Below are 48,279 nucleotides of genomic sequence, written 5' to 3'. Positions count from 1 at the left end.
TGCCTTCGCGGCCGAGGACGCGCCGGCGGCCGCGCAGGACGGCCCCGGCACCGAGGCCGACCGCGCCCCCGCGCCCGCCGACACCCCCGCCGAACCCGCCCCGCGCCTCGCGGTCGGCTCGGCCGCCTCGCCCACCGGCGGCGCCCCCGTCCTCCTCGCGGGCTACCTGCCCGCAGGCTTCGCCCCGGCCCCCGCAGCGGGCCCGGCCCCCTCGGGCGGGCACGCGTCCGCCCCGGCGCCGCAGAGTCCGGTCGACGAGCCGCACTTCTCACCCGACTAGGGCCCCGGACGGACCCCGGCGCCCGGCCTTCCGGTCGGCCGCCGCGCGCGCCGTCCCCACCGGCGGCAGCCCCACCCAGCGGACGACCCCTGGGGGTTGACGTGAGAGCCGCACCCGCACCCCGCGGCGTTCACGTCAGCCGGCGGTCCGCCAGATCCTCCGGATGACCCCGGCACCCGCCGACCGCGCCCGCCACGCGCGGCGGCCGGACACCGGGGAGCGACACCCACCACCACCCACGAACGCGCGGGCCCCCGGCCAGGGCGCGCGCGCCGGGCGGCGCCAGCCGCCCATCCCCGTACCGACCTGACATCGAACACGATCCAGAAGGACGTTTCACCATGTTCCAGTTCGCACGGACCTCCACCAAGGCCGTTCTGGTGGCCGCGGGCGCCGCGGGCTTCGTCGCCTTCGGCGCGGGCATCGCATCGGCCGATGCGCTCTCCCCGCTGGGCGTCACCGACGCCCTGCCCGTCGGTCCGGTCACGGAGCTGATCGAGAACCCGCGCGTGCCCGACCTCGCCACCACGGTGCCCGCCCCGCGGACCGCCAACGTGTCCGGTCCGCTCGGTGACATGTCCGGTGTCGGCCCCGAGGTGCACGACTACCTCACCGTCGCCGACAGCACCGTCGACCTGGTCGAGCGCTCGGTCGGACTGAGCACCGGGGTCGAGCACCAGTCGGCCCCCGCCGACCTGGCGGGCACCGCCACCGGGCTCCTGGAGAGCGCCCCGCTGCCGCTGCCGAAGCCGTCGCAGCTCCCCGTGGCGACCAGTGCCACCACGGGTGCCGCCACCGTCGCCACCCGCGCCGTCGGCGAGGGCGTCACCGGCACCCTGCTGCCGCGCACCACCGCGGCGACCGAGGACGCCGTCGACACCCTGCCGCGGGCGGTGGCCGAGGGCATCGACGCCCACGAACCGCGCTCCCCGCTCTCCATCAGCGGACTGGAGAACGCCGAGCTGCCGCTGGTCGGCGCCGACCCGGCCACCGCCGGACTGCGCGAGGGCGTCGACGGCGTCACCTCCGGGCTCGCCTCCGACCAGGGCCCCTCGCTCGACGACCTGAACCAGGTCGGCCCGCAGGACGTCGTCGACGGCGTCACCGGTGCGGTCGACAATAGTGTCGGGGTGCGCGGCGTCACCGACGCCATCGGCGGCGTCGGGCTGCCGGTGTAGCACCCCCGGACCGTGCGCCCGCCTCCGCCGTCCCCGGCGGGCGCACCTCGGCCCCGAGCGGACGGCCGACCCCTCCGGATGAGAGCGGGGCCTGGGGACTGTGGGGGTTCCCGGGCCACCGCCCGGACGCGGGTCCACCGCTCGGGGGCGGCCTCCCATCACGATGGGAGGTGCGGCCCCGGGACGGCGGGAGACCGGCCCTGACGCCGGGTGCCCTGGGAACTGTGGGGGTTCCCGGGGACGCACTCCAGGGACGGTCCCGCCGACCGGGGCCGCTGCAACGCGAAGGGCGCCGCCCCCCGAACGGGGAGCGGCGCCCTTCGCGCGTAACCGAGGGGGCTAGTCCTCCTCGGCCATGTGCGGCGAACCCGGGGTGCCGGCCTGGCCCAGGTCGTCGGCCTCGCCCGTGGCGCTCTCGGCCACCCACTCGTCCCAGGGGCGCTGCCAGTAGCCGAACCCGTTGTCGACCTCCAGCTCCCGGTCGGTGCCGGTGATGATCACGGGGTCACCGGGGATGCTGTTGTCGTAGAACCACTGTGCGTCGCCCACGCTCATGTTCACGCAGCCGTGGCTGGTGTTGGCCTCGCCGAGCTGGTAGTTCCAGTCGGCGGTGTGCAGGAACTCGCCGGAGTTGGAGATCTGCACGGCGTGCGCCACGTACTCCTCGTACCACTCGGGCGAGTCCTTGGGGACGCCCATCGTGTCGTTGCTCATCCGGAAGTTCGTGAACTTGCCCATGGTCACGTGGATGCCGCTGGTGGTGGTGTAGGCGCGGGTGGTGGCCATGCCCAGGCTGACCGGGAACTCCTTCACCGTCTCACCGTCGCGCTCGACCACCATGTGGTGCTCGTCCTCGTCGATGTCGGTGATCTGGGAGCGGCCGATCTCCAGCTCGAAGCTGTGGTCCTCGATGCCGAAGACCCCCTCGGACGCCTCGACGCCCGCCAGGTGCAGGTCGACGGTGACCTTCTGGTTCGGCTCCCAGTACTCGGCGGGCCGGAACACCGCCTGCTTCTCGCCGAACCAGTTCCACGCGCCCTCGGCCGGCTTCTCGGCACGGACCTCCATGGCCGCCTCGACCTGGGCCTTGTTCTCCACGGGCATGTCGAAGTCGACCACGATCGGCATGCCCACGCCCACGGGGCCGTCGGTCATCATCTGGTACGCGGCGGTGTCGGTCTTGACCTCCAGCCGCTGCCCCTCGGTCGACGGCGTGGTGGTGAACTGGCTGACGACCTCGGTGCCCTCACCGGCGGCGTTCTCGGCGACGGCGGTGACCGTGACGTCGGCGCCCGGCACCAGCGTCCAGTCGCTGGTCCACTCGGTCTCGTCCTTGTTCAGGGTGCCGCTCATCGCCAGCGCCTCGCCGTCGCCGCCCGTCTGCTCCACGGTGACGTCGGTGATCGTGCCGTTCTCGGCGGTCACGGTGACGGGCTGGTTCGGGCGGATCTCGCCGGCGCCGTCCTCGGGGGTGATGGAGACACTGGCCTCCTCCGCGGAGCCGGCGTCCTCACCGGCCAGGTCGCCCTCGCCGCTGCTGCACGCCGTCGCGGCGAACACGAGGGCGGCGGCGCACAGCACACCGGGGTGGCGGGACCAACGCAAGGGGGAGCGGGGTGTCACGAGGGGGACCTCCAGGTCATCGGTTGCCAGGGCGCGCGGTTTCCGGAGCCGGCGTCGAACGCGCCGGGCCGTGTGGAGAGACGGTGTGGCGCGTGATGCAACCGGAAAGCGGTTCGCCCGCATCATTGTGACGCGTGGAAGGGGGGATATGGTTCGCCGAATCGGCCGATTTTCGGGAAAAACCCGATCACCATGCTGTAACCGTCCGGCCTCGGACACCCGCGCCGGGCCGGAAAGGGCCGGAAAGGGCCGGGAACGGCCGGCCGGCGGCGGGGCCGCCCCGCCGGAACGGGGCGGCCCGGCCTGCTACTTTTCCTCGGTGCCCTCGCCGAGGCCGTTCGCGCACGGGTTCGACGTGGCGTCGCGGCCCTCGATGGCGCCGTCCTCGACGGCCGCCTCGGACGGCTGGGCCGCGGGCGCCCGGGCCTCGTCGGCCTCGGGGGACGGCTCGCCGGACGGGGTGTCGCCGCTCTCCAGCATCCGGTCGTCGACCGGGCGGTCCTCGGCGATCGCCGCGAACAGCTCGGCGGCGCGCGCCTCGTCCCACACCACCCGGTTGGGGTCGAACGGGGCCTGCGCCCACGGCACGGTGTAGAAGGCGATGTCGGTGAGTTCGACCTCGGCCAGGGTGGCGCCGATCGAGATCATCCGGCTCAGCGTGAGGTCGCCGTCGGTCGCGGTGTGCCGGGACACCGCCTGCAGCAGGCCCGAGGTCTTCGACGGGCTGGTGAGCACGTCGCTGCTGGTGACCTGGTCGGCGAGCGCGCCGAGGAACATCTGCTGGCGGTCGATGCGGCCGATGTCGCCGCCGTCGCCGATCTCGTAGCGGGCGCGGACGAAGGAGAGCGCCTCCTCGCCGTCGAGCCGCTGCTGCCCGGCGTCGAGGTCGAGCTGGGCGCGCTCGTCCTCCATGGGCTCGGGGATGCACATGTCGACGCCGCCGATGGCGTCGACCATGTCGCGGAAGCCCACGAAGCTCAGGTGCGCGAAGTGGTCGATGCGGATGCCGGTCAGCGACTCGATCGTCTTGACGACGCACGGCGGGCCGCCGTGGAACAGCGCCGAGTTGATCATGCCGTAGTAGGCGGCGGTGCCCTCGGTCTCGCCGTAGGGGTCGCACTCGGGGAGGTCGACCAGGGAGTCGCGCGGGAAGTTGACGACGTCGACCGTCGCGTCGGGGGAGATGTGCGCGAGCATCAGGGAGTCGGAGCGCTCGCCCACGAAGTCGCGGCCGCCGTAGTCGGAGTTGCCGCCCTCGCGGCCGTCGGAGCCGATGAACAGGATGTTGACGTCGTCGCCGATCTTGGGCGGGCGGTCGGCCTCGTCCAGCGCTGAGGAGAGGTCGTGCTCGATCATGTTGCCGCGCAGCGAACGGTAGTAGGCGTAGGCGGTGCCGGCTCCGGCGACCAGGGCCACGGCCATGGCGGCGGAGGACCAGACCAGGACGCGGCGCCACCGGCGCCGGCGGGGGGCGGCCGGCTTCCCGGTTTCGGACGGCTCGGCGCCTGACGCGGCGTCCTCGGGGAGGGGTGCGGCGGCGTCTTCGGGCATAGGGGCATCTTCTCGGCGAGTAGGGCGGGAATGGCGGTCCCGGCGGGCGGCCGACCGGGCGCTTCCGCGCGGCGGCGCCCGGAGGCACGGAGAGTCGCGGAGCGGCGGGCAGGGAGGCATCCGCCGCGATGTAAGCAGATCTTACGAGATCGCCGCCGCCCCCGTGCGATAGGGATGGCCGAATTCACCCTCACTAACAACCGGAATGTGGCCGTGCTGTCGGCCGCCCGGAGACGCGGCCGGCCGGGCGCGGCCCCTCCCCGCGCCCGGCCGGCGGCCGTCGCCCCTTAGGCGCGCGTGCGGTTGCGTCCGCCCCACAGGCCCGCCACCAGGTAGACCCCGATGACGGCGAGGACGAGCTGGGTGATGAGCTCCAGCCAGTCGATGCCCGGCGTCTCGGCGTAGCCGGCGAACTGGGCGATGGCGGTGCCGATGAGGGCCGCCACCACGCCCACCACCAGCGTCAGCCAGATCGGCAGGTCCTGCTTGCCCGGCACGATGAGCCGCGCCACCGCGCCGATGATCAGGCCGATGATGAGTGCGCTGATGAGTCCGGTGACCTCCATGGTGTCCCCCCTGTGGTCGGAAATCCGGTCTGAGGCCGTCTTTCCGATATGGGGCTGAAAATGCATGAGTCCTGATCACCGTGCTTCTATGTGGCCTGGTGTCCGGGTTCGCGGACCCCGAGTCGGCCGCTCGATGCCGTCCGGGGCGCCGCACCGCGCGCGGCGGCCGCGCGCACACCGTGTCGAGGGGGATGGGCGGATTCGCCCCCGAGTGTCGCGCCGCAGGGCGCGAGTCCGGGTTCCGGGTCTCGCCGACCCGGCGAAAATTGGCCGAATCCGGCCAAGATCGCCGCTGATCAACCGGCATTCGCGAAAGATCGGGTCAAGGTTTCGCCTTGATGAATCGCGATGTGAAAGCCGCTAGCGCACGGGCCTCCGTGCGCGCCCCCGGGCGGGTGCCCGGCGGGGATTTCATCGCATGTCCGGCTTTTTCATTGCGTGCCGGGTCTGTCGCGGGGAGTGATCTTCACTTATTGTTTCGAAGCGTTCACTGGTGGTTCGGTGGATCCCGGCGGGACCGGGCTCAAGAGGCCCGTCCTCCGCCGGGGGTCGACATAGACGACCACGTTTCACCACTGCTGTTCCCTTGTTTCCATCCCCCGCAAGGAGTAAGGCACGTGAGCAGATCCCCCCTCATCCGAACCTTCGGCGCGATCGTCCTGGGCTCCGGCCTGGTCGTGACCGCCGCCACCGCCGCCGCGGCGGACCCCGCGCCGACGGTCAGTTCCCCCGAGCAGTTCCAGGCCATGCAGGAGGACCTCGGGCTGACCGCCGCCGAGGCCACCCGGCTGCTCCAGCAGGAGACCGAGGCCCGCGAGCTGGAGGCCGAGCTCGAAGAGGCCCTCGGCGCCGACTTCGGCGGCGCGGTCTTCGACATCGAGACCGGTGAGCTCACCGTCTCGGTCACCGACGCCGCCGCGGTCGAGACCGTCGAGGACGCCGGCGCCGAGGCCCGGGTCGTCGAGAACGGCGAAGGCGCCCTGGACGACATCGTCGCCGACCTCAACGACCACGCGCCCGAGTACGGCGAGGGCGTCCACGGCTGGTACGTCGACCTCGCCGACGACACCGTCGTCGTGACCGTCGACAAGGGCCAGGCCGACGCCGCCGACGCCCTCATCGCCGAGGCCGGGGTCGACCCCGCCACGGTCACGATCGAGGAGAGCGCAGAGGCGCCGCAGACCTTCGCCCAGATCATCGGCGGCAACGCCTACTACATCAACAACAGCGGCCGCTGCTCGATCGGCTTCGCCGTCACCGGCGGCTTCGTGACGGCCGGCCACTGCGGCCGCGTCGGCGCCACCGCCACCAGCAGCGACGGCCGGGGCACCTTCCGCGGGTCGATCTTCCCCGGCCGCGACATGGGCTGGGTGGGCAACACCACCAACTGGACCACCACCCCCTACGTCAACAACTACAGCGGCGGGCGGGTGACCGTCACCGGCTCCAGCGAGGCCGCCACCGGCTCCTCCATCTGCCGCTCCGGCTCCACCACCGGCTGGCACTGCGGCAGCATCCAGTCGAAGAACCAGACGGTGACCTACCCGCAGGGCACGGTCTCCGGCCTCACCCGGACCAACGTCTGCGCCGAGCCCGGCGACTCCGGCGGCTCCTGGGTGACCGGCAGCCAGGCGCAGGGCGTCACCTCCGGCGGCTCCGGCAACTGCCGCACCGGCGGGACCACCTTCTACCAGCCGGTCAACCCGATCCTCAGCCAGTGGGGCCTCACCCTGGTCCGAGGCTGACCCGAGCGGGCCTAGCCCGACCGGAGCGGGTCAGGTGACCTGAGCGGGCCTGACCAGAGCGGGGCCCGCCCCGGCCCGTCCCCCGAGCCGGGACCGGCCCCGCCCCCCTGACCGCCGCGGTCGCGCACGCGACCGCGGCGGTTCCACGCCCGCGGTGCAGTGCCGGTGCGACGCGGTCGGCACCGATCAGTCCGCGTTCCAGAAGGTGCTGTCGACGTTCTCCTCGTCGTCGTCCTCCGGATCGGCCTTGCGCGACCGGCCGCGCGCCTTCGGCGTCGCCTCGCCCGCCGCCGCCTTGCCCCGGCGGCGGGAGGCCGCGCGCGGAGCGGGGGCGTCATCGGGGGCGTCGGCCGGGGCGGTCGGCGGCGCGGCCGGGGCCGCAGCGGGCGCGGTGGCGGACACAGCGGCGGGCGCCTCGGCGGGGGCCGCGCCGACCGCCGCCCGGGGGGTGGCGCCGGCGTGGATGTTCAGCGCCTCGTCCTCCACGTCGAGCATCTTCTGCACCTGCGCCGGAAGAGCGGGCAGGCGCTCGCCCCGGAAGTGGGTGCCCAGGACCTCCAGGGCGTGGTCGCACAGCAGGCGGCGGGCGGGGGTGGCGCGGGTGCCGCTCAGCTCCTCCAGCTCCGGCAGGCCGACCTCGCGCAGCAGGCGGATGACGGCGTGCATCCGGTCGCGGGTGCGGCGGTCGGCGATCGCCACCGCCATCACCTCCGCCTCCGCCAGCGACGGGCTCGGGCCCGCCCCGGTGTGGGGGGCGTCACGCTCGGCGATGAACAGTCCGGTGAGCCGGCGCGTCGACTCCCGCGTGGCGGTGCGCAGCTCGTCGCGGCGGAGCCGTCGCGCCAGGAGAAGGGTGACGGCGACGCTGCTGACCAGGCTGATGCCGCCACCGGTCAGGATCAGCAGGATGTCGTTCACGGAGGGCCTCCGAGGGAGAGCGGGGGACCGAACGGGGGTTCCGAACGTGACCCGCGAGCATTCGCGACCCCGCCCCGCCTTGTCAAGCTCGCCGGGTCCCGCCCGGCCTCGCCCGGTCCCGGCCCACCGCCCGGCCCGAGGACCCGCCCGACCCTCGGTCCACCGCCCGGCCCAGGTCCCCGGAGCCGCGCCCGGCCGACCCGGAACGGGGGAACCACGCCGCGCGCCCTGCGCCCACCCCTCGCCAGCCACGCGGTACCGCTGACGCAGACCCGCCCACTCAGACGCCCTCACCAGCTACCCTCATGACCACCCACGAGCCACCACTAGTTGCTCAAAACCCCCGACCCATTGATATGTCCCCTGCTCAATAAGACTTCTCCCCGCGCACGCGGGGATGACCCCGACATCCGCCGCCGCGAGGACGAGGACCCCATCTTCTCCCCGCGCACGCGGGGATGACCCCGTGTTGACCAGGGCCTCGGCGGGGCAGTAGGACTTCTCCCCGCGCACGCGGGGATGACCCCCTGGCCCGGTGGCTGCGGAGCGTGGAGCAGGGCTGCTCCCCGCACACGCGGGGATGACCCCGCCTGCACACCCATCCCCGGCCCGAACACCTCCTGCTCCCCGCGCACGCGGGGATGACCCCGACGTCACCGAGGCGCACACCAGCCGCGCCGTCTGCTCCCCGCTCACGCGGGGATGACCCCACGTCGGCCACGCACGGCCCCCACGGCGTCGTCTGCTGCCCGCACACGCGGGGATGACCCCTCCGCCGTAAAGCGCTGAGAAGAAACCCAATCCTGCTCCCCGCGCACGCGGGGATGACCCCGCCTGCACACCCATCCCCGGCCCGAACACCTCCTGCTCCCCGCGCACGCGGGGATGACCCCGACCGCAACCGGCGCACCGCCTCCACCACCGCCTGCTCCCCGCGCACGCGGGGATGACCCTCGGGGCCCGCCGAGTTGGTCCCGCATGCGGCGACGATCATCACGTCATGGGGCTTAAACAGGCCCGAGGAGCCCGATAACGTCAACGTCGACGGCGGCGGACGGCCGTCGATTCCACACCGAGGGACGGGGATGGGATGGGCGAGATCAGAACGACGAGCACGGACGGCCGCGGGGCCGCTCTGGTGGCCGAGCGGGGGGACGACTTCCTCACCTTCTGGCAGGAGCGCCGCCTGGCCACGCTGTCGACCGTGCGGCCCGACGGCAGCCCGCACGTCGTTCCGGTGGGGGTGACGCTCGACCCCGAGGCCGGGGTCGCCCGCGTCATCACCTCGGGCGAATCCAACAAGGCGCGCCTCGCGATGCAGGGCGCCCGCGTCGCGGTGTGCCAGGTCGACGGCCGCCGCTGGTCGACCTTGGAGGGGCGCGCGTCCGTCCGCGACGACGCGGAGGCCGTTGCCGAAGCCGAACGCCGCTACACCGAGCGCTACCGCGCCCCGCGCCCGAACCCCACACGCGTCGTCATCGAGATCGCGATCACCCGCATCCTCGGCAACGCCTGACGGAGCGGGGCGGGCCGACGCGGACCGCGTCGGAGCCCCACGAGGCCGGAGGGTCCGGGCGGTGAGAGCCGCCCGACACCGGATAAGCCGGTGCGGCCACCGGCCACGGAGGCGATGGCTTCAGGAGCGGACGGCATCGGGCGACACCGGCGTCATGCGCCCCGGCGCGGCGTTTCTCTCCGGGCGGTGCGCTCCACCCACCCGGGGACGTCACGCGTCAGCAGACCCTCGCGGCGGCCGGTGCGGAACACCGTGCGCTGCCTCTTCCGCTGCCCGGTCTTGCGCAGCATGTCGGGCCCCATCCGCTCTGGAGCGGGGGAGCGGTGGGCGTCGCCCTGGCTCACGGGTTCGTCCACGGTCAATGCCGCCTCTCCGGCCGTCGGGTCTCGCCACTCTGGCGGGACCCGACGATCATAGGCGCGTTCGGAGCGGGACACCGCGTCGCAATCCGCCTCTGGGAGGGGCCGAGGATAGCGGACAGGCTCGGCGCCGGAAACCGCGAGTCGCCCCTGGCGGAGCCTGAGGGCCATTGGCGCGCCCGAACGGGACACCGACTCGACCGGTGCCCTTCTGTGCGGGGCCGAGGACCACGGGCATGCCCGGAGCAGGAGACAGCGCTGACGGGACTTCCGGTCGGCCCCGCCCTCTCGCTCCCGCCCTCGCTGCTCGGATGGTCGACCGGTGGGGGTCGCTATCCTGCGGCCATGCCGGACGACACCATGCACGGACCTCGGCCGCAGCCGCACGCCGGGCCGCCGACCGGGCCGGCCCGCGCACACCCTGTGGACGGTTGGCCGAGCCCCGGCGCTCCCGGGGTGGCGGTCCTGCGCCCGGCCGCCGGCCCCTCCGCCTACCTGCGCTACGCCGCCGTGTGGGCGCCGCTGGTCGGTCTGCAGTTCGTGGTCGTGTTGCTCCTGGGCGCGATCCTGTTCGAGAACATCGCCCCCGGGACGGGGACGGCCGCCGGGGTGGTGTGCGGGCTCGTCGCGGCGGGCGCGGCGACGGCGTTCCTGTTCGGCCGCACCCGGCGCATGCTGACCGGGACGACGGTGCTCGTCTCGCCCGTCGGCGTGGAACTAGCCGACACGCAGGGCTTCCGGGTGCGGTTGCGCTGGCGCGACGTCACCGGGGTGGGCCGGGTGGTCGACCGCCAAGCGCCTGGCGCGGCTGTCGGCCGCATCGGGGTGCCCGGAGGGGCGCGCGTGAGTGCGCCGGTCGTCCGCTCGCATGGGCTGATCGGGTGGGGCGAGCGGGTGGTGCCCGACACCGTCCCGCCCGCCCTCCGCCGCCAACTGGTGGCCCAGCCGCGCGACCCCCGAACCGGCCTGGTTCCGGTGGCGGTCTCCTTCCTCGCCGCCGGCCCGGCGGACCCCTCCAACCCCCTCCTGTCCCAGACCCACCACTTCCGGCCCGACCTCTTCGCCTGACCTCACCCGGACGGCCGTCACCCACACGCCCAGACCTGGAAGCCCTGCCGCTCGTCGGCCCACCCCGATACCCTGCCGCCAGGGACCGACGCAGAAGTTGCTCAAAACCCCTCTTCCCCGCTGAAGACCCGCAGCTCAACAAGGGTGCTCCCCGCGCATGTCGGGATGAGCTGAGACGATGTGCCGGCGCGCAGCAGGCGCAGACAAGGCGGCCCCGTCCACAGGGTGTGGTTTTCCTCAGGGGCGACGTGGCGCGATCCGGACCCCCGCCGGGCGGGCGGCACCATGGGACGGCGGCGCGCCCGTCACTAGGGTCGCTGGCATGCCAAGGACTCCCTTCCTCCCCATGGCCGCCGCCCTCGCCACCGGCCTGACGCTGGCCGTGCCCCTGGCCGCCCCCGCGTCCGCCGACGACGTCCCCGCCGACCCGCCGACCGGCCTCCAGCTCACCCTCCCCGAGCCCACCGGCCGGTACGACGTCGGCACCACCGAACTCCGGCTGGTCGATGACGAACGCACCGACCAGTGGGGCCAGGGCGACGGCCCGCGCGAGTTCATGATCAGCGTCTGGTACCCGGCCAAGCCGCACCGAGGCGCCGAGCCCGCCGGCTACATGCCGCAGGAGGTCGGCGAGTTCTTCGGCGCCTCCATGCAACTTCCGCCCGGCGCGGTCGACTACGCGGGCTCGGCCACCTCGGCGATGCCGGACGCACGCGCCGACCGGAGCGCGGGCCGGCGGCCGGTCGTCATCTACTCTCCCGGCGGCGGCTCCCCGCGCGCGACGGGCACGACGCTGGTCGAGAACCTGGCGAGCCAGGGCTACGTGGTGGTCACCATGGACCACACCGGGGAGGCGCCGGTCCGGTTCTCGGACGGCCGGATCGTGGAGCCGTACTACGACGGCGAGGACCCCGAGCTGTACTCCAAGCTGATGATCGACCGCGTCGCGGACACGCGCGTGGTGCTCGACTTCCTGGAGGACGTCCGCGACGAAAACGCGCGCGACGCCGACGGCACCCGCACACCTCCCGGCCTCAACCGCATCCTCGACCTGTCCCGGATCGGCATGTTCGGCCACTCCGCGGGCGGGTCGGCGGCCGCGCACACCATGTACGTGGACGACCGGGTCGACGCGGGTATCGACCTGGACGGCTCGATCGCGTTCCGGGAGGACGGGGGCGGGTTCGAGGACCGCTTCCCGGTCGCGAACGAGGGCCTGGACCGGCCGTTCCTGCTCATGGGCGGCAGCGGCGCCGGGGAAGCGCCCGGCGAGATCGACCCGCACACCCACCTGGCGTGGGACGACTGGGGACGGTTCTGGGACAACTCGACCGGCTGGAAGCTGGACGTGAACTTCCCCGAGGCCCGGCACTTCTCCTTCGCCGACCACCAGGTGCTCCTCCCGCAGATCGCGGAGGAGTACGGGCTGCCGGACGAGGTGGTGCAGGGCACGATCGGCACGGCCGACGACCCCGACCGCCTGCACGCGTCGCAGCGGGCGTACGTGTCGGCGTTCTTCGATGAGATGCTGCGGGGCCGCCCGCAGGCCATCCTCGACACGGAATCGCCGGACCACCCGGACGCCCACTTCGTGGAGTAACCGGAGGGTGCGCCGGGCGGGCGAGCGTGCCACGCCCGGCGCATCCCGATTCCTTCTGTGCCGCCGAGGCTCATCCAGGTGACATTGGAATCCGGTACTTTTCCCGAAGGCCGTCTCGATAACTAGTGGTCAGAAGCGCTCCCTCCCGACCGAAGACCCCCAGGTCAAGAAGGGTGCTCCCCGCGCACGCGGGGATGGTCCCAACATGTACATCGGCGCGCTCCTGCACCCGGAGTGCTCCCCGCGCACGCGGGGATGGTCCCACCGTCCGCCGCAGCAACTCCTCCTCCGCGAGGTGCTCCCCGCGCACGCGGGGATGGTCCCCGGGTCTGGCCGGGGTCGATGCGCACATCGTAGTGCTCCCCGCGCACGCGGGGATGGTCCCTCGACGCCGGGGAACGCGGCCTTGAGGTCGGCGGTGCTCCCCGCGCACGCGGGGATGGTCCCGGCGACGGGTCCTTGGCCGCGCTCGCGGTGCGGTGCTCCCCGCGCACGCGGGGATGGTCCCTCCGCCGGGATGGACGCGTGGGGGCGGGAGAAGTGCTCCCCGCGCACGCGGGGATGGTCCCGACTGGCCGGACCGGAAGACCTACACCGGGTGGTGCTCCCCGCGCACGCGGGGATGGTCCCGCCCGGAGCAGCCAGACGTTCATCGTGCCGCAGTGCTCCCCGCACGCGCGGGGATGGTCCCGAGTCGGGGCCCTCCTCCTTGGCGAGGGCACGTGCTCCCCGCACGCGCGGGGATGAACTCACATCCCGATAGCGCCAACACCAGCCCTTTTCGTGCTCTTCGCACTTGCGGGGATAGGGCGGGGTGGGGGTGACCATCTGCGGCGTTCGTGTTCTGTGGTCGGTGCGGGGCAGGTGGAGCGGGGAAGGGCATCGGACGAGAGATGGGATGAGGCCGAAGTGGGAGACCGGAGCGTCGCCCGGGGGAACGCGGACGCGGCGCGCGCTGTGACCGGGCCCGGCACCCTGCTCACCTTTGGCCACAGCACTGCAGGGCACGTCCGGCTGACCGAGCTGCTGCACGGGGCCGGCGTGGAAGCCGTGGTGGACGTGCGCATCGGGCCCGGCAGCCGCCGGGACCCCGACCTCCACCGCGACCGCCTCGCGGAGTGGCTGCCGGAGGCCGGCATCGACTACCGCTGGGAACAGGCCTTGGGCGGCTTTCGCAAGGCACTGCCGGACTCGCCCGACGTCATCTGGCGCAACGCCTCCTTCCGGGGCTACGCCGCCCACACCCGCGAACCGGAGTTCGTGGCGGCCATGGACCGCCTGCTCCGGGGGGCCTCCTCGGCGCGCACCGCCGTGATGTGCAGCGAGGCGGTCTGGTGGCGCTGCCACCGGCGGCTGATCGCCGACTTCGCCTCCGTCGCCAGGGACACCGAGGTACGCCACCTGATGCACGACGCCCGACTGGTCCCGCACCCGCCGACCCCAGGCGTTCGCCTGCGCGCCGACCGCCTGCTCGTCTACGACGACACCACCGCCCCTCGAATGACCGACCCCGCTCAAGGGACTCCACCCGACAAGCAGAGATGAGCATGCTGCCCTCTGAGGTTCGGTCGGCCGTCCTCTACACAGCAGGGAGGGCGCGCAGCGGTCTCCCGTACGGCATTCGCATCGTGATTCGGGCTGCTCGGCCGTCTCCGGGCGGCCGGTCGGGCCTCTTGTCGGGCGAGTGTACGACCCGAGCCCGGCACACCCCGACTGCTGCCTAGCGACGGCGATCACGAACGTAACTATTCCCCTCGAAACCGCGACGCCGGGGTAGTGGACTCCGATAATTGCCCGGAAGGAGCCGCGATCGAAAGTGGTCGAGAACGCTCCTTCTCGGCCCAAGCGTCCCAGGTCAAGAAGGGTGCTCCCCGCGCATGCGGGGATGGTCCCTTCTGCCACCCGCCCGCGCGGGCGGCCGCGGCGTGCTCCCCGCGCATGCGGGGATGGTCCCGCAATTTCGAACGAATTCAGAATGCTCGAATTGTGCTCCCCGCGCATGCGGGGATGGTCCCACCCCCGTGGAGACCCCGCAGGAGGCGGCGGCGTGCTCCCCGCGCATGCGGGGATGGTCCCGCGCGGGGGCGCGCGACTTTCCGCGCGGAATCGTGCTCCCCGCGCATGCGGGGATGGTCCCGTCACCACGCTCACGTCGCCGCCGTCGAGGTCGTGCTCCCCGCGCATGCGGGGATGGTCCCCGGTCGCGGCTGTACCGGCTCACCTCAGCAGAGTGCTCCCCGCGCATGCGGGGATGGTCCCAACCGCCCGCCGCTCCCGAGACGGGATCGGCGGTGCTCCCCGCGCATGCGGGGATGGTCCCTTGCTCCGGTAGCTGCGCAGGGTGGTGGGGGAGTGCTCCCCGCGCACGCGGGGATGGTCCCCGGCGGAAGAAGGTCGCCGCGGGCGCGGCCGGGTGCTCCCCGCGCACGCGGGGATGGTCCCGGCGAGCCCGAAGTTCGACCGCCGGTCGACCAGTGCTCCCCGCGCACGCGGGGATGGTCCCGGCGGCCACGGAGGGCTCCCGGGACAGCCGCGGTGCTCCCCGCGCACGCGGGGATGGTCCCTGCGTCCCCTCGGGCAGCTCCCCGTCAAGGATGTGCTCCCCGCGCACGCGGGGATGGTCCCGGGATCGGGTCGCCGCTGGACTTCCAGCGCTCGTGCTCCCCGCGCACGCGGGGATGGTCCCGCGCACCAGCTCAGCATCATCACGGACGGGGTCGTGCTCCCCGCGCACGCGGGGATGGTCCCGCAGCGGACGGCGCCTCTTTCCCCCGCTCGATGTGCTCCCCGCGCACGCGGGGATGGCCCCACGCTCGTGCCGAGATCGCGCGGCCGGGTGTAGTGCTCCCCGCATGGGCGGGGATGGCTCCTGGGCGGTGGCCATGTCCGGGCCGGCTCCGTACTCCGGCGCAGGCGGGGATGGCGTCGCCTGCCGGGCATGCCTCGCGGTCACCGGCCCCGGCCACCCCCGGGAACACGGCTGGCCGTACGCCCGTCACCCCCTGTCGGCTGCCAGGTACCGCCCCAGCACCTCCGCCTCCGCCTGGACCCGGGCGGCGGCGTCGGGGCGGTCGAGGCGGGCGTATTCCTCCGCCGCCTCCGTCCGGTCCCGGACCTCCTTGGCGACGATCGCCCGCACGTCGGCCTCGGTGAGGTGGCGGCGCTCCGCCTCGGTCGCGCCGACGCCCAGCGCCGCCCCCGCGACGTGCTCGCTCCCGCTCCCGCTGCCGCCCGCCACCGCCTCACCCGCCGGAAGCGCCTCGGCGTTCTCGATCGCCGCCAAGGCCGAGCGCAGCGCCGCCACCGCGACGCGGTCCCGCGCCTTGAGCGCCGCTTTCAGGTCGTCACGCATGGTCGAGCGCATGGTCCGCCCTCCGTTAGGTCAGGAAAGCCGGGCGCGGGCCGCCGCACCGGCACGACGAAGGTAGCAGTACGTCTGTATGATCACCGGATGCCGAGGGTTGCCGACCATGACCAGCGCCGCGCCCAGATCGCGCGCGCGTTCCAGCGCCTGCTGGCCGCCGAGGGCTTCGCCGCCGCCTCGTTCTCGCGGGTGGCCGCCGAGGCGGGCGTCTCGATCGGCCTGATCCAGCACTACTTCTCCGGCAAGGACGCGCTCCTGCGCTTCGCCTACGACGACGCCGTGCGCCGCATGGGCGCCCGCGTGCGGACCCGCGTCGCCGACGGCGAGGCCGTCCGCCGCCCGATCGCGGACGTGCTGGTCGACAGCCTCCTCGAACTGCTCCCGCTCGACCCCGAGCGCGACGTCGAATACCGGGTCCGCCAGGGCCTGCAGTCGCAGGCGCTCCACCACGCCGACCTGGCCGACCTCGCCCGACGGGCCGGCCGCGACCTCCTCGGCTACGTCACGACGGCGATCGAGAACGGCAGGGAGCGCGGCGAGGTCGCGCTCTCAGCCGACCCGGCCTTCTCCGCGCGGTTGATCCTCGCGACCGTGCAGGGCCTGGCCGACCAGGTCTCCCTCTCGGGCCCCGACGCGTTCCCGGCGCGCGAGGTGCTGCGCACGGTCGTCGCCACGGTGTTCACCGAGCGCCCCGCCGCTGACGCGCGCTGAGCGGCCCCGCCTCCTCCGCCGATGCCACGCCCGCTATCGACGTGACGACAATAAGGTCATATTGCTACCGTAGCGGTATGACCGTATTCCTACCGGGCGCCGGAGGCTCCGCCGCCTTCCCGGCGACTGCCCCGCGCCCCCACCCGCCGAAGCGACGCGCCTCGCCCGCCCCTTTCCTCCCGCCGACCGGGCAGCGCGTCCGATGACCGCCGACCGCGTGACCGTGCGTCTGGCCGCCGGCACCGTTCGCGGCCGCCGGACCGACGGCCACCTCGTGTTCCAGGGCATCCCCTACGCCGCCCCGCCGGTCGGCGAGCGCCGCTGGCGCCCGCCCGCGCCCGTCGAGCCCTGGTCCGGCGTCCGCGACGCCACCGAGCCCGGCAACCCCGCGCCGCAGACCGCCCGCTCCTTCGCCGACACCACCGCGCTCGACGAGGACTGCCTGACCCTCGATGTCACCGTCCCCGAGGGCGCTGACCCCGGCACCCGCGCCCCCGGCGCCGGCCTCCCGGTGCTGGTGTGGCTGCACGGCGGCGGCGGGACGAACGGCGGCGCCGCCCTCTACGACGCCCGGCGGCTCGCCGCCGCCGGCCTTGTCGTCGTCATCCCGAACTTCCGCCTCGGCGTACTGGCGTGCTTCGGCCACCCCGGGCTGGCCGACGCTGGCACCTTCGGCCTCCAGGACCAGCAGGCCGCCCTCCGCTGGGTGCGCCGGGAGGTCGCGGCCTTCGGCGGCGACCCGGCGAACGTCACCCTGGCCGGTGACTCCTACGGCGCGCTGATGGTCGCGGCGCACCTGGCGGCGCCCGGGTCGGCCGGGCTGTTCCACCGCGCGGTGCTGCAGAGCGCGTTCGCCGTCGCCGGGGAGACGCCCGCGCACGCCCTCATCCCCGGAGTGCCGGCGCTGCCGCCCCGTTGGGTGCCGGTGGACGAGCTGGAGCGGACCGGCGCGGCGACCGCCGTCGAGCGCGGGTGGGTGCGGTCGGGCGGCGACCCGGAGGCGGCGCTCGCGCAGCTCCGGCGGGTGCCGGTGGCCGACCTGCTGTCGGCTTCGGACGACTTCATCCGCCCCGCCTTCGGCGGGCGGGTCCTGCCGGAGGCGCCGGGGGAGGCGCTGTCGGCCGGGCGGTTCCCCCGGGTGCCGGTGCTGCTGGGGACGGTCCGCGACGAGGGGCGGTTCTTCGTCGGCATGTTCGCCGACCTCGTGGGCAACCCGGTGACGGCCGACGGCTACCCGCGCCTGCTGGCGGAGGCGTTCGGTGACGCTGCCGACGAGGTCGCGGAGCGGTACCCGCTCGACCGTTTCCCGACGCCGAGCCTGGCGTGGGCACAGGTGAGCACGGACCGCGCCTGGGCACGGCCGACGTGGGAGCTGGCGCGGACGCTGACACCGCACACGCGCACCTGGTTCTACGAGTTCGCGGACGATGACGCGCCGCCGACCGTGCCGATCCCGGGCTTCCCGGCGGGCGCGGTGCACGCGAGCGACCTGCCGTACCAGTTCGACGTGGCGGGGGCGCCGCTGGCCGGGGCGCAGCGGGGGTTGGCCGACGCGATGAACCGCTACTGGGCGGCCTTCGCGGCCAACGGCGACCCGGCCCGCCCGGACCTCCCGGACTGGCCCGACGTCGACACCGGCCATGTCCAGTCCTTGGCGCCCGACCGGATCGGTGGGGTCGACTACGCGGCGGAACACGCCTTGGACTTCTGGGCGCGCATGCCCTGACCGGTCCGACCCCAGGTGAACGGCGGCGGGCATCCGCGCCCAAGAGCACGGATGCCCGCCGGGCCAGAGGTGGCGCGGTGTGACCGCCGATAGCGGCCAGGATTTCGCTCAGCCCTGCCTCCCGTCACACCGACGCCCTAGGGTGTCGGCATGAAAGTTGCTCAAAACAGCCGTTCCCCCGCCTGAAACCCCAGCTCAATAAGGGTGCTCCCCGCACGCGGGGATGGACCCCCTCCTTGTGACCCTCCCCAGGAACCCTCCTCGTGCTCCCCGCGCACGCGGGGATGGACCCACGAAAAGCAGCTGTTCGGCGTGGGCGCCCTCGTGCTCCCCGCGCACGCGGGGATGGACCCTGGGCGTGTCGCAGCCGGTCGTCAACCGGGCGGTGCTCCCCGCGCACGCGGGGATGGACCCGCGCTGGTGGCGTCGGCCGTGCCGTCGAAGACGGTGCTCCCCGCGCACGCGGGGATGGACCCGCATCGGTGGACATGACCAGGACGGTGATGGAGTGCTCCCCGCGCACGCGGGGATGGCCCCAGAGCGGCGAACTGGCGGCGGGCGTCCTCGCGGTGCTCCCCGCGCACGCGGGGATGGCCCCACCAGCGACACGTCCTCCCTGGAGGCGCGCAGGTGCTCCCCGCGCATGCGGGGATGGCCTTCCGGCGCAGGCCCTCGGGCGCCGGGCTTCTCCACGACGGGCGCCCGCTCACGCGCGGGCGGTCAGTCTCCAGTGGTAGCCGTCCGGGTCGGTGAAGTGGCCGGTGTAGGTGCCTTCCCCGGTCGTGGCCGCCGGGGCGGTGATTCGGCCGCCCGACTCGGCGGCGGCCGCGAGAAGGGCGTCCACGTCCTCCCGCGACGTGGCGATGTGGGTGAGGACGAGGGCGGAGAAGCCGTCGCCCGCCCCCTCCACCCCCACGTCCTTGGCGAGGGCCTTGCGGGTCAGCAACCCCAGGCGACCCGCCCCAACGGCCGCGTCGAAGTCGATGTACTTGTCCCCGTAGTCGTGGCGGACCCCCATCCCGAGCGCCTCGTAGAACGCCCGGGACGCCTTCGGCGCGGCGACGCCGAGGTAGACGGTGGTCTCGGTCGGCTGCGGCGGTTCGGGCACCGGAGGCGTGTCCTTCTTGCCGGCGGCGGCCAGTTTCCACACGGCCCCGTCCGGTGCCCGGTGCACCCCGGTGAACTCGCCGAAGAACTCCTTCTTCGCCGGCTTGACGACGGTCGCCCCCCGGCCGGCGGCGGCGTCGAGCAGCGCCCGGACCTCGGAGGGCCGCTCCACGATGGTGGACAGGACGTACCCCCGGAAACCCGCCGACGCCGGCTCCGCGCCGACAACGGCGGCGAGCGCATCGACCGGTTCGAGGGCGAGCCGCCCCGTGCCTCCCAGGTCCAGACCGGAGGTGGGCCCGTCGCCCACCAACTCGGCCGAGTACAGGGACGAGTAGAAGCCGCGCGCGGCCTCCACCTGCGGCACGCCGAGGGTGATGATGTCGAGCGAGAGCGCCATTCGGGTGTCCCTTCGTGCTGTCGTGGCTGTGCGATCGGCTGTCGAGCAGTGGGTGGGGACGGGGGCGAGGGCGGACGCGGTGCGCCGCTCACCGAGCCGGGCGTCCGGACACGCTCCCGCACCGGCGGCGCCCCCCTCGGGCAACCCGCCGGGGCCGCGCCGGGCCGGGGGCCGCGCGCCCGCGCGCTCAGGTGAGGCGGCTGATGCGGATGAGGTTCCCGGCCGGGTCGCGGAACGCGCAGTCGCGCACCCCGAAGTCCTGGTCGATGGGCTCCTGCACGACGTCGGCGCCCGCCGCCTGTACACGCTCGAAGACCCCGTCGAGGTCGTCGGTGGCCAGGGTGATCCCGGTGTAGACCCCCTTGGCGATCAGGTCCAGGATCGTGCGGCGCTCCTCCTCGGTGATGCCCGGATCGGCGGCGGGCGGGTGCAGCACGATGGAGGTGCCGGGCTGGCCGACCGGTCCGACGGTGATCCAGCGCATGTCCTCGTAACCGACGTCGTTGCGCACCTCGAAGCCCAGGACGTCGCGGTAGAAGCGCAGCGCGGCGTCCGGGTCGGTGTGCGGTACGAAGGCCTGGTGGATGGTGAGGTTCATGCCCGCCACGCTAGGCGGGGCTACCGGACGCGAGCTTCTTGAATCTTGACCGGTCGGGTCACCTGCTTGGCCAGACACGGCGGGATGCCCGCCGCCGCGCGCGAGTGGTCGCGGCGGTAGACGCTCGGCGGCACGCCCACGAGCTCGGTGAACCTGGTGCTGAACGTGCCCAGCGACGACGATCCGACCGCGAAGCAGACCTCGGTGACGCTGAGGTCGCCGCGGCGCAGCAGCGTCATCGCCCGCTCGATGCGCCGTGTCATCAGGTAGGCGTACGGGGTCTCGCCGTAGACGCGGCGGAACTCCCGGCACAGGTGCCCGACCGACATGTGCGCGCCGCGCGCGAGGGCGGCGAGGTTCAGCGGCTGGGCGTACTCGCGGTCGATCCGGTCGCGGACGCGGCGTATCACCGCGAGGTCGCGCATGCGCTGCACGTCCGTACGGTCCAGGCCCATGAGCGACATGGTCGCACGGCGGTCCGCCGCCCGGAAGCCGGTCGGGCCCGCCACGCGTGCCCGGAAGGCGGGGGCGGTCGGTCAAGATTCGAGAAGCGCCGCACCGGCGGGTACCCCTAGCTTCGGAGCACTCCCTACCGAACACCATGAGGAGGCTGGACGTGGCGAGCGCGAACACCGGCACGGGCGACGGGACCTCGGCGGGCGGCTTCTCCGCGGAGGAGCGCCGCGCCATGAAGGAGCGGGCCGCCGAGCTGAAGAAGGAGGCCGAGCGCGGCCGTGGGGGCAAGGCGGCCGCCGCGGAACTCGACGTGCTGGCGAAGATCGAGGAGATGGAGGCGCCGGACCGCGCGGTGGCCGAGCGCATCCACGCCATCGTCACCGCCGCCGCCCCGGAGCTGGCGCCGAAGCTCTGGTACGGGCAGCCGGCCTACGCCCGGAAGGGAAAGGTCGTGTGCTTCTTCCGCAGCGGGCACGTCGACAAGGAGCGCTACTCGGCCTTCGGTTTCACCCCCGAGGCGAACCTCGATGACGGCAGCGGTGTGTGGGCGACGTCCTTCGCCGTCGCCGAGCTGAGCGACGAGGCCGAGAAGACGATCACCGCCCTCGTCAAGAAGGCCGTGAGCTGACACCGGCACTGCGATCCACCTCCGCCGGGCCTTTGGAGTGACCGGTGGGGCTGGTGGGGCGAGCGGGATCGCCGCGCGGGGCGGAGTCGATCCCTCCGCCCCAGTGCCCCGGCGGACCACCTCACGCCCCTACGAACTCAGCCAGGTGTCGGACCGCGAGGGGTGCGGGCGGGCAGCAGGCGAACGAGGCGAGCATCCGCGCTCAGGAGCACGGATGCCCACCGAGGCCAAGGGCGGCGCGATGCGACCGCCGATAGCGGCCAGAGTCGCGCTCAGCCCTGCCTTCCGTCACTCCGACGCCCTAGGGTGTCGCCATGAAAGTTGCTCAAACCAGCCCTTCGCCCGCCTGAACCCCCAGTTCAGTAAGGGTGCTCCCCGCGCACGCGGGGATGGTCCCAAAGAGATTGACCTTGGAGATAATCTCGGACAGTGCTCCCCGCGCACGCGGGGATGGTCCCGCGCTCACGATTCTGAAGAACGGGCTAAGGACGTGCTCCCCGCGCACGCGGGGATGGTCCCCTGAACCTGTACCAATTGATGAAGAGCCACAAAGTGCTCCCCGCGCACGCGGGGATGGTCCCACGCGCCATGGACGCAGGAGCACCGGGCTGTTGTGCTCCCCGCGCACGCGGGGATGGTCCCTAGTGGGTCGCCTAGTGGGTCAACCTCCAGGTGTGCTCCCCGCGCACGCGGGGATGGTCCCGAGCACATGTGGGACCGGAGCTTCAACTCATGGTGCTCCCCGCGCACGCGGGGATGGTCCCTGGGAGCAGTACGACGCCCCGTTCACCCTGCTGTGCTCCCCGCGCACGCGGGGATGGTCCCCGGGAGAGTGACGCTTCGGCGCGGGTGACGCCGGTGCTCCCCGCGCACGCGGGGATGGTCCCTGATCCGGATACCACCGCCACGACGGCGACGTGTGCTCCCCGCGCACGCGGGGATGGCCCCACGCGGCTGCCCGGGACGGCGCCGAGCACGGTGTGCTCCCCGCGCACGCGGGGATGGCCCCATGTTGGAGAGGCGTCCGCGGGCCTGCCGTGCGTGCTCCCCGCGCACGCGGGGATGGCCCCTGCGTCCCATAGGCATTCATGCCGTCCGGCATGTGCTCCCCGCGCACGCGGGGATGGCCCCGCGCCGTGAAGGCCGAGAAGCGGGCGCTCATCGTGCTCCCCGCGCACGCGGGGATGGTCCCGACAGCGGGGCGAGCCGGTCCATCAGGTCGGCGTGCTTCCCGCGTACGCGGGGATGGCCCCTGGTCGCGGATGCGCTCCCGCAGCACGGTGCGGTGCTCCGCGCGCACGCGGGGATGGTCCCGACGACACGATGCAGAGCTGGCTCGGCATGGAGTGCTCCCTGCGTACGCGCGGATGGTCGTCAAGGCGTACTGGTGGATGTAGTGAGGCCCCAACGCTCACGCTGAGCGGGGATGCGGCCCTCGCCCGCCGCCCTACGCTCCCACGTACTCCGCCAGGTGCTGGGCCGTCAGGGTGGAGCGGGCGGCCACCAGGTCCGCCGGGGTGCCCTCGAAGACGATGCGGCCGCCGTCGTGGCCCGCTCCCGGCCCCAGGTCGATGATCCAGTCCGCGTGGGCCATCACCGCCTGGTGGTGCTCCACCACGATGACCGACGTCCCCGACTCCACCAGCCGGTCCAGCAGCCCCAGCAGCTGCTCGACGTCCGCCAGGTGCAGCCCCGTCGTCGGCTCGTCCAGGACGTAGATTCCGCCCTTGTCCCCCATGTGCGTGGCCAGCTTGAGCCGCTGCCGCTCGCCGCCTGACAGCGTCGTCAGCGGCTGCCCCAGCGTGATGTACCCCAGCCCCACGTCCGCCAGCCGGTCGAGGATGCGGTGCGCCGCCGGCGTGTGCGCCTCGCCCGCGCCGAAGAACTCCTTGGCCTGGTCGACCGACATCGCCAGCACCTCGCTGATGTCGCGCCCGCCCAGGTGGTGGTCGAGCACCGACGCCTCGAACCGCTTCCCCTCGCACTCCTCGCAGGTGGTGGCGACCCCCGCCATCATCGCCAGGTCGGTGTACACCACCCCCGCCCCCTTGCAGTTGGGGCAGGCCCCTTCGGAGTTGGCGCTGAACAGCGACGGCTTCACCCCGTTGGCCTTGGCGAACGCCTTGCGGATCGGGTCGAGCAGCCCCGTGTACGTCGCCGGGTTGCTCCGCCGGGACCCCCGGATCGGGCTCTGGTCGATCGACACGACCCCCGCCCCCGCCGGGATCGACCCGTGCACGAGCGAGCTCTTCCCCGACCCCGCCACACCCGTGACCACGGTCAGCACCCCCAGCGGGATGTCCACGTCCACGTCGCGCAGGTTGTGCGCCGACGCCCCCCGGACCTCCAGCACCCCGTTGGGCGTCCGCACCTTCTCCTTGAGCGAGGACCGGTCGTCGAAGTGCCGCCCCGTGATGGTGTCGCTGCCCCGCAGCCCCTCCACCGTGCCCTCGAAGCACACCGTGCCGCCCGCCGTCCCCGCCCCCGGCCCGAGGTCCACGACGTGGTCGGCGATCTTGATGGTCTCCGGCTTGTGCTCCACGACGAGCACGGTGTTGCCCTTGTCCCGCAGCCGCAGCAGCAGGTCGTTCATCCGCTGGATGTCGTGCGGGTGCAGCCCCGCCGTGGGCTCGTCGAACACGTATGTGACGTCGGTCAGCGGGGACCCCAGGTGGCGGATCATCTTGGTCCGCTGCGCCTCGCCGCCCGACAGCGTGCCCGCCGGCCGGTCCAAGGAGAGGTAGCCGAGCCCGATCTCCACGAACGAGTCGAGGGTGTGCGCGAGCGTCTTCAGCAGCGGCGCCACCGACGGCTCGTCCAGCGCGCGGACCCACTCGGCCAGGTCGCTGATCTGCATGGCGCACGCGTCGGCGATGTTGATGCCCTGGATGCGGGAGGAGCGCGCGGTCGCGTTGAGCCGGGTGCCGTCGCACTCGGGGCAGTCGGTGAAGGTGATCGCCCGGTCCACGAACGCGCGGATGTGCGGCTGCATCGCCTCGCGGTCCTTGGCCAGGAAGGACTTGCGGATCTTGGGGATCAGCCCCTCGTAGGTGAGGTTGACCCCGTCGACCTTGACCTTGGTCGGCTCGCGGTACAGCAGGTCGTTCAGCTCGGTGTCGGAGAAGTCGCGGATCGGCTTCTTGGTGTCGATGAACCCGGACGCCTCCATCACCCGGATGGTCCAGAAGCTGTCCGCCTTGTACCCCGGGATGGTGATGGCGCCCTCGGCGATCGACTTCGAGGCGTCGTACAGCTCGCCCAGGTCGAAGTCGGAGATCTTGCCCCGCCCCTCGCACCGGTCGCACATGCCGCCGGTGATGCTGAACTCGCGCCGCTCCTTCACGGTCTTGCCGCCGCGCTCGAAGGACACCGCGCCCGCCCCGCTGATCGACGCGACGTTGAAGGAGAACGCCTTCGCCGACCCGATGTGCGGCGTCCCCAGCCGGCTGAACAGGATGCGCAGCATCGCGTTGGCGTCGGTGGCGGTGCCGACCGTCGAGCGGGGGTCGGAGCCCATGCGCTGCTGGTCCACGATGATGGCCGTCGTCAGCCCTTCGAGCACGTCGACCTCGGGCCGCGCCAGCGTGGGCATGAAGCCCTGCACGAAGGTGCTGTAGGTCTCGTTGATCATCCGCTGCGACTCGGCGGCGATCGTGTTGAAGACGAGCGAGCTCTTGCCCGAGCCCGAGACACCGGTGAACACCGTCAGCCGGCGCTTGGGGATCTCGACGCTGACGCCCTTGAGGTTGTTCTCGCGCGCGCCGTGCACGCGGATCATCTCGTGGCTGTCGGCGAGCGGCTGCGCGGGCGCCGTGGTGCCGGTGGTCTGGGCGGTGCTCATGGTCTCTCCATCTGTCGCGGAGGCGCCGACGCGGGCCCCCGGGCATCGTAGGGGTCGGGTCCGACAGGCACGGGCGCCGGTGGCCGGGGCGCCCGCGCCTGTCGCGGCTGTCGGCCAGCCCCGGAGGGTCAGGACTTCTGCTGGATGCGGACCAGGTTGCCCGCCGGGTCGCGGAAGGCGCAGTCGCGGATGCCGTAGGGCTGCTGGGTCGGCTCCTGCACGACCTCGACGTCACCGGCCTGGATCTTGGCGAAGGTGCCGTCCAGGTCGGAGGTGGCCAGGTTGACGGCGGCGTAGGTGCCCTTGGCCATCATCTCGGTGATGGTGCGGCGCTCGTCGTCGGTGAGGCCGGGGTCGGCGCCCTGCGGGAGCAGGACGATGGCGGTGTCGGGCTGGCCGACGGGCCCGAGGGTGAGCCAGCGCATCCCGTCGTAGCCGACGTCCTTGCGGAGTTCGAAGCCCAGGGTGTCGCGGTAGAAGGCGAGAGCCGCGTCGGCGTCGTTGTGCGGAAGGAAGGTCTCGTGAATGGTGATGTCCATGCAGATCACGCTATTTCGCGGGTCCGCGCCGGCGCTTCTCGATTCCTGACGGGTCGGGTCACCTGCTTGGCGACGCACGCCGGCATGCCCTCGGTCGCGCGCGCCCCCTCGCGGCGGTAGACGCTGGGCGGCACGCCGACGAGTTCGGTGAAGCGGGTGCTGAAGGTGCCGAGCGAGGAGCAGCCGACCGCGAAGCAGACGTCGGTGACGCTGAGGTCGCTCTGGCGGAGGAGCGCCATGGCGCGTTCGATGCGCCGGGTCATGAGGTAGGAGTACGGCGATTCGCCGTAGGCGGCCCGGAACTGTCGGCTGAGGTGCCCGGCCGACATGTTGGCGCCGCGCGCGAGCGCTTCGACGTCGAGCGGCTGCGCGTACTCCCGGTCGATCCGGTCCCGGACACGGCGCAGCCGGACGAGGTCACTGAGCCGCTGCTCCGGCATGGGCGTGCTGGTCACGTGACGAATCGTGCCACAAGTACCCCGGATCGGGGCAGGGTGCGAGCCTTCTTGACCCGCACGGACACGCCCCTTTACCGCCGTGCAGGGGAGCGGGGCGTGCCCGGGTGACACGACCCGGATAGTCGGGCCGTGGCCGGTCTACAGCCGGTCGAGGTCGTTCAGGAGGGCGATCCACTCCCGAGCCGGGACGGCGAGCGTGGCCGCTTCGCGGTTCTTCGTGTCCCGAACCGACGTGATCGGCCCCTCCGCCACCTCGACGCACTGGCCGCCGTTGCCGTCGCTGTAGCTGGACTTATGCCAGTTATCGGTCATCGCTGCCTCCGAACGGAAGGACCCTGGCGGTGGCCAGGGCCGTTCTTCACATGTGGTCGAGGTCGTTGAGGAGGGCGATCCACTCCCGGGCCGGGACGGCGAGTGTTGCCCCCTCGCGGTTCTGCGTGTCCCGGACCCACACCTGGGCCGTGTCGCTGCGGGCTTCGACGCAGGCTCCTCCGGCGTTGGACCGGGACGACTTCTTCCAGTCGTTGCTCAACATACGGTCACACTCCTGCACTCTTGATGAAGTCGATCGAATCCGCTGGGGAGAGGGCCCACGCTTGCATGCGTCCATGCACGCTGACAATCCGTTGAGCCTCCTGTGGATCATCGATCAGTTCCCCGCCACACGCGTGCTCCGCGTGTACGAGAGGGAGCCGGTCCATGAAGCTCAGCAGGTCGAAGGCTCCAACCGACAGCCCGATGTCCGCTGGTGGGCCGGTTGGGATGATCTGCAAGCTCAGCGCTCCTGATTCTGCCAGCGCCAAGAGGTGGCGCCGTTGTTGGGTCGCGGTTTCCGGCGTACCGATGCATTGCCGGACCACAAGCTCTGGGATGACAGCGGACACGACCGGGGGCCCAGGGGCAAGGAGCCGTTCCGCTCGTGCCGCCTTCAACGCCAGGAGGGCCGTGATCGTCTCTGGAGGGTCTAGGGGGCGCCCGTTGAGCAGAACCGTCTCGGCGTACTCCCGCAGTTGAAGAGGTCCCGGTATCAGGGATGGGTGATAGAGCCGAATTTCCACCGCCGCCTTTTCCGCGTCCTCAACGCGTCGGTACCAGGCAGGATCGGCGACAGCCTTCGTGGTGTCCGCCCATCGGCGCAGGAGAGCGCCGTTTGTACAAAGCGCTTGGTCAAGTTTTCCAACGGTGTCCCTTTTCGGTGCGCGCGTTGCGCGCTCGATCTTCGACAGCATACCGATGGAGAGGTTGACCTGCCGGGAGAGGGTGTCGAGTGACTTCCCTGCTTGCTGCCTGAGACGGCGCACCTCGCGGCCGAAACCTACCCAGTCGGGCAGCTCCTTTTCCGTCATGAGCCAAATTTTTACATGCCTGCTCCCTTGTTGTACAAGCATCACCAAAAAAGCCCCAGTGCTGGTCAACCACTGGAAGTGGCGAGCGGACTCCCGGAATCTGGCCGAAAGGAGCCCCGCGACCGCTCAGAACGGTCCGGGGCCATGGCCAACAGCATCAGGAGTGCTGATGACGCGAACCACCCTATTTCAAACTCGGCGTCGGGTGCGCCCCTATGTGCTCTTCGGGCGGGGGAATCGGCGGGTGTGTGGGAGGTGTGGGCGATGAGGTGCCATACCGTCGAGTTCCCCGCGAAGCCCGAGCGGGTGCGGGACGCCCGGGACTGGGTGCGGGCGCTGCTCCATCCCGGAACCCCGGCGTCCGTTGTCGGGGACGCGCTCCTCGCGGTGAGCGAGGTCGCCACCAACGCCGTCCGGCACAGCACGGGACCGCGCTTCCGCCTGGACGCCGGGGTCTCCCCGACCTCCCTCTACGTCGAGTGCTGCGACGGCGGCGGCCCCACGGCCCCCCGCATCCCCGAGGTCGGACCGGACGACGAGAACGGGCGCGGGCTCCGGCTCGTGGCCGCCGTCTGCACCATGACCGGCTTCCTGCCCTCGCGGCCGGGCGTCTTCTTCTTCCTCGACTGGAGCAGGGGCGCCCCCGACCGTGCCCCCCACCTGACCCTCTGACCCTCCGACCCGGGGTGGGCCGGTGCGGCGGCACCGGCCCACCAGCCCCTTCGTCCCACCCCGCGAACCTCCCGCGAAGGCACCCATGACCGACACCCGCCCGCCCCTGCCGCGCCGCGACCGGAACCGCGACCACTTCGTGCTCCCGCCCGGGGTCCTCCCCGCCCGTGCTGTCCAGGGCGGGACGGGGTCACGTCGACGGGGGGCCGGCGAGGGGCAGGCGGAGGGTGAAGGTGGAGCCCTCGCCCGGGGTGCTGGTGACCGTGGCGCGGCCGCCGTGCAGCTCGGTGAGGTTGCGGACGATGGCGAGCCCCAGCCCGCTGCCGCCCGTCCTGCGGTTGCGGGACTTCTCCGCCCGCCAGAACCGGCTGAACACGTGCGGCAGGTCGTCCGCCGCGATGCCCACCCCGGTGTCCGCGACCTCGATGACCGCCTCGTCGCCCTCGCCCCGCGCCCGCACGGTGACCTCCCCGGGCGCCGGGGTGTGCCGCAGCGCGTTGCCGAGCAGGTTCCCGACCGCCTGGAGCACGCGGGTGCGGTCGGCGTACAGCACGACCCCCTCCTCGGCGTCGGTGACGAGGCGCAGCCCCGCTGACTCCGCCGCCAGCCGGTGGCTCGCCGCCGCCTGCGCCACCAGGTCGGCCGCGTCGACCCGCTCCGGCGACAACCGCAGCTTGCCCGCGTCCGCCAGGGCGAGGTCGCGCAGGTCGTCGATGATGCGCTGGAGCAGCCGCGTCTCCTCCACCAGCATCGCCATGCGCTCGGGGTCGAGCTCGGCCACCCCGTCCTGCGCCGCCTCCAGCCACCCGCGCAGGTTGCTCAGCGGGGTGCGCAGCTCGTGCGACACGTCGCTGACCATGGCCTTGCGCTGCTCCTCCAGCCGCTCCAGGTGCTCCGACATCTCGTTGAACGCGGCGCCGAGCCGCCCGATCTCGCCCGCGTCGCGCACCGCGACCCGCGTCGACGCGTCCCCACCGCGCATCCGCTGCACCGCGTCGGTGAGGGCGTGCACGGGCCGGATCAGCCGCATCGACACCGCCACGCTCACCACCACGGTCAGCACCAGGACCAGCAGCACCACCCCCGACACCCGCAGCAGGCCGTCGCGCGACAGCGCCATGTCCTGCGCCGGGCTGGCGGCGGGGTCGTCGATGAAGAGCAGGGCCGCCGGGGCGACGTAGGGGTCGAGCTGATCGCGGCGGGCGGCGTCGACGCAGGCCGCCGTCCGGGCGTCGAGGGCGGCGGTCAGCGGCGGGGCGGCCGGGTCCTCCTCGTCGGGGGTGTCCGTGGCCGACCCGTCGTCGGGGGTGGGGAGGGAGGTCGTCTCGGGCAGGCCCTCCGGGACCTCGCCCCCCGGTGCGTACGACGGTTGGGCTCCGGGGTCGCCGGGCGCGTCCTGCTCCGGGGGGTCCGCCGGCGCGGACGCCTCGGGGGGCTGTCCGACCCCTTCGTCGGGCAGGTTCGGCGGTTCGGCGGGTGGGCGGTGTTCGTCGGCCTGCGCCCCCGGCGGTTCGGCGGACGGGCGGGGGGCGACGGTGCCCGTGCCCGTCAGGCCGTCGATGGTGTAGACGGCCTGCAGGCCGTGCGGCTCCAGGCAGTCCGCGATGCGCCCGTTGAGGTCGTCCAGCGCCTCCTCCTCGCTCGCGGTCGGGGCCAGCAGCAGGTCGCCGTTGCAGTCCGCGAAGGCGGACGCGTCGGGCTCGGCGCCGTCCCAGTCGAAGGCCGGGCGGCCGCTGGGGGTGTCGGCCACCTCGATCTCGCCGCCGTACGCGGCCGTGAGGCAGGCGGCGACGTCCTTGGCGGCCTCGGCCAGCCGCGTGCGCTCCTCGCCGCCGAGGGCGAACGGCCCGACCGCACGGTGGTCGATGCGGTCGGTGTCGTCGGGGGCGAAGGTGACGTCCACGGCCAGCGGGTCGACCACCGAGGAGGTGTGCGCGGGCAGCGGGGTGCCGGATTCGGCGGAGTCGGCGAGGAGCCGCCGGTTCTCCGTGGTCAGCGCGATACGGCGCCCGGTCTCGTCGGCCAGGTCGTCGACCGCGTCCTGCACGCCGTCCCACTCGGGGTGGGCGGCCGCGTAGCCGACCAGGGCGTCGTGGATGCGGGTGTCCACGGCCAGGGTCTCGCCCTGCTGGGAGCTGATCGACTCGGAGGTGCCCTGCACCGCCAGCCACGCGGTGGCGAGGACCGAGCAGACCGCGACCAGGACGGAGCTGGCCAGTACGCGGGCGAGCAGGCTGTGCCGCAGGGCGCCCCGGCGCGGGGGGCGCGCGGCCCCCCGGTGCCCGGCCCTACGCCGGGCGCGCGCCATCGGCGGACCCGTCGATCTTGTAGCCGACCCCGTAGACCGTGCGGATGAGGGTCGGGCGGCGCGGCTGCGCCTCCAGCTTCTTGCGCAGGTTCTTCACGTGCACGTCGATGGTGCGCTCGGTGATGAACCGGTCGATGCCGTGGATGCGCTCCAGCAATTGCGCCCGGGTGAACACGCGTCCGGGCCGCTCGGCGAGGGCGGCGAGGAGCTGGAACTCGGCAGGCGTGCACCCGACCGGGGTCCCGCGCAGGTGCACGGTGTGCCGGTCCGGGTCGACGGCCAGCGGGCCGGCGCGCAGCGTCCGGTCCTCGGGCTCCGGGGCGGCGGCGCGGCGGGACCGCCGCAGCAGGGTGCGGACCCGCGCCATCAGCTCACGCGGACTGAACGGCTTGGTGACGTAGTCGTCGGCGCCCAGGTCGAGGCCCGTCAGCAGGTCGTCCTCCGTGGAGCGCGCCGTGAGCATGAGCAGGGCGACGTCGGACTCCGCGCGGAGCACCCGGCACGCCTCCAGGCCGGTCATGACCGGCATCATCACGTCGAGCACGACGAGGTCGGGGCCGCTGCGCCGGTGCGCCTCCACGGCGGCCCGGCCGTCGTGGACGACGGACACGGCGTGCCCCTCGTGCTCCAGGTAGCGCCGGATGAGTTCGGCCTGGTTCACGTCGTCCTCGGCGACGAGCACGTGCGCGCACACGCGGGGGGTCCCTCCGTCGATCGGGGGCGGTCCGGACGGCCGGGGGAGGGGCCGGGACCGCGGGGGCGGCTCGATCGTACGCGCCCGGACGGCGCGAACACCGGACGCACACAACGGGCACACGGGACCTTCACAATCCTCGGCCAGTCTTCGTGGTGTCCGGCGGATCACCGCCGGGCGCCTCCCCCCGCAGACGCGGACGGTCCCGGCCGCCGCGGAACCGATGCCGGATGGACTCCCCTCATGTACCGACTTCCCTTCGCCGCGCGGGACGCCCGGACGGGCGCCCGCCGGCTCCTGCCGCCGCTCGCCGCGGCGGCCGCCCTGGCCGCCCTCACCGCCTGCCAGTCCGCTCCGGCCGGCGCGCCGGACGACGGCGGCGGCGCGGGCGGGGACGCGTCGGCCGAGGCCCCGGCCGACGGCGCCGCCCCCGCCGAGATCGCCACCGCGGTCGGGGACGAGATCGAGATCTACGCCGAGGAGGGCGGGGAGGAGGTCGAGGAGACGCTGGCCAGCCCCAACGACTTCGGCGCCGACCGCGCGTTCCTGGTGCAGCAGAACGCCGGCGACTGGCTGGAGGTGCTGCTCCCCGTGCGGCCCAACGGCAGCACGGGGTGGGTGAAGGCCGAGGACGTCGAGCTGTCGGCCACCACGTTCCGGCTGGAGGTCGACCCCGAGGCGTTCACGTTCACCGTCTTCGACGGCGGCGAGGAGGTCCGGTCGGGGCAGATCGGCACCGGGGAGAGCGAGACGCCCACCCCGCCCGGCCGGTACTACTTCACCGAGCTGCTCCAGCCCTCCGACCCCGACGGCGACTACGGCGCCTACGCGTTCGGCCTCAGCGGGCACTCCGAGACGCTGGAGACCTTCGCCGGGGGCCCCGGCCAGCTCGCCGTGCACGGCACCAACGACCCCGACGCGCTGGGGCAGCAGATCAGCCACGGCTGCATCCGCGTCTCCAACGACGACATCACCTGGATGGCCGAGAACCTCCCGGTCGGCACGCCGGTCGAGATCCTCGGCTGACGCAGGCGCCCGCCCCACCCTCCCCGGGGCGGGCGGTGCCGGTCCACTGCCGCGGGGGCGGTGGACCGGCACCTCCGCAAACCGCCGCCCCGCAGCGGGCGGCCCTTCACCCCCGCGCCCCCCGGTCGCCCCCGCCGCGACCGCCGCCGCCTCGGCCCCGAGGCCACGAGCTCCCGCCCGGACCGGCGGAACCGGCGGTTCCGACCGGGCCATCCCGAACCACACCGGCCGATCCGCGCCGCACCGAGGCGCGGCGTCCGCCGTCCCGAGAACGCCGTTGGGGCGTACTCCCGAAGAACGACCATCGAAGGAACCACCATGAACCTGAAGAAGCTGCTGCTCGTGGCCGGCGTCAGCGCCGCCGCCCTGTTCGGCGCCGCCCCCGCGTTCGCCGAGAGCGAGGTCCCGGCGCCCCCGGCGGCCGAGCAGCCCGCCCCGGAAACTCCGGCCGACCCGCCCACCGCCGATGAGGCAGCCGAGCAGGAGCGACTCGACGAGGAGATCGCCCGCGAACAGGAGGCCCTGGAGGAGGCCGGCCTGGCCGACCCGCTGGCGGTCGAGCCGAACTACACCGGCTGACCGGCGTCCGGCTCCCTGTCCACGACCGACCCCCTCACCGAGAGGTCCCCCATGCGAGTGAAGAACCTGTTCCTGGTCGCCGGTGTCGCGGCCGCCGCGCTGTTCGGCGCGGCCCCCGCGTTCGCCGAGACCGACGTCCCGGCGCCCCCGGCGGCCGAGCAGCCCGCTCCCCAGCCGTCCATCCCGGCCGACCCGCCCACCGCGCAGCCGTCCGACCCTCCGGGCGTCGGAGTGCCGCCGGAGGAGGATGCCCCCGGTGAGGCGGCGCCGCCCGAGCAGGCCCAACCGCCGGTGGCGGCCCCCGCCCGCCCGCTGCCGGACGAGCCGAACTACACCGGCTGACGTGACCCGTGCCGGGTGGTCGAGCGGGGCCGCCCGGCACGGCCCGGCCCGGGGCCGGGTGTACCGGCGGCCGGCACACCGCCGCAGCGGATCGGGGAAGGTCCCGGCGGGTGGCGGCCGCCGTCGGCGCGGTATCGGGGCGGGGTGGCCCCGGTGCCGCGCCTTCCGCGTGTCCGGCGTCCCGGCCGCATGGGCGCGGCGGGGGCGGGCAGGGGTGGGGTGACCGCCACCCGAGGTGAGGAGCCCGCCATGGCGACGCGCACCCGCCACCACCGGCCCGGAGCGGGGCCCGCTCTGGGCGCCGCCGCCGTGTTCGCCCTCGCGGTGCTCGCGGCCGCCCTCGTCGGCGGCCTGGCGGCGGGCGGCGCGGGCGAGGTGTACGCCCGGCTCGACCTGCCCGCGTGGGCGCCCCCGCGGTGGCTGTTCGGCCCGGCGTGGACGGTGCTGTACGTGCTGATCGCGGTGTCCGGGTGGCTGCTGTGGCGCGCCGCGGGGTGGCGGCGGGCGCGCGCCGCCTTCGCCGTGTTCGCGGTGCAACTCGTGCTGAACGCCGCCTGGACCCCGCTGTTCTTCGGCGCGGGCCTGTTCGGGTGGGCGCTCGCCGACATCCTGCTGCTGGTCGCCGCGATCGCGGTCCTCATCGGGCTCGCCCGGCGGCACAGCGGGGCGGCCGCGCTGCTGCTGGTGCCGTACCTGCTGTGGACGGCGTACGCGGGCGCCCTGAACGCCGCCATCGTGGCCGCGAACTGACCACCGCCGCGACGCCCGCCGCCGCCCGGCGCGCGGGGTCCGGCGGCCGGCCGCCCGCCCCGGGCGCCGACCCGAAGGAGCCGACATGCTGCTGCCCCGCCTGCTGGGCGCCACCACCATCGCCTTCAGCGCCGCGATCATGGCGCACCCGCCGCTGATGGCCGGACCGAGCGGGATGCTCGACCGCGACGGCCGGCTCCCGCGCGACGTGCGGCTGCTCATGTACGCCATGGGGGTGCGCGACATGGCGCTGGGCGCGGCGATGCTGTGCGCCCCCAGCCCCCGGGCGATGCGGGTGGCCGTCTCCGCCCGGGTCGCGGCCGACCTCGGCGACGCCGTGGTGTTCGGCCTGGGCCTGCCCCGGCGCCGCCACCGGGCGGCGGTCGCCGCGATGGCCGGCGGATGGGCGGCGGTGTGCGCGGCGAGCCTGCGCGGCCTCCCGGCCGAGTGACGCCGCCGACCGGGTGCCGCCGCCGGGTCCGGCTACAGCGGGATCGCGGTGCCCTTCTCCAGCAGCCGGAGCCGGCCGCCGAGCCCGTGGCGGCGCAGCCGCGCGGTGAACGCGCTCAAGGGGGACCTGAACACCCCGTAGTCGTCGTAGTGGATCGGTGAGACGGTGCGCGGGTCGACGGCCTCCACCAGCTCGACGCCTTGGCGGTCGTCCATGGTGACCATGACCCCGCCCGGCAGGGTGGTGCCGCCGAGGTGGACCAGGGTGAGGTCGATGCCGGGGTGGCGGCGCGGGATCTCGTGGACGCCGTCGAACATGACGGTGTCGCCGGTGACGTAGATCCGGATCTCGGCGCCGCCGCCGGTCGGCCCGAACTCCACGACGCTGCCCATCACGGGCGGCAGCAGCCGGTGGAACGGCCGCGGCCCGTGCCGGCCGGGGACCGCGTGCACCCGCATCCAGGTGGACCCGGCCGCCAGCCCCCAGTCGCCCCACACATCGAGGCCGACCGACTCGCCGAACCCGTGCCGGCGCAGCCGCCGCGCGGCCTGCGGCGTGGTGACGACGGGCAGCCCGTGGTCCAGGCCGCGCCGGGCCACCCGGTCGAAGTGGTCGCCGTGCAGGTGGGACAGGAGGACCGCGTCGAGACGGGGCAGCCCGTCGACCCGCAGCGCCGGGTCGGTGCGCCGCCGCGACACCAGCCCTTTGCCGAGGTAGGCGAACTGGCCGCGGTGCAGGAAGTTGGGGTCGGTGAGGACCGTGAGGTCGTCCCAGCGCAGGATCACGGTCGCGTTGCCGATGAAGCGGACGGACCGCCGGAGCGGGTCGTGGTGGGGCTGCGCCATGGGGTCGCCTTCCGCGCGGTGGCCGGGGGCCGCGCCGCTGCGGCGCGGCCCGGTACCGGGTGGCGGCTACCCGGCGGCAGCGGCGGTGAACCCCGCTGCGGCGGGGCGGGGTTCACCGGTCGTCGCCGTACACGGCCGCCGTGAACAGCCGCCGCCCCGCGTTGACCACCGGCTGGCGGTGGGTCGGGGTGGCGTTGCCGAGGATGGCGGCGCCCGCCCGCGCGGTGGGGCTGAACGCGGCGTAGACGGTGAACCCGCCGGTGCCGCCGGTGTGCCAGAGCAGGGTCTCGCCGCGCACCACGCGGTGGTTCCACACCAGCGCGAGCGACGTGCCCTTGGCGCCGGCCCGGCCGCCCGCCGGCCGGAGCGGTTCGGCGACGGCGGCCAGCGCGTCGGCCAGCGGCGGCGGCGAGGCCCCCGCCGGGTCGATGTGGGCGCGCAGGTAGGCGAGCATGTCGGCGGCGCTGGTCCACACGGCGCCCGCCCCGGCCAGGGCGTCGAACCGCCACGGCGCCACCGGGCGGCCCCGCCGGTGCCCGCACGCGGCCTCCGGCGCGTCGCCCGCCCCGGGCGCCGCGCCGCTGTCGGCCATGCCCAGCGGGCGCAGGACCCGTTCGGCGAGCAGGACCGGGTAGTCGGTGCCGGCGGTGTCGGCGAGGAGCTGGCCGAGCAGCCCCACCCCGAACGTGGAGTAACGGGGCACGGCGCGGTCGCGGCGGGGCCGCGCGCGGGCGGCGGCGCGGAGCAGCCGGTCGCGTCCGTACCCGCCGTAGGGGTCGGACAGCCAGTGCGCGGCGGCGCGCGGGAACAGGTTGGGCGGGACGCGCGGCAGCCCGGCCGTGTGCGTGGCGAGGTCGTCCAGCGTGGGCGCGTCCACGCCGGCCGGGGGCCGGGCGGACGGCGGAAGGTGGTCGCGGTAGGGGTCGGTCCGGCCGACCTCGCCGCGCGCCGCGGCCTCGGCCAGCAGCAGGGCGGTGAAGGTCTTGGTGACCGACCCGGTGGCGAACGGGGTGTGCGGGTCGACGGGTTCGGGCCGGCCGCGCCGCCGGCGGCCGACGGCCAGCACGGCGGCGTCGCCGCCGCGGACGACCGCGGCGGCGGCGCCCGGCACGCCGGAGTCGGCGACGAGCGGACGCAGGTGGGTGTCGAGCAGCGCCGACATCCGGCCCGCGTCGGGTGCGGCGGTCACACCGGTTCCGGCGCGGCCGGAGCGGGGCTGAGCGCGCGCGACACGGTGAGGGTCGCGGCGATGACCGCCACCAGGGTCGGGTGGTGGTGGTTGGCGAAGGCGCGCTCGGGCTCCTCGTGCGGCCGGGTGACCCCGTTGGGCACCATGCCGTCGGCCTGCTGGGCCTCGGCCAGGTGCTCCCACACCTCGGGGAAGAACATCGGGCGGCGCAGGCACACCCCGACGATGAGGAGTTCGGCGAGCAGGTCCCAGAACCGGGTCTCGTCGAACACGTCGACCCATACGGGCAGCCACTTCCGCAGGTAGTCCTCCAGCTCCTGGGGGATGCGCTCGGGTTCGGCGCCCCAGTCGGTGAGGTGGAAGACGGTGTGCGTGACCCCGTAGGCGTTGTTGGCGTCGAGCATCCACGGCTCGGGCCGCCCGCCGAGCCAGGTGAGCGCGGTCAGCGCGCGGGGGTCGTCGTTCTCGGGCAGCCCGACGCGGCGGGTGGCGGCCCACACGGCGAGCCGCCGGTTGGGCACCTGCTCGGGGACCCGCCAGGCGCGGGTGGCGCCGAGGTGGGCGACCAGCTCCTCCAGGTCGGGGTGGCGGTGGCCGCCGGCCGCGAAGAACGAGTAGATCTCCAACGGGTGCGTGGCCGCCGGGGTGTGGCGCTGGAGCGTGTAGAGCAGGTCGCCCTCGTGGAACTCGCGCCAGGCGAACTCGGCGAGGGCGTCGGCGGTGTCGGAGCCGCGCGGTCCGGTGACGGCCTCGCGGCGGATGAGCCCGACGGCGAGCGCGAGTTCGCTGAGGGACTTGAGCCCGTCGCCGTCGATCTGCCACGGCGGCACGTCGTGGTCGAGCGCGAAGAACGACCGGACGCTGCCGATCCAGTCGAGGGCGTTGTCGCTGACCTGGTGGGCCAGCGAGATGGTGGCGGCGTCCATCAGCGCTCCGGTTCCATGATGCGGCGGGTGATCGACAGTTCCAGCGCCGTGCGGGGTTCGCCGACGCCGAGGAGTTCGAGGTGGGCGACCGCCGACTCCAGCAGCGGCTCGGGGGCCGCGGAGTCGTCCAGGGCCAGCCAGCGGGCGAGCCGGGCCGCCGTGAGGTGGTCGCGGCGCAGCAGCGAGCGGGCCATGCCGCGCGCGGCGTCGTCGCGCCGGGTGCGGGCGGTGGTGCGGGTGGGGCCGTCGAGGCCGGGCAGGGCCAGCGACGCGAGGCGGGCGAGGGCGACCGAGCAGCCGGGCCAGGGCGCGGCGCCGCGGCCGTCGGGGTCGGGGGCCGCTTCGGGGCCGGGGTCGGCGGGATCGGGCGTGAGCCCCTCCCAGCCGGTGGGATCGGCGCCGCAGCGGACCAGGGCGCGGCTCAGCGCCCAGTCGCGGGCCGACCAGACGGGGTCGACGGCGGGCGCGGACGGCGGTGCGGGGAACGCCCGCACCGCCGCCCGGACCACCGCGACGTCATCGTCGTCGGGAGACCGGCCGGTCAGCAGGAACGGGGTCAGGACGTCCGCTCCCAGGACGCGGACGGCCCCGAGGCCGCTGCCGGAGTCGTCGATGGCGACGACGTGCCGTTCCAGCGAGAACGGGCGTCCGGTCTCCGTCAGTGCTCGGGCCAGGTCGGCCGCCAGAACATCGGTGGCGGCCTCGAACCGGGCCCGCGGCGATGAGGTCAGCATGGTGGCGGTGCTCCGTCAGAAGGCGCGGGCGACGGCCAGGTTCTGCACGACGCCGTCGTCGGTGTCCTCGACGGGCTCGCCGCCGTCGGGGTCGGTGGACAGCAGGGCGGCGGCCGCGAGGAGCAGCAGCGCCAGGCCGTGGGGCGCGGCGAACTGCGGCATGTCGCGGATCTCGCCCGTGGAGATGAGGTCGTGGACCGCCACGCGGTCGTCGACGCTCACGTCGGTCGTCAGAGTCATGGCCATAGTGATCACCCCTGGTGGGTTTCGGGAACGGGAACTTCCTCGACAAGAATGTGTCAGGGCTGGGGGTCGGCACAAGCGTTTCCGGGTTTATAGGGCAATTCTTGGCGACGACCAGACGGCATTTTCCGGGACGGGTCGCGGGCGGGGTGGCGGGAACGGCTGCGGCGTGGGTGTTCCCGCTGGCGATGCGGTTTTCCGGGGGTCCGGGTCCGGGTCAATGGGGGACAATCGGGGGTCACGCGGGGCGCGGCCGGTTTTCCCTTCCGTGGGCTTCGTTGGCGCAACCGCGACCATTCTCGGCGTTATGTATTGCCGTTTTCCGGAATGCCGTCCGACCGTCGGGCGGGGCCGCCCGCGCGCCGCTGCGGGCGGAGCGGGCGGGCGGACGCGGCGCGGCCGGGGTCACGCGGTGTCTTGCCGGTGTGGAAACCCGTGTGTTGACACCATGGAAACTCAGTGCTTGACTTTCCATCATGGAAACCAACGAGCAGCGCCCCGTCCCCCCCACCCCCGAAGAGGCCGCCGCCGCCCTGGCCAGCGTCGACGAGGCCCGCCGCGGCCTCGTCGAGCGGTCCACCCCCGTCTGGTACGTCGCCGTCCTCAGCGGCGTCGTCGCCGCCGTCGCCCTGTCCAACCTGCTGCCCGGCCTGTGGGGCGCCGTCGTGTGCGTGCTGCTCGCCGCGTTCTGCGGGGGGCTGGCGTCCCGGCAGGTCCGCCGCCAGGGCTTCCAGACCCGCATGGGCGTCCGCGACATCGCGGTCACCTGCGTCCTCGGCGGCCTGGTCGTCGCCGGCTTCATCATCGACGACCGCCTGGGCCTGCCCGGCGTGTGGTGGGTGGTCGCGGCCGTCAGCGTCCTGGTCATGGCCGGCTGGCTGCTCCTGCCCCGCCTGGTCCGGCGGGGGCGGGCGTGACCCGGGCCGCGGCCGAACCCGCCGACGGGTTCGACGCAGTGATCCACGCACCCAAGCGGCTCGTCGTCTGCGCCTTCCTCGACGCCGTCGTGGAGGCCGAGTTCGGTGCCGTGCAGCGCCACGCCGACGTCAGCGCCTCGGTCCTCAGCAAGCACGTCGCGGTCCTCATGGACGCCGGATACGTCACCCAGCGCAAGGCGGTCCGCGACACCCGGCAGCGGGTGTGGCTCCGGCTGACCCCCGAAGGCCGCGCCGCCTACCGCGGGCACGTCGCCGCCCTGCGCGCCATCGTCGGCCAGGCCGACTGACCCGCGCCGCACACGGCGGCGCCCCCGCCCGGAACGCGGGCGGGGGCGCGGAAGCGGGAGCGGTCAGGCCGACTTCGGGTGGAGCGGCATCGGGTGCTCCTTCAGCAGCGGCTTGCGCGCGGTCTCCGGCGACAGCAGCACCGGGGCGATCGAGATGGCCGCCGCGCCCATCAGGTAGAACGCGGGCACCAGGTCGTTGCCGGTGCCGGTGACCAGCGCCTGCACCACGAACGGGGCGGTACCGCCGAACAGCGCGGTCGACAGGTTGTAACCGATCGAGAACGCCCCATAGCGCACCGGCGTCGGGAACAGCGCGGGCAGCGCCGACGGGATGGTGCCCAGGAGCTGCACCTGGCACAGCGCCAGGATGGCCAGCCCGGCGATGGTCGTCGGCCAGGTGCCCTGGGTGAGCAGCAGGAACGCCGGGATCGACAGCACCAGGTAGCAGACGCACGCCGACGCCAGCAGCGGCTTGCGGCCGATCCGGTCCGACAGCGCGCCCACCGGCAGGATGACCGCCATCATCGCGACCATCACCACCACCATCGACAGCAGGGCGACCGTCCGCTCCAGCTCCAGGACCTCCGCGAGGTAGGTCTCCATGTAGGTGAGCAGCACGTAGTTGCCGACGTTGAGGACGATGACGATCCCGATCAGGGTCAGCAGCATCCGCCAGTTCTCGGTGATCAGCGTGCGCAGCGGGGAGCGGGCCACCTTCTCCTCGCGGGCCAGTTCGCGGAACGCCGGGGTGTCCTCCAGCCTGCGCCGCAGGTAGAGGCCGACCGCGCCCAGCGGGCCCGCGATCAGGAACGGGATGCGCCAGCCCCACGACGACATGTCGGACTCCGACAGGGTCAGCGTGAGCGCCGTGGGCACGCTCGCGCCCAGGGCGAACCCGGCCAGCGTGCCGAACTCCAGCCAGCTGCCCAGGAAACCGCGCCGCTTGTCCGGGGCGTACTCGGCGATGAAGGTCGCCGCGCCGCCGTACTCGCCGCCCGTCGCGAAGCCCTGCAGCATCCGCGCGAGCAGGAACAGGATGGGCGCGACGATGCCGATCTGCGCGTAGGTGGGGAGCAGGCCGATCGCGAAGGTCGCCCCCGACATCAGGAAGATCGTCACCGCGAGGACCCGCTGCCGCCCGATGCGGTCGCCGAGCGGCCCGAAGAACAGGCTGCCGAGCGGCCGCAGCAGGAACGAGATGGCGAAGACGCCGAACGCCGACAGGGTCTGCAACGCGGGGTCGGTCGCGGGGAAGAACGCCGCGCCCACCATCGTGGCGACGTAGGCGTAGACGCCGAAGTCGTACCACTCGGTGCAGTTGCCGATCGCGGCGGCCGCGATCGCGCGCCGGACGAGGGACGGGTTCGCGTCCTCGCCCTTTGGGTCCTCATCGCTCATGGGCGTGCCTTCCTTAAGCCCTGATGGTCGTAAGCGGAAGGGAGGTACCCGGGATGAACCGGCCATAACATCACCGGTCTGGCGGTCTCGCGGCGCTACCGGGCCGGTCAGGGCGGTGCGGAGCCCGCGCGGCGGGGCACGCCGCCGGAAATGTCGGTGCCCGTCCCTAGACTCGGGCCGTCCCTCGACGAGGGGCCAGGCGTAGTGCGTGGAGCGGGGCCGGTGCTGGGAACACCGGCCCCGCCGCGTTTCCCGCTCCCGCCGGCGGCGCCCCCGGGTGAGGACGGCCACGCTGCGGGCAGAGGCCGGTCCGTCGAGGCCGCCACCCGGGCGGCCGGGACCGGACGGAGGTCCACCGTGCCCAGTGTTCCCAGCCGGCTGTGGCGGGCGGCGGCGTCCGTGGTCGGCGCGCGGATCGAGTACCGCGACCCCGTTGTGGTGCGCCGCAAGGTCGAATCGCACCAGGTGCGCCCCGACTCCTACGCGCCGCCGCGCTGGCTCGACCGCGCCTGCGCCGTCGACCTGCACGCCCGCTGCGGGTGGCCCTGCTACGAGGTGGCGCCCCGCTCGGGCCCGCACCTGCGCGAGGTCCTCTACCTCCACGGCGGCGCCTACATCGACCAGGTCAGCGGCATGCACTGGCGGATGGCCCGGCTGCTCGCCCAGCGGCTGCGGGCGCGCGTGTCGGTCCCCGTGCACCCGCTGGCGCCCGACGGCACCGCGGAGCGGGTGGTCCCCGAGATCACCGCGCTCGCGCGCGACCTGGTCGACCGCGGCGAAGGCGCCACCGCGCTGGTGGGCGACTCGGCGGGCGGCGGGCTGGCGGTCGCGGCGGCGCAGCGGATGCGCGACGAGGGCGGCCACCAGCCGAGCCGGCTCGTGCTGATCTCGCCGTGGCTGGACGTCACCATGGACAACCCCGACATCCCCGCCGTGGAGCCCTACGACCCCGAGCTGTCGCGGGAGGGGCTGCGGTTCGCCGGGCGGCTGTGGGCGGGCCCCCTCGACCCGGCCGACCCCCGGGTCAGCCCACTCAACGGCGACCTGGCCGGGCTGCCGCCGTGCACGGTGTTCATCGGCACCCGCGACGTCCTCAACCCCGACACCCGCCGGTTCCGCGAACGGGCCGAGGACGCCGGGGTGCCGGTGGAGTTCCACGAGGCCGAGGGGCAGATCCACGTCTACCCGCTCTACCCCATCCCCGAGGGCCGCCGGGCCCGCGCCCGCATCGTCGCCGCACTGGAGTGACCGGCGCCCGGAGTTGACCTTCAGGCCGGTCGAAGGTCGATGATGGCGCGGTGCCGGACGACGAACTCATGCCGATCGGGGCGTTCGCCCAGCGCACCGGGCTGACGCCCAGCGCGCTGCGGTTCTACGCCGACTCCGGGCTGCTGCCGCCCGCCGAGGTCGACCCGGCCTCGGGCTACCGCTACTACGCGGCCGGCCAGGTGGCGCGGGCGACCGTGCTGCGGCGGCTGCGCGAACTCGCCATGCCCCTCGCCGACGTCGGCGCGGCGCTCGACGCCGGGGCCGACGAGGCGACCCGCATCCTCGACGGGCACGTCGCCCAGGTACTCGCGCACGCCGCCGATGTCCAGCGGCGGGCCGCCGCCCTGCGGCCCGCGCTCGGCGGCGCGCCGGGCGAGCCGATCGCGGCGCTGAAAGGCCCGGTGCTGGCGGACGCGGTCGACCAGGTGCTGACCGCCGCCGTGCACGACCCGCTGCTGCCGGCGCTGGCCGGCGTGCGCGTCGAGGCGAGCCCGGAGGCGGTGGCCCTGACCGCGACGGACCGCTACCGGCTCTCCACCCGGACCCTGGTGCCGGTCGGCGCGCCGGGGCGGGCGTGGGCCGGCACGGTCGACGGCGGCGAACTCCGGGACGCGGTCGCGGACATCCGCCGCAGCGCGCTGGTGCGCGTCGACGCGGTCCCGCACGCGGTGCGGTTCCGCGCGGACGGCCGCGCGGACCGGTGGTGCCGGCTGCTGACCGGGGAGTTCCCCGACCACCGGCGCATGCTCGCCTCCCTGGGCGAGGCCACCACCCGCGCGGTGGTCGCCAAGGACGCGTTCCTGCGCGCCCTGGAGGAGCACCCCGGCGAGCACGTCGCGCTGCGCGTCACCGGCGGCGGCGTGGCCGTCCGGCCGGCGGACGGCGGCCCCGGCACCCCGCTCCCGGCCACCGCGACGGGGGCCGATCTGCTGATCCGGTTCGCGCTGACCACGCTGTACCCGGCCGTGAGTACCGCCGTCGGCCCCGATGTGCTGCTCGACCTGCGGGGCGCCGACCGGCCCGTCACGGTGCGCTCCGCCGACCGCGGCGACCTCACCACCCTGGCCATGCCCGTCATGGCCGACCCCGCCGCCTGACACCCCCACCCGAGAGAACGAGGACCACCCATGACCACCGCACCCGCCACCCCCGACCCGATCATGGACGCCATCGGCCGGGCCGTCACCGAGGGCCGGGCCGGCGGCACCGCCGCCGCCCGCCGGACGCTGCGCGGGCTGTGGGCCGAGATCGGGGCCGCCGGCGACCCGCTGCACCGCTGCACCCTCGCCCACTACCTGGCGGACCTCTACGACGACGCGCCCGCGCAGGCCCTCGCCTGGAACGTCCGGGCCCTGGACGCCGCCGAGGCCCTGACCCAGCAGCGGGTCGCGGAGCACCACGCCGGTGTCGCCGTCGCCGGGTTCGCCCCCTCCCTGCACCTCAACCTCGCCGACGACTACCGTCGGCTCGGCGCGTTCGACGCGGCAGCAGAGCACATCGAGGCGGCCCGGGAGCATGCCCCCGGCCTGCCCGACGACGCCTACGGCGACATGATCCGCGGCGCCGTCCGCGAGGTCGCCGACGCCATCGCCCGGCGGGACCGCGCCAAGCGGCCGACCGCGCCCGCCGCACCGGCGTAATGCCCGGCCGGCCCCGTCGGATGACGGGGCCGGCCGGAGCCGCGCGCCTCAGGCCAGCACGCGCGGCGCGGCCCGCTCGGCCCCCTGGGGGAAGGTGAACGGCTCGCCGCAGAACTCCAGGTTGAGCACGTCCAGCGCCGCCAGGATCATCGGCGTGGCCGAGGCGTCCAGCAGGAACGCGTTGATCGAGATGGTCACCTGCCGTTCGCCGTCGGGGGTGAGGAACGCGAAGGTGGAGAAGCCGGGCATGCTGCCGGTGTGGCCCTCCGGGCGCGTGCAGGTGAGGTCCATCCGCTCCAGGCCCAGGCCGTAGCCGGACACGAAGAAGTCGGGCCCCGGCACCATCTCGCGCATCCGCGCCAGGCTCGCGGCGGGCAGCAGGTCGCCGTCCCACAGCGCGCGGTAGAAGCGCTCGATGTCCTTCGGCGTGGAGACGAGCCCGTAGGCGGCCCACGCGAACGACGGGTCGAGTTCGGTGGCCTCGGTGAGGTCCTGCTGACCGGCCAGGCGGTAGTAGCCGGAGGCGTGCCGGCCGCGCAGCCCGGTCTCGTGCACCGGGAGGTAGGACCGGTGCATGCCCGCTGGTTCCAGCACCCGGTCGGTGAGCGCGTCGCCCAGCGTGTCGCCGGTCAGCTCCTCCACGACCATGCCCAGCAGTACGTAGTTGACGTTCGCGTAGGCGAGTTCGCCCGGTGCGCCGTGCGGCTCCTGCCGGGCGGCGATCTCCACCAGCTCCTCGGGGGTGAAGCCCCGCCGCAGGTAGTTCTCCGGGTCCTGGAACAGCGGGTCCGCGATGTAGTCGGCCAGGCCGCCGGTGTGGGTGAGGAGCTGGTAGACGGTGACGTCGCCGCCGCCGGGGAGCGCCCCGGGCAGCAACTCGTCCAGGGGGTCGTCGAGCGCCAGCGTGCCCTCGTCCTCAAGTTGCAGGACCACGGTGGCCACCAGGCTCTTGGTCACGCTGGCCGCGCGGAACGCCCCGTTGGCGGGCATGGGCGCGCCCGTGTCGAGGTCGGCGGTCCCGGAGGTGGCGGTCCAGGTGCCGTTCTCGTCGGTGATCCGCGCGGTGGCCCCCGGCGCGCCGGCGGCCACCACCGCGTCGAGCGCCCGCTGGATCTCGGCGCGCGGCGCCGGGTCGGGGCCGCCCGCGTCGGCGGCGGCGGGCGGGGCGGCGACGGCGGCCAGCGCGGCGGCGACCACCGCCGCCGGGACGCGGAAGGGGTGGCGCCGGCGGGTCGGCGCCGAGGGGGCGGGTGCGGGCATCAACGGCTCCTCGGACAGAGGGGATCTGACGAGGGAAGCCTGCCTCCGGGGTGGGCACCGGCGCCTCCTGCCGGAGGGTGGTCTACGACCTGCCCGACGGGGGTGGCCGCGCGCGGCCGCCACCGCCGAACGACCCGGCGGATGTCTAGGCCGCCCCCTCCTCCAGACGCCGGGCCAACGCCCGTTCGCGCCCCCACGCGGCCAGCGGGTCGAGCGCGTCGTTGAGGCGCGCGCCGTCGGCGGTCAGCGCGTACTCCACGCGGGGCGGCACCTCGTCGTAGGCGACGCGGCGGACGATGCCGTCCGCCTCCATCTCGCGCAGGTGGGAGGCCAGCACCTTCTCGGTGATGCCCGGCAGCAGCCGGCGCAGCTCGCCGAAGCGGGGGTGGGGGTTCTCGTGGAGCGCCCAGAGGATGAGCACCTTCCACTTGCCGCCGATCACCTCCATCGCGGCGTCGATCCCGCACACGTGCCCGCTCGGTGTACCGGGCCGGTTCAGCGTCGCCATGTCCCACCCTCTCGACCTGCTCGCTAACCCCGAGGTGCGCGCCCACTTCGAAGTGCGTACTTGAACACCGTCGGGCCGGCCACGAGCCTAGTCGGCATGGCACAGGAAACCGCTGACAAGACCCCCCTCACGCTGCTGGGCCTCGGCGCGATGGGCACCGCTCTGGCCCGGGCCTGGCTCGCGGCCGGGCACCCCCTCACCGTCTGGAACCGCACCCCGGCCCGCGCCGAGGCGCTCGCCGCGGAGGGGGCGACCGTCGCGCGCAGCGCCGCCGAGGCGGTCGCGGCGAACTCGCTGGTCGTCGTCTGCCTGCTGGACGACGCCTCGGTCACCGCCACGCTCGCCGACACCGACCTGGCCGGACGGGACCTGGTCGACCTGACCACCGGCACCCCCGCCCAGGCCCGCGCCCGCGCCGAGTGGGCCCGCGAGCGCGGCGCCCGCTACCTGGACGGCGGGATCATGGCCGTCCCCCCGATGGTCGGCGTTCCGGAGGCCGGCGGATACGTCTTCTACAGCGGGTCGAAGGAGCTGTTCGAACGGCACCGGGAGACCCTGGGCGTCCCGGTCGGCACCACCTACGTCGGTGAGGACGCCGGGTTCGCCGCCCTGCACGACATCGCCCTGCTCAGCGCCATGTACGGGATGTTCGCCGGGATCGCGCACGCGTTCGCCCTCATCCGCAAGGAGGACATCGACCCCGCGTCGCTCGCCCCGCTGCTCACCGGCTGGCTCACGGCGATGGCCGCTCCGTCGGTCCACCAGACCGCCGACCAGCTCCGCACCGGTGACTACACCACCAACGTGGTCTCCAACCTCGCCATGCAGGTGGCCGGGGTGCCGAACTTCGTCGGCACCGCCGAGCAGCAGGGGGTCAGCACGGAGCTGCTCAGCCCCTACTTCGCGCTGATGCGCCGCCGACTGGCCGAGGGCAGCGGTGACGAGGACCTGACGGGCGTGGTCGACCTGCTGGTGCGCTGACCGGCCACCCACCCGGGGGACCGGTGGTGGCGGCTCCGGTCCGGGCGATGAGGTCGGTGCCGAGGGGCGGGGCCTCCGCGGCGCCCTCGGCGGTGCGAGCGCGGCCGGGGGCCCGGCGGCCGGGAGGGCCGCCGGGAGCGGACCGCGGCGACCGCAGGTGGTGCGAATGAGGATAATCAAGGCGCTGTCCGTGGCTCCGAGCCGTTTCCACGGGCGTCGAAGCATGATCATCCTTCGGGTTCCGCCATGGCGGAACCCGGCCTACCAGCACCGATCCGGGAGCTTCATATGGCCGAACGCACGTTCAGTGCGCCCTCCCCGGGACCGATCACCCTCGACCTGGACCTGACCGCGGGCTCGGTCTCGGTCCGCGTGTCCGAAGCGGCGCGGACCGCCACCTTCACGGCCACCGGAAGCCGAGCCGACGTCGACGCCGTACTGCAGGACGGCACCGGGGGCCGGTGGGAGGTGCGCTCCGAGGCCGGCGGCCGTTCGGTGTCCGGCTTCGCTTCCGGCTACGGCTACGGCTACGGCAACGTCGTGCAGATCGGCAGCGGCAACGTCTCCTTCAACAATTTCGACGGCGACTCGTCGAGCCACTACTACACCTCCGGGCCCGGCAGCGAGGTCTACGTCGATGGGCAGCGGGTGACCGGAGCCGGCGCCGCCTCCGGCGGTGACGAGCCCTTCCACATCGAGGCGGTCGTGCCCCCGGGGTCCTCCCTACGCGCCACCACCGTGTCCGCCGACGTCGAGACCACCGGCACCCTGGAGAGCGTCCGCTTCCGCTCCACCAGGGGCGCCCTGCGGATGGACTCGGCCCGGCACCTTGACGCCGACACCGAGTCGGGCGCCATCACGGTCAGCGGAGCGGTCGACGAAGCGGAGGCCACCAGTGTCAGCGGCGACGTCCGGCTGAACCGGACCCGTGCCGTCACCGCGTCCTCCACCAGCGGACACGTCTCCGTGGCCGACGCCCAGGGCAGAGTCGACGCCCGGTCCGTCAGCAGCGCCATCAGAGTCGCGGCGACCGGCCCCGCCGACATCACCGCCGTCTCCGTCAGCGGAGACATCACCATCACCGCCGACGACGCGGCCATGACCGACCTCCGCGTGAACACCACCACCGTCACCGGGCGGGTGTCCACACCGGCGGGCCGCGCCGCGTCGACGCGCCGCCCTACCGACGGGCCCTTCGCCGCCGACCGTCCCGACACCAGGCGCTGGTTCGGACGGCGTCGCGGACCGCGTCGGTGACCGGCGGTCGGAACCGGAACCCGCCCGCACGCTGCGGGGCGCCGCACGCTAGTCGTCGACGGGCTGCCCGGAGTGGATGCCGCCCCAGCAGTACCCGCTGAGGACGTGCCCGCCCCCGGCGACGCACTCGGCGGTGGTGAGCGCCGCCGCGGGTGCGGCCGCCGCGAGGACGAGCGCCCCGGTGGCGGCGAGGGTGGCGACGGCGGTGGTCAGGCGGCGCATGAGGACTCCCGGTGGGCGGCGGTGCGGTGCTACCCGGGGTGTGCCCGCTCCCCGGCCCCGCCGCACACCGGACCCGGCAGGATCACCGGTTCCGACCGGACCGCATCCTGGTTCGGCCTGATTCGTCCGCCGACCGGGTGACCCGGTCGGCGGACCGGGCCGGACACGCGGGCGCCCGCCCG

48 protein-coding genes, 1 pseudogene and 3 CRISPR repeat arrays are annotated in these 48,279 nt (G+C 74.0%); of the genes and pseudogenes, 23 read left to right on the top strand and 26 right to left on the bottom strand.

Annotated elements, in window-relative coordinates:
- Both NT8_RS29785 and NT8_RS07085 read left to right on the top strand, forming a co-directional pair.
- Positions 1-280 (top strand): annotated as a pseudogene (locus NT8_RS29785) (flagellar associated protein); the annotation flags it as partial.
- 341 nt (positions 281-621) lie between these two features.
- Positions 622-1,458 carry a hypothetical protein gene (locus NT8_RS07085; protein ID WP_067965513.1) on the top strand — a complete coding sequence of 279 codons (837 nt, stop codon included), beginning with the start codon at positions 622-624 and terminating at the stop codon, positions 1,456-1,458.
- A gap of 339 nt (positions 1,459-1,797) precedes the next feature.
- Here the strand turns inward: NT8_RS07085 and NT8_RS07080 are convergent, their stop codons facing one another.
- From NT8_RS07080 to NT8_RS07070, 3 genes are all read right to left on the bottom strand, one after another.
- Entirely contained in the window at positions 1,798-3,081 is a 1,284-nt protein-coding gene (locus NT8_RS07080; RefSeq protein ID WP_067965511.1) for a L,D-transpeptidase, read from the bottom strand.
- Positions 3,082-3,387: 306 nt separating this feature from the next.
- Entirely contained in the window at positions 3,388-4,632 is a 1,245-nt protein-coding gene (locus NT8_RS07075) for an LCP family protein (RefSeq protein WP_067965509.1), read from the bottom strand.
- A 287-nt stretch (positions 4,633-4,919) separates the two neighbouring features.
- Positions 4,920-5,198, bottom strand: a complete 279-nt coding sequence (locus NT8_RS07070) for a GlsB/YeaQ/YmgE family stress response membrane protein (RefSeq protein ID WP_067965507.1) — start codon at positions 5,196-5,198, stop codon at positions 4,920-4,922.
- Positions 5,199-5,815: 617 nt separating this feature from the next.
- On the opposite strand from NT8_RS07070, the gene NT8_RS07065 reads away from it, so the two are divergent.
- Complete coding sequence (locus NT8_RS07065) at positions 5,816-6,943, top strand: S1 family peptidase (protein WP_067965505.1); 1,128 nt, start codon at positions 5,816-5,818, stop codon at positions 6,941-6,943.
- A gap of 186 nt (positions 6,944-7,129) precedes the next feature.
- On the opposite strand, the gene NT8_RS07060 is transcribed toward NT8_RS07065, so the two are convergent.
- Positions 7,130-7,861, bottom strand: a complete 732-nt coding sequence (locus tag NT8_RS07060; RefSeq protein WP_067965503.1) for a hypothetical protein — start codon at positions 7,859-7,861, stop codon at positions 7,130-7,132.
- 1,090 nt (positions 7,862-8,951) lie between these two features.
- Between NT8_RS07060 and NT8_RS07055 the strand changes: the two genes are divergently transcribed.
- Entirely contained in the window at positions 8,952-9,377 is a 426-nt protein-coding gene (locus NT8_RS07055) for a pyridoxamine 5'-phosphate oxidase family protein (RefSeq protein ID WP_084468712.1), read from the top strand.
- 152 nt (positions 9,378-9,529) lie between these two features.
- Here NT8_RS07055 and NT8_RS07050 read toward each other — a convergent pair whose 3' ends face one another.
- On the bottom strand, positions 9,530-9,733 hold the full coding sequence (locus tag NT8_RS07050; protein ID WP_157515582.1) for a hypothetical protein: 204 nt from the start codon (positions 9,731-9,733) through the stop codon (positions 9,530-9,532).
- A gap of 459 nt (positions 9,734-10,192) precedes the next feature.
- On the opposite strand from NT8_RS07050, the gene NT8_RS07045 reads away from it, so the two are divergent.
- The 3 genes from NT8_RS07045 to NT8_RS07035 all read left to right on the top strand — a co-directional run bounded on the left by NT8_RS07045 (position 10,193) and on the right by NT8_RS07035 (position 13,949).
- Entirely contained in the window at positions 10,193-10,804 is a 612-nt protein-coding gene (locus tag NT8_RS07045; RefSeq protein ID WP_157515581.1) for a hypothetical protein, read from the top strand.
- Positions 10,805-11,126: 322 nt separating this feature from the next.
- The gene (locus tag NT8_RS07040; protein WP_157515579.1) at positions 11,127-12,404 is read left to right on the top strand and encodes an alpha/beta hydrolase family protein; all 1,278 of its coding nucleotides are present in this window, start codon (positions 11,127-11,129) and stop codon (positions 12,402-12,404) included.
- Between the two features lie 173 nt (positions 12,405-12,577).
- Positions 12,578-13,155: a CRISPR direct-repeat array (repeat unit 29 nt; unit sequence GTGCTCCCCGCGCACGCGGGGATGGTCCC).
- Between the two features lie 206 nt (positions 13,156-13,361).
- Positions 13,362-13,949 (top strand): DUF488 domain-containing protein, encoded by a 588-nt coding sequence (locus tag NT8_RS07035; RefSeq protein ID WP_067965525.1) that lies wholly within the window; start codon positions 13,362-13,364, stop codon positions 13,947-13,949.
- Between the two features lie 318 nt (positions 13,950-14,267).
- Positions 14,268-15,213: a CRISPR direct-repeat array (repeat unit 29 nt; unit sequence GTGCTCCCCGCGCACGCGGGGATGGTCCC).
- A 186-nt stretch (positions 15,214-15,399) separates the two neighbouring features.
- Here NT8_RS07035 and NT8_RS07030 read toward each other — a convergent pair.
- Complete coding sequence (locus NT8_RS07030) at positions 15,400-15,756, bottom strand: GatB/YqeY domain-containing protein (RefSeq protein WP_217999101.1); 357 nt, start codon at positions 15,754-15,756, stop codon at positions 15,400-15,402.
- A gap of 99 nt (positions 15,757-15,855) precedes the next feature.
- Between NT8_RS07030 and NT8_RS07025 the strand changes: the two genes are divergently transcribed.
- Complete coding sequence (locus tag NT8_RS07025) at positions 15,856-16,479, top strand: TetR/AcrR family transcriptional regulator (protein ID WP_067965493.1); 624 nt, start codon at positions 15,856-15,858, stop codon at positions 16,477-16,479.
- A 217-nt stretch (positions 16,480-16,696) separates the two neighbouring features.
- Positions 16,697-18,205: a carboxylesterase/lipase family protein gene (locus NT8_RS07020; protein WP_245646065.1), complete on the top strand. Its 1,509-nt coding sequence runs from the start codon at positions 16,697-16,699 to the stop codon at positions 18,203-18,205.
- Positions 18,206-18,911: 706 nt separating this feature from the next.
- Here the strand turns inward: NT8_RS07020 and NT8_RS07015 are convergent.
- From NT8_RS07015 to NT8_RS07005, 3 genes are all read right to left on the bottom strand, one after another.
- Positions 18,912-19,712, bottom strand: a complete 801-nt coding sequence (locus NT8_RS07015) for a VOC family protein (RefSeq protein ID WP_067965489.1) — start codon at positions 19,710-19,712, stop codon at positions 18,912-18,914.
- A 187-nt stretch (positions 19,713-19,899) separates the two neighbouring features.
- A complete protein-coding gene (locus NT8_RS07010) occupies positions 19,900-20,310 on the bottom strand; it encodes a VOC family protein (RefSeq protein WP_067965487.1) in 411 nt (136 codons plus the stop codon).
- A 20-nt stretch (positions 20,311-20,330) separates the two neighbouring features.
- The gene (locus tag NT8_RS07005) at positions 20,331-20,765 is read right to left on the bottom strand and encodes a helix-turn-helix transcriptional regulator (RefSeq protein WP_067965523.1); all 435 of its coding nucleotides are present in this window, start codon (positions 20,763-20,765) and stop codon (positions 20,331-20,333) included.
- Between the two features lie 233 nt (positions 20,766-20,998).
- On the opposite strand from NT8_RS07005, the gene NT8_RS07000 reads away from it, so the two are divergent.
- Entirely contained in the window at positions 20,999-21,394 is a 396-nt protein-coding gene (locus NT8_RS07000; protein ID WP_245646067.1) for a DUF1801 domain-containing protein, read from the top strand.
- 368 nt (positions 21,395-21,762) lie between these two features.
- Positions 21,763-22,769: direct repeats of the CRISPR family, unit length 29 nt; unit sequence GTGCTCCCCGCGCACGCGGGGATGGTCCC.
- A 72-nt stretch (positions 22,770-22,841) separates the two neighbouring features.
- Here NT8_RS07000 and NT8_RS06995 read toward each other — a convergent pair.
- The 6 genes from NT8_RS06995 to NT8_RS06975 form a co-directional block, all read right to left on the bottom strand.
- Positions 22,842-25,235, bottom strand: coding sequence for an ATP-binding cassette domain-containing protein (locus NT8_RS06995; protein ID WP_067965483.1), 2,394 nt, complete (start codon positions 25,233-25,235; stop codon positions 22,842-22,844).
- Positions 25,236-25,363: 128 nt separating this feature from the next.
- On the bottom strand, positions 25,364-25,774 hold the full coding sequence (locus NT8_RS06990; RefSeq protein WP_067965521.1) for a VOC family protein: 411 nt from the start codon (positions 25,772-25,774) through the stop codon (positions 25,364-25,366).
- A 5-nt stretch (positions 25,775-25,779) separates the two neighbouring features.
- Complete coding sequence (locus tag NT8_RS06985; protein ID WP_067965519.1) at positions 25,780-26,214, bottom strand: helix-turn-helix transcriptional regulator; 435 nt, start codon at positions 26,212-26,214, stop codon at positions 25,780-25,782.
- 156 nt (positions 26,215-26,370) lie between these two features.
- A complete protein-coding gene (locus tag NT8_RS06980; protein WP_067965482.1) occupies positions 26,371-26,544 on the bottom strand; it encodes a DUF397 domain-containing protein in 174 nt (57 codons plus the stop codon).
- A 46-nt stretch (positions 26,545-26,590) separates the two neighbouring features.
- Entirely contained in the window at positions 26,591-26,767 is a 177-nt protein-coding gene (locus NT8_RS28395) for a DUF397 domain-containing protein (RefSeq protein ID WP_084468711.1), read from the bottom strand.
- Positions 26,768-26,771: 4 nt separating this feature from the next.
- Positions 26,772-27,578 carry a helix-turn-helix domain-containing protein gene (locus NT8_RS06975; RefSeq protein WP_067965479.1) on the bottom strand — a complete coding sequence of 269 codons (807 nt, stop codon included), beginning with the start codon at positions 27,576-27,578 and terminating at the stop codon, positions 26,772-26,774.
- A gap of 264 nt (positions 27,579-27,842) precedes the next feature.
- Here NT8_RS06975 and NT8_RS29780 point away from each other — a divergent pair, with 264 nt between their 5' ends.
- Positions 27,843-28,250, top strand: a complete 408-nt coding sequence (locus tag NT8_RS29780; protein ID WP_067965478.1) for an ATP-binding protein — start codon at positions 27,843-27,845, stop codon at positions 28,248-28,250.
- Positions 28,251-28,440: 190 nt separating this feature from the next.
- Here the strand turns inward: NT8_RS29780 and NT8_RS06965 are convergent, their stop codons facing one another.
- A complete protein-coding gene (locus tag NT8_RS06965; protein WP_084468708.1) occupies positions 28,441-30,558 on the bottom strand; it encodes a sensor histidine kinase in 2,118 nt (705 codons plus the stop codon).
- Entirely contained in the window at positions 30,539-31,252 is a 714-nt protein-coding gene (locus NT8_RS06960; protein WP_067965476.1) for a response regulator transcription factor, read from the bottom strand. Before NT8_RS06960 ends, NT8_RS06965 begins: the two co-directional genes overlap by 20 nt.
- 243 nt (positions 31,253-31,495) lie before the next feature.
- Here NT8_RS06960 and NT8_RS06955 point away from each other — a divergent pair, with 243 nt between their 5' ends.
- From NT8_RS06955 to NT8_RS06935, 5 genes are all read left to right on the top strand, one after another.
- Positions 31,496-32,278, top strand: coding sequence for a L,D-transpeptidase (locus NT8_RS06955; protein WP_067965475.1), 783 nt, complete (start codon positions 31,496-31,498; stop codon positions 32,276-32,278).
- 318 nt (positions 32,279-32,596) lie between these two features.
- Positions 32,597-32,857 (top strand): hypothetical protein, encoded by a 261-nt coding sequence (locus NT8_RS06950; protein WP_067965474.1) that lies wholly within the window; start codon positions 32,597-32,599, stop codon positions 32,855-32,857.
- Positions 32,858-32,908: 51 nt separating this feature from the next.
- Complete coding sequence (locus NT8_RS06945; protein ID WP_084468707.1) at positions 32,909-33,199, top strand: hypothetical protein; 291 nt, start codon at positions 32,909-32,911, stop codon at positions 33,197-33,199.
- A gap of 249 nt (positions 33,200-33,448) precedes the next feature.
- A complete protein-coding gene (locus NT8_RS06940; RefSeq protein WP_067965469.1) occupies positions 33,449-33,949 on the top strand; it encodes a TspO/MBR family protein in 501 nt (166 codons plus the stop codon).
- Between the two features lie 85 nt (positions 33,950-34,034).
- Entirely contained in the window at positions 34,035-34,400 is a 366-nt protein-coding gene (locus NT8_RS06935; protein ID WP_067965467.1) for a hypothetical protein, read from the top strand.
- A 32-nt stretch (positions 34,401-34,432) separates the two neighbouring features.
- On the opposite strand, the gene NT8_RS06930 is transcribed toward NT8_RS06935, so the two are convergent.
- From NT8_RS06930 to NT8_RS06910, 5 genes are all read right to left on the bottom strand, one after another.
- A complete protein-coding gene (locus NT8_RS06930; RefSeq protein WP_067965466.1) occupies positions 34,433-35,245 on the bottom strand; it encodes an MBL fold metallo-hydrolase in 813 nt (270 codons plus the stop codon).
- A gap of 112 nt (positions 35,246-35,357) precedes the next feature.
- Entirely contained in the window at positions 35,358-36,434 is a 1,077-nt protein-coding gene (locus NT8_RS06925) for a serine hydrolase domain-containing protein (RefSeq protein ID WP_157515576.1), read from the bottom strand.
- The gene (locus NT8_RS06920; RefSeq protein ID WP_067965464.1) at positions 36,431-37,360 is read right to left on the bottom strand and encodes a DUF6895 family protein; all 930 of its coding nucleotides are present in this window, start codon (positions 37,358-37,360) and stop codon (positions 36,431-36,433) included. Before NT8_RS06920 ends, NT8_RS06925 begins: the two co-directional genes overlap by 4 nt.
- Complete coding sequence (locus NT8_RS06915; RefSeq protein ID WP_067965462.1) at positions 37,360-38,094, bottom strand: hypothetical protein; 735 nt, start codon at positions 38,092-38,094, stop codon at positions 37,360-37,362. Before NT8_RS06915 ends, NT8_RS06920 begins: the two co-directional genes overlap by 1 nt.
- Positions 38,095-38,109: 15 nt before the next feature.
- Complete coding sequence (locus NT8_RS06910; protein ID WP_157515574.1) at positions 38,110-38,334, bottom strand: hypothetical protein; 225 nt, start codon at positions 38,332-38,334, stop codon at positions 38,110-38,112.
- Positions 38,335-38,813: 479 nt separating this feature from the next.
- On the opposite strand from NT8_RS06910, the gene NT8_RS29210 reads away from it, so the two are divergent.
- A complete protein-coding gene (locus NT8_RS29210; RefSeq protein ID WP_067965458.1) occupies positions 38,814-39,254 on the top strand; it encodes a hypothetical protein in 441 nt (146 codons plus the stop codon).
- Positions 39,251-39,562: a transcriptional regulator gene (locus tag NT8_RS29205; RefSeq protein WP_067965456.1), complete on the top strand. Its 312-nt coding sequence runs from the start codon at positions 39,251-39,253 to the stop codon at positions 39,560-39,562. Before NT8_RS29210 ends, NT8_RS29205 begins: the two co-directional genes overlap by 4 nt.
- Positions 39,563-39,625: 63 nt before the next feature.
- Here NT8_RS29205 and NT8_RS06895 read toward each other — a convergent pair whose 3' ends face one another.
- On the bottom strand, positions 39,626-40,960 hold the full coding sequence (locus tag NT8_RS06895; protein ID WP_067965454.1) for an MFS transporter: 1,335 nt from the start codon (positions 40,958-40,960) through the stop codon (positions 39,626-39,628).
- Positions 40,961-41,317: 357 nt separating this feature from the next.
- Here NT8_RS06895 and NT8_RS06890 point away from each other — a divergent pair, with 357 nt between their 5' ends.
- The 3 genes from NT8_RS06890 to NT8_RS06880 are packed head-to-tail and all read left to right on the top strand — an operon-like array spanning position 41,318 to position 43,869.
- Complete coding sequence (locus tag NT8_RS06890) at positions 41,318-42,208, top strand: alpha/beta hydrolase fold domain-containing protein (protein ID WP_084468705.1); 891 nt, start codon at positions 41,318-41,320, stop codon at positions 42,206-42,208.
- A gap of 50 nt (positions 42,209-42,258) precedes the next feature.
- Entirely contained in the window at positions 42,259-43,326 is a 1,068-nt protein-coding gene (locus tag NT8_RS06885) for a DNA polymerase III subunit beta family protein (protein ID WP_067965452.1), read from the top strand.
- Positions 43,327-43,356: 30 nt separating this feature from the next.
- Positions 43,357-43,869: a hypothetical protein gene (locus NT8_RS06880; protein WP_067965450.1), complete on the top strand. Its 513-nt coding sequence runs from the start codon at positions 43,357-43,359 to the stop codon at positions 43,867-43,869.
- Positions 43,870-43,917: 48 nt separating this feature from the next.
- Here the strand turns inward: NT8_RS06880 and NT8_RS06875 are convergent, their stop codons facing one another.
- Entirely contained in the window at positions 43,918-45,129 is a 1,212-nt protein-coding gene (locus NT8_RS06875; protein ID WP_067965448.1) for a serine hydrolase domain-containing protein, read from the bottom strand.
- Positions 45,130-45,274: 145 nt separating this feature from the next.
- A complete protein-coding gene (locus NT8_RS06870; RefSeq protein WP_067965445.1) occupies positions 45,275-45,637 on the bottom strand; it encodes a winged helix-turn-helix transcriptional regulator in 363 nt (120 codons plus the stop codon).
- A 96-nt stretch (positions 45,638-45,733) separates the two neighbouring features.
- Between NT8_RS06870 and NT8_RS06865 the strand changes: the two genes are divergently transcribed.
- Positions 45,734-46,618, top strand: a complete 885-nt coding sequence (locus NT8_RS06865) for an NAD(P)-dependent oxidoreductase (protein WP_067965444.1) — start codon at positions 45,734-45,736, stop codon at positions 46,616-46,618.
- Positions 46,619-46,906: 288 nt separating this feature from the next.
- On the top strand, positions 46,907-47,875 hold the full coding sequence (locus NT8_RS06860) for a DUF4097 family beta strand repeat-containing protein (RefSeq protein ID WP_067965443.1): 969 nt from the start codon (positions 46,907-46,909) through the stop codon (positions 47,873-47,875).
- A gap of 48 nt (positions 47,876-47,923) precedes the next feature.
- Here the strand turns inward: NT8_RS06860 and NT8_RS29200 are convergent, their stop codons facing one another.
- Positions 47,924-48,097 (bottom strand): hypothetical protein, encoded by a 174-nt coding sequence (locus tag NT8_RS29200; protein ID WP_157515572.1) that lies wholly within the window; start codon positions 48,095-48,097, stop codon positions 47,924-47,926.
- Positions 48,098-48,279 lie beyond the last annotated feature (182 nt).

Origin of the sequence: Nocardiopsis trehalosi NBRC 14201 (assembly GCF_001552555.1) — a bacterium.
Lineage (GTDB): Bacteria > Actinomycetota > Actinomycetes > Streptosporangiales > Streptosporangiaceae > Nocardiopsis_B > Nocardiopsis_B trehalosi.
The sequence above is the reverse complement of the archived record's forward strand: the minus strand, read 5'-3'. Positions and strand labels throughout refer to the sequence as shown.

Bases quoted from the DNA above. Each gene is read 5' to 3' on its own strand.
- NT8_RS07030 (WP_217999101.1), bottom strand. From the start codon at position 15,756: ATGCGTGACGACCTGAAAGCGGCGCTCAAGGCGCGGGACCGCGTCGCG.
- NT8_RS06985 (WP_067965519.1), bottom strand. From the start codon at position 26,214: ATGCCGGAGCAGCGGCTCAGTGACCTCGTCCGGCTGCGCCGTGTCCGG.
- NT8_RS07000 (WP_245646067.1), top strand. From the start codon at position 20,999: ATGAAGGAGCGGGCCGCCGAGCTGAAGAAGGAGGCCGAGCGCGGCCGT.
- NT8_RS06880 (WP_067965450.1), top strand. From the start codon at position 43,357: ATGACCACCGCACCCGCCACCCCCGACCCGATCATGGACGCCATCGGC.
- NT8_RS06930 (WP_067965466.1), bottom strand. From the start codon at position 35,245: ATGGCGCAGCCCCACCACGACCCGCTCCGGCGGTCCGTCCGCTTCATC.
- NT8_RS07055 (WP_084468712.1), top strand. From the start codon at position 8,952: ATGGGCGAGATCAGAACGACGAGCACGGACGGCCGCGGGGCCGCTCTG.
- NT8_RS06865 (WP_067965444.1), top strand. From the start codon at position 45,734: ATGGCACAGGAAACCGCTGACAAGACCCCCCTCACGCTGCTGGGCCTC.
- NT8_RS06950 (WP_067965474.1), top strand. From the start codon at position 32,597: ATGAACCTGAAGAAGCTGCTGCTCGTGGCCGGCGTCAGCGCCGCCGCC.
- NT8_RS29200 (WP_157515572.1), bottom strand. From the start codon at position 48,097: ATGCGCCGCCTGACCACCGCCGTCGCCACCCTCGCCGCCACCGGGGCG.
- NT8_RS06935 (WP_067965467.1), top strand. From the start codon at position 34,035: ATGCTGCTGCCCCGCCTGCTGGGCGCCACCACCATCGCCTTCAGCGCC.
- NT8_RS06895 (WP_067965454.1), bottom strand. From the start codon at position 40,960: ATGAGCGATGAGGACCCAAAGGGCGAGGACGCGAACCCGTCCCTCGTC.
- NT8_RS06870 (WP_067965445.1), bottom strand. From the start codon at position 45,637: ATGGCGACGCTGAACCGGCCCGGTACACCGAGCGGGCACGTGTGCGGG.
- NT8_RS06915 (WP_067965462.1), bottom strand. From the start codon at position 38,094: ATGCTGACCTCATCGCCGCGGGCCCGGTTCGAGGCCGCCACCGATGTT.
- NT8_RS29210 (WP_067965458.1), top strand. From the start codon at position 38,814: ATGGAAACCAACGAGCAGCGCCCCGTCCCCCCCACCCCCGAAGAGGCC.
- NT8_RS06965 (WP_084468708.1), bottom strand. From the start codon at position 30,558: ATGGCGCGCGCCCGGCGTAGGGCCGGGCACCGGGGGGCCGCGCGCCCC.
- NT8_RS07025 (WP_067965493.1), top strand. From the start codon at position 15,856: ATGCCGAGGGTTGCCGACCATGACCAGCGCCGCGCCCAGATCGCGCGC.
- NT8_RS06975 (WP_067965479.1), bottom strand. From the start codon at position 27,578: ATGACGGAAAAGGAGCTGCCCGACTGGGTAGGTTTCGGCCGCGAGGTG.
- NT8_RS06995 (WP_067965483.1), bottom strand. From the start codon at position 25,235: ATGAGCACCGCCCAGACCACCGGCACCACGGCGCCCGCGCAGCCGCTC.
- NT8_RS29780 (WP_067965478.1), top strand. From the start codon at position 27,843: ATGAGGTGCCATACCGTCGAGTTCCCCGCGAAGCCCGAGCGGGTGCGG.
- NT8_RS07040 (WP_157515579.1), top strand. From the start codon at position 11,127: ATGCCAAGGACTCCCTTCCTCCCCATGGCCGCCGCCCTCGCCACCGGC.
- NT8_RS06940 (WP_067965469.1), top strand. From the start codon at position 33,449: ATGGCGACGCGCACCCGCCACCACCGGCCCGGAGCGGGGCCCGCTCTG.
- NT8_RS06945 (WP_084468707.1), top strand. From the start codon at position 32,909: ATGCGAGTGAAGAACCTGTTCCTGGTCGCCGGTGTCGCGGCCGCCGCG.
- NT8_RS06980 (WP_067965482.1), bottom strand. From the start codon at position 26,544: ATGACCGATAACTGGCATAAGTCCAGCTACAGCGACGGCAACGGCGGC.
- NT8_RS07070 (WP_067965507.1), bottom strand. From the start codon at position 5,198: ATGGAGGTCACCGGACTCATCAGCGCACTCATCATCGGCCTGATCATC.
- NT8_RS06920 (WP_067965464.1), bottom strand. From the start codon at position 37,360: ATGGACGCCGCCACCATCTCGCTGGCCCACCAGGTCAGCGACAACGCC.
- NT8_RS06860 (WP_067965443.1), top strand. From the start codon at position 46,907: ATGGCCGAACGCACGTTCAGTGCGCCCTCCCCGGGACCGATCACCCTC.
- NT8_RS07085 (WP_067965513.1), top strand. From the start codon at position 622: ATGTTCCAGTTCGCACGGACCTCCACCAAGGCCGTTCTGGTGGCCGCG.
- NT8_RS07010 (WP_067965487.1), bottom strand. From the start codon at position 20,310: ATGAACCTCACCATCCACCAGGCCTTCGTACCGCACACCGACCCGGAC.
- NT8_RS06955 (WP_067965475.1), top strand. From the start codon at position 31,496: ATGTACCGACTTCCCTTCGCCGCGCGGGACGCCCGGACGGGCGCCCGC.
- NT8_RS06910 (WP_157515574.1), bottom strand. From the start codon at position 38,334: ATGACTCTGACGACCGACGTGAGCGTCGACGACCGCGTGGCGGTCCAC.
- NT8_RS28395 (WP_084468711.1), bottom strand. From the start codon at position 26,767: ATGTTGAGCAACGACTGGAAGAAGTCGTCCCGGTCCAACGCCGGAGGA.
- NT8_RS06875 (WP_067965448.1), bottom strand. From the start codon at position 45,129: ATGCCCGCACCCGCCCCCTCGGCGCCGACCCGCCGGCGCCACCCCTTC.
- NT8_RS06990 (WP_067965521.1), bottom strand. From the start codon at position 25,774: ATGGACATCACCATTCACGAGACCTTCCTTCCGCACAACGACGCCGAC.
- NT8_RS07015 (WP_067965489.1), bottom strand. From the start codon at position 19,712: ATGGCGCTCTCGCTCGACATCATCACCCTCGGCGTGCCGCAGGTGGAG.
- NT8_RS07075 (WP_067965509.1), bottom strand. From the start codon at position 4,632: ATGCCCGAAGACGCCGCCGCACCCCTCCCCGAGGACGCCGCGTCAGGC.
- NT8_RS07005 (WP_067965523.1), bottom strand. From the start codon at position 20,765: ATGGGCCTGGACCGTACGGACGTGCAGCGCATGCGCGACCTCGCGGTG.